This window comes from Pseudomonas botevensis (genome assembly GCF_019145475.1).
Classification (GTDB): Bacteria; Pseudomonadota; Gammaproteobacteria; order Pseudomonadales; family Pseudomonadaceae; genus Aquipseudomonas; species Aquipseudomonas botevensis.
On record NZ_JAHTKI010000005.1, the window covers coordinates 225,743 to 282,587 of the forward strand.

A 56,845-nucleotide genomic window follows, 5' to 3' on the forward strand; every position below is an offset into this window, starting at 1 on the left:
ACCGAGGCAGCGCAGAGATCATCGGTTCCGGCCTGATGCGGATTCCGGGCTAGGTTCGTTTCGTTCCCTGTTGGATAATGCCGGCCTGCATTGAGGGTTCGAGTTTCGTATGTCCACATCAACGTTTTCTGCCGCACAGAATCAGGCCAGCACGCTTCATCTGCCTCCCGGCTCCTGGGTAACCGTACTCGATTGCCTGTGCGCGCATTTCTGTGCAATCAGCCGCGAGCAATGGCTCGACCGGATCGCCCGAGGACGAGTCCTGGACAGCGACGGGCAGCCGATTGCAGTGGATCTGCCGTACAGGGAAGGCCTGCGCATCCACTACTTCCGCGAAGTGCCGGATGAAAAGCCGATTCCGGTCATCGAGTCGATCCTCTACGCGGACGATCATCTGGTGGTGGCGGACAAGCCGCACTTTCTGCCCGTGATCCCGGCGGGCGAGTACGTGGAGCAGACTTTGCTGCGTCGTTTGATCCGCCGCCTGGAGAACCCCAATCTGGTGCCGTTGCACCGTATCGACCGGCATACTGCGGGGCTGGTGATCTTTTCGGCGAATCCGCAAAGCCGTTCCGCGTATCAGTCGCTGTTCCCGAAACGGCAGATTGAAAAACGTTACGAAGCCATTGCCGGCGCCTTGCCGGCGCTGGATTTTCCTCTGCTGCACAAAAGCCGTCTGGTGGACGGCGAACCGTTTTTCCGCATGCAGGAAGTACCGGGTGTGAGCAATACCGAAACCCGTGTGGAGGTTCGGGAAAAAAACGGCGAACTCTGGCGCTATGGCCTGTATCCGGTGACCGGCAAGAGGCATCAGTTGCGGGTACATATGACGGCGTTAGGAGCGAGTATCTGCAATGATCCGTTCTACCCGGAAGTCTTGAAGGGCATCGAGGACGATTACACCAGGCCGCTCAAACTGCTGGCGCAGGGTTTGCGATTCATCGATCCGGTTACGGGGGAGCAGCGCGAATTTGAAAGCCTGATCACGCTGGATTGGTGATTATCGGATTCCCCGCGTTTCTATCGCCCACGAAAAAGCCCGCATGATGCGGGCTTTTTCTGTATCAGGTGCGTCGTAAAAAGCTTACAGCTCTTTAACGGTGCGAATCTGATCCTTGTTGATGCGAGTGCGCTTGCCGTCGAGTTGCTGGAACTCGTAGAAACCGGAGTCTTCATCGTATTTAGGCGTATCGACGGCCTGGATTTCGCGACCGTCATTCAAGGTGATCACTGACGGCGAAGCGCACCCGGCGAGGGTAGCGAGGCCCAGTGCGAGCATGAAAGTGGCGAGGGTCCGTTGAGTCATGAGTGTGTCTCCGAAGGGATAATCTTTTGGTTACTGAGCTTGAGACGTATACAAGGCGTGCAAGTTCCTTGAGTGCTGTCAGTCTGACACAGTGTTGTGCGAGCTTAACAGTTCCGGGGTGTTGAGATTGGCCAGGCGCGGGTCGTTGTCAGGACATTCCAGGGCAGCCGCGCCGAGACTGCGCATGATGCGGCCGGGGCTGCGTTCACCGCTGTTCCAGGCTTCTTCGAACGCGGGCAGGAGTACCAGCGGAATCACGCATAACAGCGGCTCCCAGTGCTGGTCATGACGCAACATTAAAGGTTTTTCAGGTTGACGACTGGCGGCTTCGCGCATGCTTTCCAGCAGGGCGGCGTCGATTCGTGGCACATCGCAGGGCAGGACCAGCAAGTGTGAATGACGTGCGGCTCTCAGGCCGGCGAGGATCCCCGCCAAGGGGCCAGGAAAGTCGCCTTCGTGATCCGACACCAATTGGTCGGCGAAGGGCGCGTAACGATCGAAATTGCGGTTGCAGGAAATGATCAGGTCGTCGGTGAACGGGCGCACCTGGCGTTGCACATGGGCAATCAGTGGCTCGCCCAACCACTCCACGAACCCCTTGTCCTGGCCACCCATGCGTTGGCCGCGTCCTCCGGCCAGGAGCAGAATGGAGCAGGGAGGCAATTGTGTCGTGGTCATTTCAGCTCTCCGTTCGGGCGGCGAAAAAATGGGGCGCTGTGATATAACACCGGGCTGTTTCTCCTACAACTGGACGAGCCTATGAAAGCCAAGGCTGATGTACCTTTCGCGCCGCTCAATATTGCGGTGCTGACTGTAAGCGACACCCGCACCCTGGAAACCGATACCTCGGGCCAGGTCTTCGTCGACCGTCTGACCGCTGCCGGCCATAACCTGGCCGAACGGGTGATGCTCAAAGATGACCTGTACAAAATCCGTGCGCAAGTCGCCACCTGGATTGCCGAAGACGTGGTGCAAGTCGTACTGATCACCGGCGGCACCGGCTTCACAGGCCGCGACAGTACGCCGGAAGCGGTCGCCTGCCTGCTCGATAAACAGGTGGATGGCTTCGGCGAGCTGTTCCGGCAGATCTCGGTGGCCGATATCGGTACCTCCACCGTGCAGTCCCGGGCGCTGGCCGGTCTGGCCAATGGTACGCTGGTCTGCTGCCTGCCGGGGTCAACCAATGCGGTGCGCACCGGTTGGGACGGCATCTTGGCCGAGCAGCTGGATTCGCGGCACCGTCCGTGCAATTTCGTTCCTCATCTGAAACAGGCGGCGCCTTGTGAATCCCGTGGGTAAGCCTGGCAAGACCGGCAGCCTGATGCCGGTCGAAACGGCCCTCGCCAGATTGCTGGAAATGGCTGACGCATCGAGGATCGTCGAGCGTGAGCGGTTGCCGCTGGCGAAGGTTCAGGGCCGGGTACTGGCCGAGGATCTGGTTGCGACGCTGGATCTTCCGCCCTGGCCCAACAGCGCGATGGACGGGTATGCCCTGGCTCTGGCGGACTGGAAGGGCGAACCGTTGCCGGTCAGCCAGAAGGTTTTCGCCGGTCAATTCCCCGAGCCGTTGCAGCCCGGTACCTGTGCGCGGATCTTCACGGGTGCGCCGGTGCCCCAGGGGGCCGATTGTGTCGAGATGCAGGAAAACGCCGAGGTACAGGGCGATGAACGCGTGCGTTTCATCGAACCGATGAAGGCAGGGCAGAACATCAGGCCCCAGGGCCAGGAAACCACGAAGGGGGAGCTGATCCTGACAGCGGGAACCCGGCTCGGCCCGATCGAGCAGGGGCTGGCGGCGTCCCTGGGACGCGCGGAGCTGGACGTGGTACGCAAGGTGCGCGTCGCCGTGTTGTCGACGGGCGACGAGCTGGTGGAACCGGGTCAGGATCTGGGACCCGGACAGATCTACAACAGCAACCGCGTGCTGTTGTGCAGCTGGTTGCAGCGCCTGGGTTGCGAAGTGATCGATGCCGGCATTCTCCCGGATGATCTGCCGACCACTCGCGAGCGCCTCGGCCAGTTGCAGGATGTCGATCTGATCCTGTCCACGGGCGGTGTCTCGGTAGGGGAGGCGGATTTCCTTGGGATTGCCTTGCGCGAAGAGGGTGACCTGGCGCTGTGGAAGCTGGCGATCAAACCCGGAAAACCGCTGACGTTTGGGCATTTTCGCAATGTGCCGGTGATCGGTTTGCCGGGTAACCCGGCGTCGACGCTGGTCACCTTCGCCTTGCTGGCGCGGCCTTATCTGTTGCGGCGTCAGGGGGTTCAGGATGTCGAACCGCTGAAATTCCCGGTGCCGGCAGGCTTTGACTGGCCTGTGGTCGGCAACCGTCGCGAGTATCTGCGCGGGCGCCTGGAGCAGGGGCGGGCCACTGTCTATCGCAATCAAAGCTCTGGCGTCCTGCGCAGTGCCGCGTGGGCCGATGGGCTGGTGGAGGTGCTGGAAGGGCGTACGCTGACCAACGGCGACGAGGTGAATTTCATACCCTTGAGCGACCTCCTGGGCTGAGAGGGTGTGCAAGTGCAGGCTCGGCTGATGCAGTCGACGCCTGCATTTTTGTATTCAAGAGCTCATCAGACCGACGAGCTGATCGAAACGGCTGTTGGCGACCCAGCCCAGCAGGCCCATCACCACGGCAGCCGCACCGGCCGAATAGGCGAGGCGATGCTTGATGGATTTGACGTCCCCGCGGACTTCAGCGAGATCCCTGCAAATGTATTTCAGGTGAGTCTCCAGCTCGGTGATACGAGGTTCCATATCATTTCCTCCAGTGGTTTTAGCGCTGCTTTTGAAGTCGGTTTTATGATTGACGCGGCTTTCGGCAAGTGGCGCGACCGGGCTCACTGGGATTCTGCTTTCATGGCTCGACATGGAAACCGCCACTCACTGTTTTGGCTTCCTGCTGGTATCTGCTGCCATGCGGACTGTTGAAAGTCCTGACGATGTATCCATTCATTTACATGCACATCCTTGCGTGTTTTCAGATAGAAGATTGATACCGCCCGAACAAGGTGAACCAGCGAACAAATCCGGTCAATTGAGCTGATTCGTCAGATTTCGTAAGAAAAAATACCGCTCTGTAGGACGTACAACCCCGAACCCGAATTAATTAAAGGGTTTGAGGCTTTTTTGCGTGCGCCAGTGGTCAACATGTCCCGTTACCAATCAATTGCGGGAGTGACCACAATGAGTGAACGCAGGGCACTGTTGATTCTGCATGGCAAGCAGGCACTCAATGAGGAGGTTCGCGCCGCCGTCGAAGGCAAGCGCAAACAGGGCTGGGAAGTGGCGGTACGACTGACCTGGGAGGCCGGCGACGCCCAGCGCCTGGTCGAGGAGGCGCTGACGGCCGGTTATCGGCAGATCATTGCCGGCGGCGGGGACGGCACGTTGCGCGACATTGCCGAGGCCCTCGCGGCGCATCCGCGCAAGGCCAGTCTGGTGTTGTTGCCGCTGGGAACCGCCAACGATTTTTCCCGTGCGGCGGGGATTCCCCTGGTGCCGGCGCAGGCGCTGGAGCTGTTGGAGGTGGCGCCCCGCGACATCGATCTGGGGGAGGTCGGCGGGCAGATTTTTCTGAACATGGCCACCGGTGGTTTCGGCAGCCAGGTCACGGCCAATACTTCAGAGGATTTGAAAAAAGTCCTCGGTGGCGCGGCCTATCTGTTCACCGGTCTGTCGCGATTCAGTGAACTGCATGCCGCGTACGGAGAGCTGCAAGGCCCGGACTTCCACTGGAGTGGCGAGCTGCTGGCGCTGGGTATCGGCAACGGGCGTCAGGCCGGGGGAGGGCATGTCCTGTGTCCGCAGGCCCTGGCCGATGATGGCTTGCTGGACATCAGTATCCTGCCGGCGCCACAGGAGCTCGTCGGGACTTTGAAAAACCTGCTGAGCGACGGTTTCGGCCTCGACAACATGTTTGTCCGCACCCGCTTGCCCTGGGTTGAAATCAAGGTGGCCGAAGGGCTTTATATCAATCTGGATGGCGAACCGCTGGAGGGCGACAGCCTGCGGTTCGAGGTGCGTCCCGGGGCGTTGCAGGTGCATTTGCCGCAGGATTCGCCACTACTGCTGGCCCGGCAGGCGCTCAATCGTCGAGGCTGATGATCTGTTCCCTGACGGCGAAAAGCACCAGGCCCGCCACATCGTAGATCTGCAGGCGCTTCATGATCTGCGAGCGGTGGGTTTCCACGGTCTTGATGCTCAGGCCCAGGCCGTGGGCGATTTCCCGGGTGGACTTGCCGCGCACGATCAGGCGCAGGATTTCCAGCTGGCGCGCCGTCAGGTTGTGTGATTCGGCGGTTTCCGGCTGGTTTTTCTGGTTGTTGCGGGTCAGGGCCTGATTGATCACCGTATGCGCGATCGCCGGGCTCAGGTAGCGCTCGTTGTTGCGCAGCGCTTCCAGCGCATGCTCGAGTTCGGTGGCGGTAGTGTCCTTGAGCAGGTAGCCATGGGCGCCGGATTCCAGCGCCTGCATGATCAGCGCCGGATCGGTGTGCATCGAAAGAATCAGCACCTTGCTCTGCGGGCGGACGCGTCGCAGTTGTTGCAAGGCCTGCAAGCCGCTGGTTTCTTTCATGGAGATATCCAGCAACACAATATCGGGGACCAGTTGCTCGACCATTTCGAGCAGCTGCGAGCCATCGTTGGCCTCGCCGATTACCGCGTAACCGGGAATATCCAGTACCAGAGCGCGCACGCCGGCCCTGATCAGCGAGTGGTCATCCACCAGAAGTAAGTTACAAGTCAACGCAGAACCTTATTCGTGCTGGCCCGCTCGAGTGCCCGGGGCGCCCAGGGGAAAAGTGCTTCGATTCGAGTGCCTTTGCCCGGTTCGCTGATCACGTTCAAGGTGCCACCCAATTGTTCGATCCGTTCGGCCATCCCGGCCATGCCCCGTTGTCCTTCCCGCCCGGGGTTGGCGGCTGGCGCGAAGCCCTGGCCGTCATCGCTGATCATCAGGGTCAAGCCTTGGGGCAGGCGTTGCACGCGGATCAGCAGATTCTGGGCCTGGGCATGGCGCAGGATATTGGTAACAGCTTCCTGGGCAATACGAAATGCGGCAACCGCCATTTCCTCGGGAATGCCGTTCAGACGCTGCTGGCAGTCCAGGCTCCAGTTCACCGACGTATTGGTCAATGTCTTGAGCAGGTGCGCGCGCAGGCTGGCTTCCAGGCCGAGGCTGGTCAGCTGGCGCGGGTTGAGAATGGCTGACACGTCGCGGACTTTGTTCAGGGTTTCGTCCAGCGTCTCGCAGAGTGCCGAACTCTGTTCCTGCAAGTCTTCGGGGAGGCGGCGTTTCAACCATTCGCTTTGCAGTTTGGCGGCGGTCAGCAGTTGGCCGATATCGTCGTGCAGTTCACGGCTGAGACGATGACGCTCGTTCTCCTGGACTTGCAACAAGCGATCGGCGAGCTCCTGCGGCTGGAACTTGATCGACTTGCGTGACAAGCGATGCTGCACCCAGACGCTGCTGGCGGCAGCCACATTGAGCAGCAGCAGGCCGAGCGAGAGTTGGGCGGACAGACTGTAGGTCAGCACGCAGCCAAGGGCGGAACCCAGACATAGCAGCAGGGTGAACCGGCGTGCGTTTTCTCGTGAGGGTTGCCATTTGGCGATTGACTTGAGGCTGGCGTGCATAACGGATGGAGCCAATGGATGTTCGCTGCGGGCAGAGCGGCCTGGATGGCTGGCGGGTCTCTGAATGAAAAAACTGTCACTTATGTTGTTGGAATCAATACGGTTAAGTGATCGACAGTCAAATGAAAACTTCTCTGCAGACATATCACTGAAATCACTGTGCCATTAATTGAGAGCAACTAGCGGGCGGCATAATACCACTTAAGATACCGTCGGTCGCGTTTACCCAATATGTCCATGGGGTCAGGAAAATCGCCACATTGGACGTCAGTTCCACAATGGAAAAAGTTGGATTGTTCGATAGATATCGAGGTTGCCGGAAGTTGTATTTTTATACACAGGCAAACCCTGATACGGCCGGAAAAATTCGGCGTTCGTTCGGGCTGATTATTTTTTTGAGTTTGTCGCGGGCAGGCATGAATTATTCAATTGCGACATTTACGGTTGAAGCAGAAGTGTCTCAAGTGCACCTGATTACGCTTGGCGCTCCGAGTAGGCCACCAGGGCCAGTGGCTTGACGCTGAGTGGCAGCTGAATCTGGCTCTGTCCGACCTGAAAGGCAAAGGCTTCGATCAACGAGCATTGTTCGCTTTCGTCGAGGCTCAGTTGGCCAGTGTTGTGGTCGACCAGTTCCAGTTGCCAGGCCATCAGCGTGAAACAGTCTTTCAACGCTGCCAGCGCTTGGGTATGAAGGTCGACGTGGTCCACCGCCTGGTTCAGCAACTGGTGAATGTGCAGCGAAAACTCGGAAACCGCCTCCAGCGCCAGAGCTTTTGCCTTGTGCGCAAGTTTCAGGAGGGTGCTGAGCATGCAGTCGATGGCGTCCTTGTCGTTGCTGATCAATTGCAAATGGCTGAGGCATTCTTCGGACTTGGCCAGGAGTGTTTCAGCCTCGGCAAGAAACTCGGGGAACCGCTGTGCCCAGTCTTTGTGCTCGTTCGGCATGCTTATCTCCACCACGTCATGTCTGATGAGGGAATGCCGTGTGTGCCGACGATCATGAACCGTCGTGAGATCGCGCCCCGGTGTGCAATGGCACGGACCTGGGGTTTCAAGAGGAGGTGTTTCCACTGACCTGCGATCGCACACAATAGCCTGACTCCGTTCATGCAATGAGAATGGCGTCACATTAATGGCTATTGGATATTGCGAACATCAGGTTGGGCCTGATTGTTACTAGGGGAATCCCCTAGGCGCAGGAACCTTCGGCGCAAACCGGGGTCGCGTCGGAGAGAATGTAGCAGATGATTTCACCGAGCCAGTAAAGCATGATGTTAATGTGACATCAATGCCCGTTCATGGCATTTTGTTAGTGATTTGTGACGGGATCAAGATCTTCCGGATCCAGCCGATAACCCCCAATAGTGAATTCATCAGTACAAGCCCAGGAGTCATGATGGCCGGCATTCTCGACACGGTAGACCAACGCACGCAACTGGTGGGTGAGAATCGCCTGGAAATTCTCATGTTTCGACTGGCAGGACGCCAATTGTTCGCGATCAACGTGTTCAAGGTTCAGGAAGTCCTGCAACTGCCGAAGCTGACCCTGATGCCCCAGCGTCACCCGTTCGTCTGCGGCGTGGTCAACCTGCGCGGGCAGACCTTGCCGGTGATCGACCTGTCCCAGGCCATCGGCATGCGTCCGCTGGTGCCGGGGCCGAACAGCACGATCATCGTCACTGAATACAACCGTTCGGTGCAGGCATTCCTCGTCGGTGGCGTCGACCGCATCGTCAACATGAATTGGGAAGCCATCCTGCCGCCGCCGACCAGCGCCGGCCGCCAGCATTACCTGACCGCCATCAGCAAGGTCGACGATCAACTGGTGGAAATCATCGACGTGGAAAAAGTCCTCGCCGAAATCGTCCCGTACAACGCCAAGGTTTCCCGCGACAAACTCGACGATCCGGTGCTGGAGCGCGCCCGTGGCCGTGAAGTGCTGCTGGTGGACGACTCCAACGTTGCGCTGTCGCAACTGCGCGACACCCTCGGCCAGTTGGGGGTGAAGATGCACATTGCCAGCGACGGCCTGAAGGCGCTGAACATGCTCAAGGCCTGGGCCGACACCGGGGTGAACATGACCGACAAGCTGTTGATGGTCTTCACCGACGCCGAGATGCCGGAAATGGACGGCTATCGCCTGACCACCGAAATCCGCAACGACCCGCGCCTGCGTGGTTTGTACGTGGTGCTGCACACTTCGCTGTCCGGCAGCTTCAACGATTCGATGGTGAAGAAGGTCGGTTGCGACAACTTCCTGTCCAAATTCCAGCCGGACAAACTGGTCGATGTGGTGCGCCAGCGCCTGATGCTCGACGCCGTACCGGCCTGATAGCCGGTGGGAGCGACGGACTCGCTCCCACCGGTTTCTTTTCAGTCTTTGATTCGCCCATGAAGCTCGTATAGGGTGGCGTTTTTGACCCACCAGGGAGCTGGCCATGCTGCGTCTGAGCGCGCTTTATCGTTACCCGTTGAAATCCGGCAAGGGCGAGGTCCTGCAAGGGATCGGCCTGGACAAACTGGGGCTTGAGGGGGATCGACGCTGGATGCTGGTGGACGAGGCCAGCGGACGTTTCCTGACCCAGCGCGCCGAAGCGAAGATGAGCCAGTTGTCAGCGCTGTGGAATGCCGACGGTGGCCTGACGCTCAGTGCGCCGGGGCATTCGGCGCTGGATATCGCCTTGCCCGAAAGCGATGCCGAGCTGCGTGGCGTGACTATCTGGCGCGACACCCTGCGTGTGCCGGATGCCGGTGACGAAGCGGCCCGATGGGTCAGCGACTTCCTCGGCAAGCCGACCCGTCTAGTGCAAGTGCCGCTGGAGCGCGCCCGCACCACCCAGGCCGGATATGGCAAGGATGACGATCAGGTGGCGTTCGCCGATGGCTTTCCGTTGCTGCTGATTGGCGAGGCGTCGTTGCAACATTTGTCGCAGGAGGTCGGGCGGCCGCTGGAAATGCTGCGTTTCCGGCCGAACCTGGTGATCGAGGGCAGCGAAGCCTACGGCGAGGATGGCTGGAAGCGGATCCGCATTGGCGATGTCGAGTTTCGGGTGGTCAAGTCCTGCTCGCGCTGCATTCTTACCACGATCGATCCGCAGACCGGCGAGCGCAGCGCCGACCGAGAGCCGTTGGCGACCCTGCAGAAAACCCGCGCCGAGGCTGATGGTGCGATGTTCGGGCAGAATCTGGTCAACGACAGCAATGGTCGTCTGGAAGTCGGGATGGCGGTCGAGATCCTTGAATAATCGGTAACGGAAACGAAAATGCCCGTGTCCTTGGACACGGGCATTTTTTTGCCGCGAGAGCCGTGGGCTCAGCCGCGATACTCGCACAGGTAAGCGGTGTCGACCGCAACCTTAAGCTGGAACTTGCTGTTGGCCGGGACGTTGAACTGGCTGCCGGCGGCGAAGGTTTCCCAGTCGTTGCTGTCTGGCAGCTTGACGGTCAGTGCACCGGAAACAACGTGCATGATTTCACGCTGACTGGTGCCGAATTCGTATTCGCCCGGGGCCATGACGCCGATGGTCGCCGGACCGTCAGCGGTGCCAAAGGCGATCGACTTGACGGTGCCGTCGAAGTACTCGTTGACTTTAAACATGGGCGATTCCTCGAAAAGGGCTAAAAAGGGCCGGCCAGTATGCCCAAGGCTTCCGGTGCCGTCACGCCCCTAAAGCGGTAGCACCAGCGGCAGCAGCCGCGCGGTATTGCGGGCGTCTTCCAGTGCCCGATGCTGCTGGCCGTTGAACTGCATGCCGGCCAGTTGCAGCGCGCCGTTGAGCCCCATCGGTCGTTCGAGGCGCCGGGCCTTGGCAAAGCGCTGTTTGAGATTCATGTGCGGGACACGGCTCAACGCGCTGTCGAGTTGCAGGCGCTGCCATTCCTGGAGCAACTGCCTGCGGTCGTAATCGCCCCAACTGGCCCAACCTTCGAGCCGCGTCTGGTGCTGGCCGAGCCAGCGCTCGAACGCCGGCCAGACTTCGCCCAGCGGTTGCGCGGTGTCGATGTTGGCCTGGGTGATGTGCGTCAGCTCCCGACAGAACGGCGTCAGCAGCGGACGGCGCGTCGGTTTGACGAAGCGTTGAAAGTGATCCTGTTCGCGACCGGCCCGATCCACCAGGGTGGCACCGATTTCGATGATTTCCATGTCCGTAACCGGCCAGCCACCTTCGTCGGTGGTGGCTTCCAGATCAATGACCAGCCAATGGGGCATCGCAGGGTTCCTGATATACGCGTTCTGATAGTCAGAGCGTAGTCAAACCTTGCGGATGCGCCCGGCGACTCACTCGACCTGCAACAGAACCTGACGATTTTTCACCTGATCGCCGACCTTGACCTGCACCCGCTTGAGTACGCCGTCGATGCCGGCCTTGAGCGGGTGCTCCATTTTCATCGCTTCCAGCACCACCAGCAGTTGCCCTTTGCTGACCGGGCTGCCTTCGCTGACCAGCACGTCGACAATGGCACCGTCCATCGGCGCCTTCAAGGTGCCGGAGCTGACGCTGCTCTGACTGCCGATCACCGCATGAGTTCGATCCACCAGCCGCAGGCTGCCGGGACGGGTGAACAACCAGAGTTGTCCATCATCAAGACGATAGGCATGGCGTTGGCGCACACCGTCGATTTCCAGGAGGGCCGAGCGCTCGTCGTGGGCGAGCAGTTTGAGCGCCAGCGTGCGGTCGGCCACGCGCACCTCGAACGCGCCCTGCGCTCCGGCGAGCAGTTGCACGTTCCAGTCCTGATCTTCCAGGCCCAGCCGATACCGCAGCGGCACGCTGGCGGTGTTGCGCCAGCCGTTCAGTGGCGCGCGGTGCGCCTGGGCCGTGCCCTGATAAAACAGCAGCGCCGCGATGGCCAGTTCCTCGGCATTGGGCGCATACGCCTGCAGGCAAGGGTGATCGGCGAAGTACTGAGGGATGAAAGCGGTGCTGAATTCGCCACGGATGAATTGTGGATGTTGCAGCAGATGGGTCAGCAGGCGCTGATTGCTGTGCAGACCCAGCAGAACGCTGTCCTGTACCGCGCGCAGCAGTTTGCGCCGGGCCTCTTCGCGAGTCGCGCCGTGGGCGATCAGTTTGCCGAGCATCGGGTCGTAGAACGCGCTGATCGACTGGCCTTCACGCAGGCCATGGTCAATCCGGGTGCCCTCGTGCAAGGCCGGCTCCCAGGCTTCGACCCGGCCGGTCTGCGGTAGAAAACCCTGTGCCGGATCTTCGGCGTAGAGGCGCACCTCCATGGCATGGCCGTTGAGTTGCACCTGATCCTGGGTCAACGGCAGCGGCTGTCCTTCGGCGATGCGTAATTGCCACGCCACCAGATCCTGCCCGGTGATCAACTCGGTCACCGGATGCTCGACTTGCAGGCGCGTGTTCATCTCCAGAAAGTAGAAGCGGCCACGGCCATCGAGCAGAAACTCCACGGTGCCGGCACCGACGTAGTTCACCGCCCGCCCGGCCTTGAGCGCCGCTTCGCCCATCGCCTGGCGCAGCTCGGCGGTCATGACCGGGCAGGGCGCTTCCTCGATGACTTTCTGATGACGGCGCTGGATCGAGCAGTCGCGCTCGCCGAGGTAAAGCAAATGCCCGTGGTGGTCGCCAAACAACTGCACCTCGACATGGCGCGGTTCGATCAGCGCCTGTTCGAGGATCAGTTCATCACTGCCGAAACCGTTCAGCGCCTCGGAGCGCGCCGTACGCAGTTGCGCCGGCAGTTCATCGGCGTTGTGTACCAGACGCATGCCACGTCCGCCGCCGCCGGCGCTGGCCTTGATCATCAGCGGATAACCAATGCGTTCGGCTTCGCGCAGCAAGGTCGCATCATCCTGTTCGGCGCCTTGATAACCGGCAATGCACGGCACGCCGGCTTCAAGCATGGCGATTTTCGACAGGCGTTTGCTGCCCATCAGCTCAATGGCCTCCGCGCTGGGGCCGATGAAGGTCAGCCCCGCTTGTTCGCAGGCGCGGGCAAACTCGGCGTTTTCCGAGAGGAAACCATAGCCGGGGTGGATCGCATCGGCACCGCTGCGCCGGGCGGCATCGAGGATGGCCGGAATATTGAGGTAGGACTGTTGCACCGGTGCCGGGCCGATGTTCACCGCTTGATCGGCCATCTGTACATGCAACGCGTCGGCATCGGCCTCGCTGAACACGGCGACGGTGCGATAGCCCAGGGCCTGGGCCGTGCGCTGGATGCGACAGGCGATTTCACCGCGATTGGCAATCAGGATTTTGTGGATGGCGGGCATGGTGGCTTTCCTGGAAGTGGGCGGTGAATGGATTGGCTTCCCACGGGGGTTACGAGGCCCACCGAGGCTTGCGCTTCTGCACGAACGCCATGGTTCCCTCGATTCCCTCAGCCCCCGTCACCGCCGCGCTGAACCACTGCGCCGCGTCATCCAGTAACTGGCTCGAAGGCTGGGCGGCACTGGCCAGCAGCAGTTTCTTGGTCATGGCATTGGCTTCGGGTGCGCAACACAGAACGTGCTGCAGCACCTCATCCAGGCGTTCGGCCAGGGTTTGCGGATCCTCCTCGACAAAATGCACCAGCCCCATGCGTCGTGCGTGCGTGCCGTCGAAACGCGCAGCGGTCAGCGCCAGGCGCCGGGTTTCGGTGAGGCCGATCCGCTGCACCACGAACGGCGCGATCTGCGCCGGCAGCAGGCCGAGGCTGGTTTCCGGCAGGCCGAATTGCGCCTGATGATCGGCGATGGCGATGTCGCTGACACACGCCAGACCGAACCCGCCGCCAAGCACCGCCCCTTGCAGCACGGTGATCAGCACTTGCGGCGCGTGTTGTGCTTCTTCCAGCAGGGCACCGAAGGCGCGGTTCAACTCGCGATAGGCATCGGCGCCCCGGGTGCGGGCGCTGGCCATGTCCTTGATGTCGCCACCGGCGCAGAAGTGCCCGCCGGCGCCGCTGAGCACCAGTGCGCGCACGCCTCTGTCGTCGCGCGCTGCCGCCAGCACGCTGCGCAGTTCCGCGACCATTTGCAGGCTCATGGCGTTGCGACTGTCGGGGCGATTGAGGGTGATGTGCAGCACGCCGTTATGGGATTCGAGCAGCAGCGTCTGGCAATCGGGCAGGGGGCTCATTTCTTTTTCCCCGGCAGGATGCCCATCAGTTTGCAGATGATCCCCAGCATGATTTCGTCGGCGCCGCCGCCAATCGACACCAGCCGCACGTCGCGGTAGGCGCGGGCCACCGGGTTGTCCCACATGAAGCCCATGCCGCCCCAATATTGCAGGCAACTGTCGCTGACTTCGCGGCCGAGGCGCCCGGCCTTGAGCTTGGCCATCGATGCCAGTCGCGTGACGTCCTGGCCTTTCACGTATTGCTCGGTGGCCTGGTAGACCAGCGCCCGCAGGCATTCGATTTCGGTCTGCAACTCGGCGAGGCGGAAATGGATCACCTGATTGTCGATCAGCGCGTTACCGAAGGTCTTGCGTTCCTTGCAGTACTCGATGGTGCTGTCGACGCAATATTCCAGGCCCTTGATCATGTTTGCCGCGCCGAACAGCCGCTCTTCCTGGAATTGCAGCATCTGCATCATGAAGCCGGCGCCCTCATGGCCGATGCGGTTGCGCTGGGGCACGCGCACGTTGTCGAAAAACACCTGGGCGGTTTCCGAGCTGCGCATGCCGAGCTTGTCCAGGTGCGAGCTGAGGCTGATGCCGGGGCTGTTCATCGGCACCATGATCAGCGATTTGTTGACGTGCGGCTTGTCATCGGATGTGTTCGCCAGCAGGCAAATGAAGTCGGCGCTCGGCGAGTTGGTGATCCACATCTTGCTGCCGTTGATCACGTAGTCGTCGCCGTCCTTGCGCGCGGTGGTTTTCAGTCCGGCGACGTCGGAGCCGGCCCCGACTTCCGAGACGCCGATGCAGCCGACCTGTTCGCCGGTGATCGCCGGACGCAGGAACTCTTCGCGCAATTCATCGGAGCCGAAGCGGGCAAGGGCGGGGGTACACATGTCGGTCTGCACCCCGATCGACATCGGAATCCCGCCGCAATGAATGGTGCCGAATTCTTCGGCGGCGACGATCGAATAGCTGTAGTCGAGGCCCATGCCACCGAACTTTTCCGGTTTGGAGATCCCCAGCAGGCCGAGGTCGCCGGCCTTGCGGAAGATCTCGTGGATCGGAAAACGCCCGGCCTTTTCCCAGGCCTCGACGTGGGGGTTGATCTCGTGCTCGACGAATTGGCGGACGGTGCGGCGCAGTGCTTCGTGTTCCGGGGTGACGATCATTTTTTATTGTTCTCCTGAAATCCGTGGCAGTTAGAACCGGCTCACGCCGAAGCTGTTGGGTTGCAGCGCACGTACGTCGGCTTCGTGGCACAGGTCCAGCAGATAGCCGAGCAGGGTGCGGGTGTCGCGGGGGTCGATCAGGCCGTCGTCCCACAGGTTGGCACTGCCGTAGAGAGCGGTGGACTGGCTGTCGAGCTTCTGCGCGGTGACCTGTTCCAGCATGTCGAGCATTTTCGGGTCGGGCTCCAGGCCATCCTTGAGCTGCCTGGCTTCGGTGACGATGCGCAATACCTTGCCGGCCTGGGCGCCGCCCATGACGGCGGTGCGGCTGTTGGGCCAGGCGAAGATGAATCGCGGATCGAGGCCGCGTCCGCACATCGCATAGTTGCCGGCGCCATAGGAGCCGCCCACGACGATGGTCAGTTTCGGCACCCGGGCGTTGGCCACCGCTTGAATCAGTTTCGAGCCGTGCTTGATCACGCCTTGTTGTTCTGACTCGGTGCCGACCATGAACCCGGTGGTGTTGTGGAAAAACAGCAGCGGCGTCTGGCTCTGGTCGCAGAGCTGAATGAACTGCGCCGCCTTGCTCGCGCCATTGGGGGTGATCGGGCCGTTGTTGCCGATGAAGCCGCAGGCCCGACCGTGGATTTTCAGGTGGCCGCACAGGGTCTGTTGATCGAACTCGCCCTTGAACTCCAGAAAGCGTGATTCGTCGGCGATCCGTGCAATGATTTCGCGTGCGTCGTAGGGCTTTTTCGGATCGTCGGGAATCAGCCCGAGCAATTCGTCGATGGGGTAGAGCGGTTCTTTATATTGTGGCTCGGGCAACCACGGCAGTTGCTCGTTCCAGTTCAACAGGCTGACGATTTCCCGTACCTGACGCACGCCGTCGGCATCGTTCTCGGCCAGGTATTCGGCGGTGCCGGCCACCTGCGCGTGCATTTCGGCGCCGCCCAGTTCTTCATCGGTGGCGACTTCGCCGGTGGCGGCCTTGAGCAGCGGCGGGCCGGCCAGGAACAGCTTGGCCTTGCCGCGCACCACCACCACGTAATCCGACAGCCCCGGCTGATAGGCGCCGCCAGCGGTGGCCGAACCATGTACCACGGTGATTTGCGGCAGGCCCATGGCGGACATCCGCGCCTGATTGGCAAAGCTGCGCGCGCCTTCGACGAAAATCTCCGCCGCGTAGTTGAGGTTGGCGCCGCCGCTTTCGGCGAGGGTAATGACCGGCAGTTTGTTTTCCTGGGCGATCTGTTGCAGGCGCAGGGATTTTTTCAGGCCGGCGGGCGAGATGGTCCCGCCCTTGATCGCGCTGTTGTTCGCCACCACCAGCGCCCGCACGCCGGACACGTAGCCGATACCGGCGATCAAGCCTCCACCGGCAGCGCTGCCGTCCTTGTCGTCATGCAACTTGTAACCGGCGAGGCTGGCGAGTTCCAAGAAGGGCGAGCCGGGGTCTAGCAGCAGGTTCAGACGCTCGCGAGGCAGCAGTTGGCCGCGCTTGTCGAATTTCGGTTTGGCTTCGGCGGCTTTGTTCAGCAGGTTCTGCTCGAGTTGCTGCACATGCTCGATGGCCGCGAGCATCGCCGCGCGATTGCGGGCAAACGTTTCGCTGTGGGGATCGAGTTGGGACTGGATCTGCGGCATGGCTTACTCCTTGTCCTTGAGCACGTCCGGCAAAAACGCGCGGTGGAAACCGTTGAACGATTCGCTGTGGGTCGCCTTGTGCAGCGGCCAGGCGCGACTGCCGAGACTCGCCGCGCCGTCGATGCGCAAGGTGCTGCCGCTGATGAATGCCGCCGCCGGGCTGAGCAGAAACACGATGGCCGCGCTGACCTCCGACTCGGTGCCGATGCGCTTGAGCGGCACCTGTTCGCGCAGGGTCGGGATCACCGCTTTGAATGCGCCTTCGTAAGTGTCCATGCCACTGGAGGCGATCCATCCCGGCGCCACCGCGTTGACCCGCACTCCCGCATGGCCCCACTCGAATGCGGCGGTCTTGGTGAAGTTGTCCATACCCGAGCGTGCGGCGCCGGAATGGCCCATGCCGGGCATGCCGCCCCACATGTCGGCGAGCATGTTGACGATGTTGCCGCCGTGTTTGCTCATGGATTGGTTGAACACTTCCCGGGCCATCAGGAAGCCGCCGACCAGATTGGTGCGCAGCACGGTTTCGAAACCTTTCTGATTGATCGACGCCAACGGCGACGGATACTGGCCGCCGGCATTGTTGACCAGGCCGTGGATGGGCCCGTGCTCGTGGATCAGCTCGGCAACCAGTTGCTTCACGGCTTCTTCATCGCGAATGTCGCAGGCCTTCCAGTACGCGCGACCACCGTCCTCGGCAATTTCGGCGGCGACCCGCTGGAGCTTTTCCGCTTTGCGCCCGACCAGCACCACGGTGGCCCCGAGCGCCGCCAGTTCATGGGCGGTACACCGGCCGATGCCGCTGCCGCCACCGGTGACGATGAGAGTCTGGCCGCTGAACAGATCGGCTCGGAAAATCGATTCATACGCCATGCTGGCCATCCTCTAGTCGAACTGTTCGGCGATGCTCTGCGGCACCGGGATCTGGATTTCCAGCAGTTGCTGGGCGAAAGCCTTGCCTTGCGGATCGATGCGCAGACTGGCCACGCCACCGCCGCCGAGGGCGTTTTCCAGGAGGAAATTCAGGCTGTGGGTGCCGGGCAGATACCAGCGCTCGACCCGCCCGTGGAGCGGGTCGAGGACGTGGCGCATCCAGTCGACGACCACCGCCGGGGTCAGCGCTTCGGCGATCCACGGCAAGTATTCCGGCCGCCGTGGCATCACCCCGATGTTGCTGTGATTACCCTTGTCGCCAGAGCGTGCCACGGCCAGTTTCACCAGGGCCACGCTGGCGTCGGCGCGACCGTGGGGCTTGGGCGGTTCATGGGGCAGGGGCAGCTCCTGGCTGTCGAGCGCGGCAGCGTCGGGGAGGGTGAAGGGATGGTGCTCACCGGCGATGTCGATGTGCAGGGTGCAGGCGCTTTTGTCGACGAGGAACGAGAACAGCCGGATCAGCGGATACACCGTTGGCCGGCCGCCGACGATTCCGGTCAGTCCCGGGGCCATGCCGGTGGCGGCCTGGGCGATTTCCCGGGAGAACAGGATCAGCGCCTGCCTGTGCGGATGACGGACCGCCAGTTTGATCACCACTTCACGGCTGTCGCGACGCTGGCCGTGGGGGCCGTAGGTGGCTTCGCTGCCGAGCAGTTCGATGTGGGTTTCGCTGTAGGGTCCCCAGCCGCGCTGTTCAAGCATTTCCGAGGTTTTGCCGAGGATCGCCTGACTGACACGCCGGGCCTTGTCCACCGCATCGATGCCGGCGATCAGGCAACTGGCGGAGCAGCGAAAACCGTCCGGATACGTGGCGCTGACCTTGTATTTGTCGCTGGGCGGCAGGCCTTTGGCGCCGTGGACCCGTACGGCATTCAGGCCTTGTTGCTGAAGTTTGACCTGGCTGAAATCGCACACCACATCAGGCAACAGATACGCCTGGGGATCGCCGATTTCATACAGCATCTGTTCGCCGACTGTCAGCGGTGTGACCAGCCCGCCCGAGCCTTCGGGCTTGCTGACGATGAAGTGGCCGTCGGCGCTGACCTCGACGATCGGGAAGCCGATGTGCTCATAGTCCGGGACGTCACGCCAGTCGGTGAAGTTGCCGCCGGTGCATTGTGCGCCGCATTCGATGATGTGCCCGGCCAGGGCGGCCTGGGCGAGTTTGTCGAAGTCGTGCCATGACCAGCCGAATTCATGCACCAGCGCGGCGCTGACCACTGCGCTGTCGACCACCCGCCCGGTGATGACGATGTCGGCACCCAGGCGCAGGGCCTCGACGATGCCCGGCGCGCCGAGGTAGGCGTTGGTCGAAACGCACACCGGCGGCAACGGGGCGCCGCTGAACATTTCCGTGATGCCTTGATTGGCGAGTTGTTTGAGTTGCGGTTGCAGGTCGTCGCCCAGCAGCACGGCGATTTTCAGGTCAATCCCGGCCGCGTCGCAGGCCGCTTGCAAGGCGGCGGCGCAGGCCTGTGGATTGACTCCGCCGGCGTTGCTGATGACGCGGATGCGTTGCTCGGCCAGTTGCGGCAGCAGGGGCGTGAGGACGTCGATGAAGTCGCTGGCGAATCCGGTCCGGGGATCTTTCATCCGGGCGCCGGCCATGATCGACAGGGTGATTTCCGCCAGGTAGTCGAACACCAGATAGTCCAGTCGACCGGCGTCCACCAGTTGCGCGGCAGCGGTCGAGGTATCACCCCAGAATGCACTGGCGCATCCGATGCGCACGGTAGTTGGCATTTTTATCTCCGACACAGGCACCTCCGACAGAAGTGCTTCGAGACTACCAAGCAAGCGCTTGGTTTGTAAACGACTGAAATAATCTTCTGCCCGAGCGCTTGCTTGGTTACCGGCGGCGGCTTAAATTGCCCGCGCAACCCTGCGGTTTCAGGGGAGCAGCCGACTGATCGACTGTAGGAGAGAACGGGTGGACGAGCAAAAAGCCCTGGGGGTGATGCGTGAACTGGTCGATGCCGGTCAGTTGACCGATCCGGAGAGCGCTCGCGGCAAGTTGCTCCAGGTGGCGGCGCACCTGTTCCGCAACAAGGGCTATGAACGCACCACCGTGCGCGATCTGGCGGGAGCGGTGGGGATTCAGTCGGGGAGCATTTTTCATCACTTCAAGAGCAAGGATGAAATCCTTCGTGCCGTGATGGAAGAAACCATCCGTTACAACACCGCGCTGATGCGCGCCTCACTGGCCGAAGCAACCAGCGTGCGCGAGCGGGTGCTGGCGCTGATCCGTTGCGAATTGCAGTCGATCATGGGCGGCAGCGGCGAGGCGATGGCGGTGCTGGTGTATGAGTGGCGCTCGTTGTCCGAGGAAGGCCAGGCCCGGGTGCTGGCGCTGCGCGATATCTATGAAGACATCTGGCTGCAGGTGCTGGGCGAGGCCAGGGACGCCGGGTTTATTCGCGGTGATGTGTTCATCACCCGACGCTTCCTCACCGGGGCGTTGTCCTGGACCACCACCTGGTTCCGTGCCGGCGGCAATCTGAGCCTCGATCAATTGGCCGATGAAGCGCTGATTCTGGTGCTTGAAGAACGCTGAATGCTTTCTATTGGTTCGTGAAACTGGCTAACTGGGCGAAACCGCCTAGCTTGAATGCATGGATCGGTAATTTTTCGGGGAGTGGGGTGTTTTGAAGTCTTCACCAATTCGGACGGCCGCAGGGCTGATGTTCGTAGCGCTGGCTGCATTTTGGGTTTTGCCCGCTCAGTCGGCGCAGTTGGTCCGGGTGGGGGCGGCGCATTTCCCGCCTTACACCATTCGCCCGGAAAACGGCGCCGATACCGGTCTGCTGCCGGAACTGGTCGCCGCCCTGAACCGCTTGCAGAGCGACTATCAGTTCGTGCTGGTGCCCACCTCGATTCCCCGGCGATTCGGTGACTTCAAGGATGGTCGCACGGACATGGCGATCTTCGAGAACCCGGACTGGGGCTGGAAGGACATTCCCCACACCACCGTCGACATGGGGCTGGAAGACGCGGAGATCTTTGTCGCGCAAAGTGAGCCCGGTCGTCAGCAAAGCTACTTCGCCGACCTCACCGGCAAGCGCCTGGCCCTGTTCAGTGGTTATCACTATGAATTCGCCAACTTCAACGCCGATCCGAAATTCCTCGCGCAAAACTACAACGCCACGCTGACCTATTCCCACGACAGCAACCTGTTGATGGTGTTGCGCGGGCGGGCCGATATCGCGCTGGTGACCCGCTCTTATCTGAGCGATTACCTGCTGCGTAACCAGAAGGTGAGCAGTGAGTTGCTGGTTTCGCAGCGCATCGACCAGATCTATCACCACTACGCGATTTTGCGCCCGACCGCACCGATCACCGGCGACGCGTTCAGCAAGTTGCTGCAAGGCCTGCGTGACAACGGCGAGCTGCTGAAGATCTTCGATCCGTACAAGATTGCCGTGGTGCCGGTGTCGCAACACTGACCGGCGCATTTTGGCGCACGGGCTAAATTTCCCCGCCCGGCTCACGTTCCATCGTTGAACTGTCGACGATTATCGTGAGCCCGACCCATGTCCAATCTGAATGACCTGACTGCCCTGGCCTTGCCCACGGGCAGCGAACTGATAGCCGATGCCACCGAAAGCCGTTTGAGCCTGAGTCTGGACGGGCAACCGCTGATTCGCCTGCGGCTCGATCGTGAGGCCCAGGGGCCGATCCAGATCGATGAGCGCTTCGCCCTGCCACCCGGCCAGGCGTTGTGGGCGGCCTGTTACTGGTTGTTTGCCCGCGATCCGGCGCGCCAGCAGTTGATCTGGCAGCTGGATCAGCCACCCACCGAAGCCTTGCTCAGCGGATTGCTGGTGAGCACCGAAGTGGCGGGTGAATATCGCTGCGAGCGCGGTCTGTTCTGGCAACTGCCGCAACCGTGGCTGGGCACTTCGCTGACCGGCAGCTATCCGCAGCAAATGGTCATCAGTAATGGCAAACGCCATCCGCTGCGTCCGGTCAAGCCGCGCGGCGAGGTCTACCGGCGTTTCGATGCGCGGCTCGGCGCATGGATTTCCCTGCGCACGGTGGAGCTCGAAGAGGATCTGCCGCGTTTCAACCGTTGGCAGAACAGCCCGCGCGTTGCCAGTTTCTGGCAGGAGGAGGGCAGTCTCGAACAGCATCGCGAATACCTGAGCAAACTCGACGCCGACCCGCACACCCTGACCCTGATCGGTTGTTTCGACGATCAGCCGTTTGCCTATTTCGAAGCGTACTGGGCCAAGGAAGATCGCATCGCGCCGTTCTACGACGCCGACAATTACGATCGCGGTATTCACATGCTGGTGGGCGAAGAAGACCATCGTGGCCCGCATAAAGTGGCGAGCTGGCTGTCGGCGTTGGTGCATTACCTGTTTCTGGATGATCCGCGCACCCAGCGCGTGGTCGCCGAACCGCGCGCCGACAACGCGAAGATGATCGGCCACATGCACAACCAGTGCTTCCACTGTGAAAAGGAATTCGACTTCCCGCACAAGCGCGCGGCGCTGATGATTCTGGGGCGTGAGCGGTTCTTCGATCGGTGCAAGCTGGCCTGATAACGCATCAGGCAAAAAAAAGATCGCAGCCTGCAAAGGCTGCGATCTTTTTGTGTGCGTGGCGCGGGGTTAACGACGCGCCATCGCCGCCACATCTCCACGAGCGCCCGACACCTTGCGGCAATGCACCAGCGCATCGCGGATCATGAAGTTGACCAGGGTCGGCGAGACGCCGAGTTCCTTGGCGATGTCTTTTTGCGGTACGCCGTGCAGGCGATACATCTCGAACGCATAGCGGGTGCGGCTGGGCAGTTCGGTCAGCGCATCGGCGATGTTTTCCAGGGTCGAGAAGTTGATGTGCGAGGTTTCCGGCGAAGCGCCCTGGATGACCACGTTCAACCCTTCCTCTTCGGGGCCGGCGTACTTCTGCTCCAGCGCCTGTTTGCGGTAGTGATCGATCGCCAGGTTGCGCACGATCTGGAACAGGTAACTCAGTTGAGCCTTGATCGACGACGTGATCGGAGGGGCCGATTGCAGTCGGAAAAATGCATCCTGAACCACATCTTCGGCACGCGACCGGCAGCCGGTAATGCGGGCTGCAATCTTGACCAGAATCAGTCGATTGTCGACGAAAGCCTGAAGTAGCGGTGAATCGCACCTGCTTGTGGATACTTGTTCCGTCATGGAAATCACCTTGCTGCCAATAGGTTAGTGGGACGCCTGGGGGACGGGGCCGTCCTACACATCGAGCGACAAATTATGTTGAATGATAATGATTGTCAATTGAGAAAGGGAACTAATGATCCATAAAGGTGCGATTCGAGAACTGCGACACGCCGCCGCACTGCGTTCCAACCCAGCCCCATCGGCGTTCCAGCCTGCCGACTAATTATTTCAAGACGTCATCCGTTCTCATTGGTGAATGGTTCCGGGCAAACGTCCCCGGCCAGACAGCATTCCCATGCCTTGCGCGGTCGGCACAGACCGCGCCCTGCGCGTCCCGAAAGGGCGTGACGCAACAACCCGATTCCACTAGCAAGCCGAATTCAGGCAGGAAACCTCATGACCGACGCGTTCGAACTCCCCAGCACCCTGGTCCAAGCCCTCCAGCGCCGCGCGGCCCTGACGCCGGATCGGCTAGCCCTGCGTTTTCTCGCGGAATCCGAGGAGCAGGCTGTGGTGCTCAGTTATCGCGAACTCGATCAACGCGCGCGTACCATTGCCGCCGCGTTGCAGGCCGAGGCCGGTTTCGGCGAGCGCGCGGTATTGCTGTTTCCCAGCGGCCCGGATTACGTCGCGGCCTTCTTCGGTTGCCTGTATGCGGGCGTGATCGCGGTGCCGGCCTATCCGCCGGAATCGGCCCGTCGCCATCATCAGGAACGCTTGCTGTCGATCATTGCCGACGCCGAACCGCGTCTGCTGCTGACCAGTGCCGACCTGCGCGACGCCTTGCAGCAGATCGAAGGCGCGCCGCCGCTGTTGTGTGTCGACACCCTCGACAGCGCGCTGGCCGAGCGTTGGGTCGAGCCGCCCCTGCCGCAAGATCACATCGCGTTCCTGCAATACACCTCCGGCTCCACCGCGCTGCCCAAGGGCGTGCAGGTCAGCCACGGCAATCTGGTCGCCAACGAGCTGCTGATCCGCCACGGTTTCGGCATCGACGTGAACCCGGACGACGTCATCGTCAGTTGGTTGCCGCTGTACCACGACATGGGTCTGATCGGCGGTCTGCTGCAACCGATCTTCAGCGGTGTGCCGTGCATTCTGATGTCCCCGGCGTACTTCCTCGGCCGGCCACTGCGCTGGCTCGAAGCGATCAGCCAATACGGCGGCACCATCAGCGGCGGCCCGGACTTCGCCTACCGTCTGTGCAGCGAGCGGGTCAGCGAGTCGGCCATGGAGCGCCTCGACCTCAGCCGCTGGCGCGTGGCGTATTCCGGTTCGGAGCCGATCCGCCTCGATACCCTCGAACGCTTCGCCGAGAAGTTCGTCACCTGCGGTTTCAGCGAAGACAGCTTCATGGCGTCCTACGGTCTGGCTGAGGCGACCCTGTTTGTCGCCGGCACGCCGCGCGGGCAAGGGATTCCGGCCCTGCGCGTGGACGATCAGGCGCTGGCGCAGAACCGCGCCGAGCCTGGCACCGGCAGCCCGATCATGAGTTGCGGCATCAGCCAGCCTGAGCATGCGGTGCTGATCGTCGAGCCGAATCGTCTTGAAGAACTGCCTGACAATGCCGTCGGCGAAGTCTGGGCCGCCGGGCCGAGCATCGCCCACGGCTACTGGCGCAATCCGCAAGCCAGCGCCAAGACCTTCGTCCAGCATGCCGGCCGCACCTGGCTGCGTACCGGTGACCTGGGATTCATCCGTGATGGCGAGCTGTTCATCACCGGTCGCCTGAAAGACATGCTGATCGTGCGCGGTCACAACCTTTATCCGCAGGACATCGAGCAAACCGTCGAGCGCGAAGTGGAAGTGGTTCGCAAGGGCCGGGTCGCGGCGTTCGCAGTCAGCCAGCATGGCGAAGAGGGCATCGGCATCGCGGCGGAAATCAGCCGCAGCGTGCAGAAAATCCTCCCGCCGGAGGCGCTGATCAAAGCCATCCGCCAGGCCGTGGCCGAGGCTTATCAGGAAGCACCGAGCGTGGTGGTGCTGCTCAATCCAGGCGCGTTGCCGAAGACGTCCAGCGGCAAACTGCAACGTTCGGCGTGCCGCAATCGTCTGGCCGACGGCAGCCTCGACAGCTACGCAGTGTTCCCGACAACCACCGGCGAATCGCAAGAATCGACCGTCTCCGCCTCCGAGCTGGAAACCTTGATCGGCGCGATCTGGGCCGAGCAACTGAACGTCAAGCAGGTCGCGGCCGACGATCACTTTTTCCTCCTCGGCGGTAACTCGATCGCCGCCACCCAAGTGATTGCCAGGGTGCGCGAAGAGCTGGGCCTGGAGCTGAATCTGCGCCTGCTCTTCGAAGCGCCCACCCTCGCGGCATTCGCCGCCGCCGTGGCGCAGCAGCAACAGGATGGCGGCAGCGCCCAGGGCGAAATCGCCGCGCTGTCGCGCAACGAGCCGCTGCCGCAATCCCTGGCGCAAAACCGTCTGTGGATCACCTGGCAACTCGATCCGCAGAGCAGCGCCTACAACATTCCCGGCGCCTTGCGCCTGCGTGGCGAACTGGATGAGGACGCCCTGCGCGCCAGTTTCCAGCAACTGGTCGAGCGTCACGAATCCCTGCGCACGCGCTTCTTCGAGCGTGACGGCGTGGCCCTGCAACAGGTGGTCGCAGCGGGTGAATTCAACCTGCAACGGATCGACATCAGCGATCTGCCGCCCGCCGAGCGTGAAACCCGTGCGCAACAGATTCGCGAGGACGAGGCACGTACCCAGTTCGATCTGGAAAAAGGCCCGCTGCTGTGGGTGACGCTGATTCGTCTCGATGACGAAGATCACCAACTGCTGGTGACGATGCACCACATCATCGCCGACGGTTGGTCGATGAACGTGCTGATCGACGAGTTCTCGCGCCTGTACGCCGCTGCCTCCCAAGGTGCGACGGCCAATCTCCCGGCCTTGCCGACCCAATACGCTGACTACGGCAGTTGGCAGCGCCAATGGCTGGCGCAAGGTGAGGGCGAGCGGCAACTGGGGTACTGGAAAGCGCAGTTGGGTGACGAGCACCCGACCCTCGAACTGGCCACTGACCATCCGCGCTCGGCGAAGATCAAGCACAGCGCCGCACGGCATGGCGTGCGGCTGAGCGTCAGCCTCAGCGAGGCGATTCGCAACACCGCCCAGGCCCATCAATCCACCCCGTTCATGCTGTTGCTCGCGGCGTTCCAGAGCCTGTTGCACCGCTACAGCGGCCAGCGCGACATTCGCATCGGCGTGCCCAACGCCAACCGTCCGCGCCTGGAAACCCAGGGCCTGATCGGCTTCTTCATCAACACCCAGGTGCTGCGTGCCGAGGTCGATTCGCGCCTGCCATTCGTGGAGCTGCTGGCCCGGACCCGTCAGGCTGCGCTCGGCGCCCAGGCGAATCAGGATCTGCCGTTCGAACAACTGCTCGAAGCCTTCCCGCAGGCGCGCGAACAAGGCTTGTTCCAGGTCATGTTCAACCACCAGCAACGCGACCTGAGTGCGCTGAAACGCCTGCCGGGACTGCTCGCCGAAGAACTGCCGTGGCACAGCCGCGAGGCCAAGTTCGATCTGCAACTGCACAGCGAAGAAGACCGCAACGGGCGCCTGAGCCTGTCCTTCGACTACGCCGATGAGCTGTTCGACGCCGCGACCATCGAGCGTCTGGCCGAGCATTTCTGCAACCTGTTGCGCGAGGTCTGCGAGCGTCCGCAGCAAGCCATCGGCGACCTGCCATTGCTGACCGCCGCCGAACACGATCAGCAGAAGGTCTGGAGCGTTGCCCCTTGCACGCCGGCGCAGCAATGGCTGCCGGAACTGCTCAACGCACAAGCACAGCAGACCCCGGAGCGCACTGCGCTGGTGTGGGACGGCGGCAGTTACGACTTCGCCGAGTTGCACACCCAAGCCAACCGTCTGGCGCATTATCTGCGTGACAAAGGCGTCGGCCCGGACGTGTGCGTGGCTATCGCCTGCGAGCGTTCGCCGCAACTGCTGATCGGTCTGCTGGCGATCATCAAGGCGGGCGGCGCCTATGTGCCGCTGGACCCGGACTACCCGGCCGAACGTCTGGCCTACATGCTCAGCGACAGCGGCGTCGAACTGCTGCTGACCCAGACCGCTTTGCTCGACCGTTTGCCGGCCAGCGAGGGCGTCAGCGTCATCGCCATGGATTCCCTGCACCTGGAGAACTGGCCGAGCCAGGCCCCGGGGCTGCACCTGCACGGTGACCACCTCGCCTACGTGATCTACACCTCCGGTTCCACCGGTCAGCCGAAGGGCGTCGGCAACACCCACGCAGCACTGGCCGAGCGCTTGCAATGGATGCAGAACACCTATCGCCTGAACGACAGCGACGTGCTGCTGCAGAAAGCGCCGATCAGTTTCGACGTGTCGGTGTGGGAATGCTTCTGGCCGCTGATCACCGGTGCGCGCCTGGCGATTGCCGGCCCCGGTGAGCATCGTGATCCGCATCGGATCGCGCAACTGGTTCAGCAATACGGCGTGACCACGCTGCACTTCGTACCGCCGCTGCTTTCGCTGTTTGTCGACGAACCGCTGAGCGCCGAATGCACTAGCCTGCGCCGGGTGTTCTCCGGTGGCGAAGCGCTGCCGGCGGAACTGCGCAACCGGCTGCTGGCGCAACTGCCGGCAGTGCAACTGCACAACCGCTACGGTCCGACCGAAACCGCGATCAACGTTACCCATTGGCATTGCTCGACCGGCGACGGCGAGCGCTCGCCGATCGGCCGGCCGCTGGGCAATGTGATCTGCCGCGTACTCGACAGCGACCTGAACCCGGTGCCGGCCGGTGTGCCGGGCGAGCTGTGCATCAGTGGCATTGGCCTGGCCCGTGGTTACCTCGGGCGTCCGGCGTTGACCGCCGAGCGTTTCGTGGTCGATCCGCTGGGCGAGCAGGGCGCACGTTTGTACCGCACCGGTGACCGTGCACGCTGGACTGCCGAGGGCGTGATCGAATACCTCGGCCGCCTCGATCAGCAGGTCAAGTTGCGCGGCTTCCGCGTCGAGCCGGAAGAAATCGAAGCGCGGCTGCTGGCTCAGGACAGCGTCGCCCAGGCCGTGGTGCTGGTCCGCGAAACCGCCGCCGGTGCGCAACTGATCGGCTACTTCACCACCACCGATTCCAGCGAAGACCCGGACGCGCAAATCACCCGCCTGAAAACCGCGCTGGCCGCCGAGCTGCCGGAGTACATGGTGCCGGCGCAACTGATGCGCCTCGACGAAATGCCCCTCAGCCCGAGCGGCAAACTCGATCGCCGTGCGCTGCCCGAGCCGCAATGGCACGTGCGCGAGCATGTCGAGCCGGTCACTGAGCTGGAGCAACAGATCGCCGCGATCTGGCGCGAAGTGCTGGGCCTGGCGCAAGTCGGCCTGCGCGACGATTTCTTCGCCCTCGGCGGTCACTCGCTGCTCGCCACGCAAATCATTTCCCGGACCCGTCAGGCCTGCGACGTCGAGTTGCCGCTGCGCGCACTGTTCGAACACAGCGAACTGGGGGATTTCGCCGGGCAGATCCGCCTGATCCAGGCCAGTGGCCGCACCAACAAACAGCCGCCGATCGACAAGGTCGACCGCAGCCAACCGGTGCCGCTGTCGTATTCCCAGCAGCGCATGTGGTTCCTCTGGCAGATGGAACCGGACAGCCCGGCGTACAACGTCGGTGGCATGGCGCGCCTGCGTGGCGTGCTGGATGTCGGGCGTTTCGAGGCGGCGTTGCAGGCGTTGATCCTGCGCCACGAAACCCTGCGCACCACGTTCCCGAGCGTCGACGGCGTGGCCCGTCAGCAGGTGCATGCCGAAACCGGCGTGCGCATGGACTGGAAGGATTTCTCCAAACTCGCCGCTGACCTGCGCGAGCAGAAAGTCCAGCAACTGGCCGACGAAGAAGCCCATCAGCCGTTCGATCTGGAAACCGGTCCGCTGCTGCGCGCCTGCCTGGTCAAGACCGCCGAACACGAACACTACTTCGTTCTGACCCTGCACCACATCGTCACTGAAGGCTGGGCGATGGACATCTTCGCCCGCGAACTCAGCGCGTTGTACGAAGCCTTCGTCGACGACCGCGAGTCGCCGCTGGAAGCGTTGCCGGTGCAGTACCTCGATTACAGCGTCTGGCAGCGCAACTGGCTGGAGTCCGGCGAGCGTCAGCGTCAGCTCGATTACTGGACCGCGCAACTGGGCCGCGAACATCCGCTGCTGGAATTGCCGGGCGACCGTCCGCGTCCGCCGGTGCAAAGCCATCAGGGCGAACTGTTCCGTTTCGATCTCAGCGATGACCTCGCCGCCCGCGTCCGTGCGTTCAATGCGCAGAACGGTCTGACCCTGTTCATGACCATGACCGCCGCGCTCGCCACGCTGCTCTACCGCTACAGCGGCCAGACCGATCTGCGCATCGGTGCGCCGGTGGCCAACCGCATTCGCCCGGAAAGTGAAGGGCTGATCGGTGCGTTCCTCAACACTCAGGTGCTGCGTTGCCAGCTCGACGGCCAGATGTCGGTGGGCGAGTTGTTCGAGCAAGTGCGCCACACCGTCATCGAAGGTCAGTCCCATCAGGACCTGCCGTTCGATCATCTGGTGGAGGCGTTGCAGCCGCCGCGCAGTGCTGCCTACAACCCGCTGTTCCAGGTGATGTGCAACGTGCAGCGCTGGGAGTTCCAGCAGAGCCGCACCCTAGCCGGGATGACTGTCGAGTACCTGGCCAACGATGCGCGGGCGACCAAGTTCGACCTCAACCTGGAAGTCACCGACCTCGACCATCGCCTCGGTTGCTGCCTGACTTACAGCACCGACCTGTTCGACGAGCCGACCATCGCCCGTATGGCCAAACATTGGCGCAACCTGCTGGAAGCGCTGATCGCCGACCCGCAACAACGCCTCAGCGAACTGCCGCTGCTCGACACGGCTGAGCGTCAGCAATTGCTCGACAGCCTCGGCGTCGAGCCGGGCGAGCGACGTCTCGACCAGTGCATCCATCACCTGTTCGCCGAGCAGGCGCTGGTGCGCAAGGACGCTCCGGCCCTGACCTTCGCCGGACAGACCCTGAGCTACGCCGAGCTGGATGCGCGGGCCAATCGTCTGGCCTGGGTGCTGCGTGAACGCGGTGTCGGGCCGCAAGTGCGAGTCGGTCTGGCGCTGGAGCGTTCGCTGGAAATGGTCATCGGCCTGCTGGCGATTCTCAAGGCTGGCGGCGCCTACGTGCCGCTGGACCCGGAATACCCGCTCGATCGCCTGCATTACATGATCGAGGACAGCGGCGTCGGCCTGCTGCTCAGCGACCGCGCGATGTTCACGGCCCTCGGTGAACTGCCGCCGAACGTGGCGCGCTGGTGCCTGGAAGATGACCGCGCCGCGCTCGCCGATTACCCGGCCACGGAGTTGCCGTTCATCAGCCTGCCGCAGCATCAGGCGTACCTGATCTACACCTCGGGCTCCACCGGCAAGCCGAAAGGCGTGGTGGTGTCCCACGGTGAAATCGCCATGCATTGCCAAGCGGTGATCGAGCGGTTCGGCATGCGCCCGGATGACTGCGAACTGCACTTCTATTCGATCAACTTCGACGCCGCCACCGAGCGTCTGCTGGTGCCGTTGCTCAGCGGCGCGCAAGTGGTGCTGCGTGCGCAGGGGCAGTGGGACGCGGAAGAAATCTGCGATCTGATTCGCACCCATCGCATCAATGTCCTCGGGTTCACGCCGAGCTACGGCAGCCAGTTGGCGCAATTCCTGGCGACGCAAAACGACACCCTGCCGGTGCGGATGATCATCACCGGTGGCGAGGCGCTGACCGGCGAACACCTGCAACGGATTCGCGCCGCCTTCAAGCCGAGCCTGTTCTTCAACGCCTACGGTCCGACCGAAACCGTGGTCATGCCGCTGGCGAGCCTGGCGCCGCCCGTGCTGGAAGAGGGCGCGGGCAGCGTGCCGATCGGCAGCGTGATCGGCGACCGTGTGGCCTACATTCTCGACGCCGATCTGGCGCTGGTGCCGCAAGGCGCGACCGGGGAACTGTTCGTCGGCGGTGCCGGCCTGGCCCTGGGTTATCACGAGCGCGCCGGCATCAGTGCCGAACGCTTTGTCGCCGACCCGTTCGCCGCCGATGGCGGGCGCATGTACCGCACCGGCGACCTGGTGCGCCAACGCGCCGACGGCTTGGTGGAGTACCTGGGGCGGATCGACCATCAGGTGAAGATCCGTGGTTTCCGCATCGAGCTGGGCGAGATCGAAACCCGCCTGCTGGAGCACGCCTCGATTCGCGAAGCGGTGGTGTTGGCGCTGGATGCGCCGAGCGGCAAGCAACTGGTTGGCTATCTGGTGACCGAAGTGGCCGAGCAGGGCGACGCCGAGCAAGCCGAACTGCGCGAAGCGCTGAAGGCGCACCTCAAGGCGCAACTGCCGGACTACATGGTGCCGACCCACCTGATCCTGCTGGCGAGCATGCCGCTGACCGCCAACGGCAAGCTCGACCGTCGCGCCTTGCCGGCGCCGGACCCGGAGCTGAACCGTCAGGATTACGTGGCGCCGAGCAATGAGCTGGAACAGACCCTGGCGCAGATCTGGTGCGAGGTGCTCAACGTCCAGCAGGTCGGCCTCAACGACAACTTCTTTGAACTGGGCGGCGATTCGATCCTGTCGATCCAGGTGGTCAGCCGTGCGCGACAGCAGGGCATTCATTTCAGCCCGCGCGACCTGTTCCAGCATCAGACCGTGCAGACCCTCGCGGCTGTCGCCAGCCGCAGCGAGCAAATCACCGCCGAACAAGGACTGGTCAGCGGTGAGTCACGCCTGACGCCGATCCAGCATTGGTTCTTCGACAGCGAGATTCCCCAGCGTCAGCACTGGAACCAGGCGTTGTTGCTGGAGCCGACTTCGGTCCTGGAACCGCATCGGCTGGAGCAAGCGCTGTTGGCGGTCATCGAGCAGCATGACGCCTTGCGTCTGCGCTTCACCGAGAGTACGGGCCAGTGGCAGGCGAGCCATCAGCCGGTGTCCGATGCCGCTGTGCTGTGGCAGGTTCGCGTGCCGTCGATGGACCAGTGCCAGGCGCTGTTCGCCGACGCCCAGCGCAGCCTCGATCTGCAGGAAGGGCCGCTGATGCGTGTCGTGCTGGTCGATGGGCCTGAGGGACAGCAACGCCTGTTTATCGCGATCCATCACCTGGTCGTCGACGGCGTGTCGTGGCGCGTCTTGCTCGACGATCTGCAAACCGTGTATCGCCAGCTCGAGGCCGGGCAGTCGGTAAAACTGCCGGCGAAAACCAGCGCCTTCAAGGACTGGGCGGCGCGCTTGCAGGCTTATGCCGGCAGCGAATCCCTGCGCGAAGAACGGGACTGGTGGCAAGCGCAACTGGCCGGGCCGAGTGCCGAATTGCCGTGCGAAAACCCGCAAGGCGGTCAGCAGAATCGCCACGCGCAAACCGTCAGCGTGCGTCTCGACGCCGAGCACACCCAACAGTTGTTGCAGCAGGCACCGAGTGCCTACCGCACCCAGGTCAACGACCTGTTGCTGACCGCGCTGGCTCGCGTGCTGTGCCGTTGGAGTGGCCAGCCATCGGCGCTGATTCAACTGGAAGGCCACGGTCGCGAAACCCTGTTCGACGAAATCGACCTGACCCGCACCGTCGGCTGGTTCACCAGCGCTTATCCGCTGCGCCTGACCCCGCACAACATCGAAGAGGCCGCCGGACAGGGCGCTTCGATCAAGGCGATCAAGGAGCAACTGCGCGCGGTGCCGCACAAAGGCCTGGGTTACGGCGTGCTGCGTTATCTGGCCGATGACGCCAGCCGCGCGAGCATGGCGGCATTGCCGCATGCACCGATCACCTTCAACTACCTTGGCCAGTTCGACCAAAGCTTCGGCAGCGAGGCGTTGTTCCGTCCGCTGGACGAGCCGGTCGGCGCGGCCCACGACCCGCAGGCGCCATTGCCGAACGAGTTGAGCGTCGACAGTCAGGTCTACGGCGGTGAGTTGCTGCTGCGCTGGACCTTCAGCGCCGAGCGTTACGACGCGCAGACCATCAATGAACTGGCCGATGCCTACCTTGGCGAATTGCAGAGCCTGATCGAACACTGCCTGCAAGACTCCGCCGGTGGCCTGACGCCGTCGGACTTCCCGCTGGCGAAACTGACTCAGGCACAGCTCGACGCATTGCCGGTGCCGGCGGCGCACATCGAGGATGTGTATCCGCTGACGCCGATGCAGGAGGGTATGCTGCTGCACACCCTGCTCGAGCCGGGCACCGGCCTGTACTACATGCAGGATCGCTACCGCATCAACAGCGAACTCGACCCCGAGCGTTTCGCCCAGGCCTGGCAAGCGGTGGTCGCCCGTCACGAATCGTTGCGCGCCTCGTTCTGCTGGAACGTCGGCGAAGACATGCTGCAAGTGATTCACACCCCGGGCCGCACGCCGATCGAGTATCTGGACTGGAGCGCCGTTGCCGAAGCCGAGCAGGAACCGCAACTGCAGGCGCTGCTGAAAAGCGAGCGCGAGGCCGGCTTCGATCTGCTCAATCAGGCGCCGTTCCATCTGCGCCTGATCAAGGTCGGCGCGGCGCGCTACTGGTTCATGATGAGCAACCACCACATCCTGATCGATGCCTGGTGCCGTTCGCTGCTGATGAACGACTTCTTCGAGATTTACACCGCGCTGGGCGAAGGTCGCGACGCGCAGCTTTCCGTACCACCGCGCTACCGCGATTACATCGGCTGGCTGCAACGCCAGAGCCTGGCCGAGGCGCGTCAGTGGTGGCAGCAGAACCTGCAAGGGTTCGAGCGCACCACGCCGATCCCGAGCGACCGGCCATTCCTGCGCGAGCATGCCGGCGAAAGCGGCGGCATGATCGTCGGCGACCGCTACACCCGTCTCGATGTGCAGGATGGCGCCCGTCTGCGTGAGCTGGCCCAGGCCCATCAACTGACCGTCAATACATTTGCCCAGGCCGCGTGGGCGCTGGTGCTGCGTCGTCTGAGCGGTGATCGCGACGTACTGTTCGGCGTCACCGTGGCCGGGCGACCGGTGGACATGCCGCAGATGCAACGCACCGTCGGCCTGTTCATCAACAGCATCGCGCTGCGGGTGCAGATTCCGGCGGACGACCAGCGCGCCAGCGTGCGGCAGTGGCTGAGCGGTCTGCTCGACAGCAACATGCAATTGCGCGAGTACGAATATCTGCCGCTGGTGAACATCCAGGAGCAAAGCGAACTGCCGAAAGGCCAGCCGCTGTTCGACAGCCTGTTCGTGTTCGAGAACGCCCCGGTGGAAGTCTCGGTGCTGGATCGCGCGCAGAGCCTCAACGCGACTTCGGACTCGGGCCGGACCCACACCAACTTCCCGCTGACGGCGGTCTGCTATCCGGGCGATGACCTCGGTCTGCACCTGTCCTATGACCAGCGTTACTTCGACGAGTCGACGGTCGAGCGCATGCTGGGCGAGTTCAAGCGTCTGTTGCTGGCGCTGGTCGAGGGGTTCCATGGCGACATGGCTGACCTGCCGTTGCTGGGTGCAGAGGAACAGGACTTCCTGCTCCACGGCTGCAACCAGAGTGCTCACGACTATCCGCTGGAACAGAGCTACGTCGCCCAGTTCGAAGCGCAAGTGGCGGCGCACCCGCAGCGCATTGCCGCCAGTTGCCTCGAGCAACAGCAGAGCTACGAACAGTTGAACCAAAATGCCAACCGACTCGGCCATGCATTGGTCGCGGCGGGCGTGCAGATGGATCAACCGGTGGCGCTGCTGGCCGAGCGTAACCTCGATCTGCTGGGCATGATTATCGGCAGCTTCAAGGCGGGCGCCGGTTACCTGCCGCTGGACCCGGGTCTGCCGAGTCAGCGCCTGAGCCGCATCATCGAACTCAGCCAAACGCCAGTGCTGGTGTGCAGCGCGGCTTGCCGTGAGCAGGCGCAGGTGTTGCTCGACGAGTTCGGTTGTGCCAACCGGCCACGCTTGCTGGTCTGGGAAGAGGTTCAGGCCAGCGCGCAATCGGCGGCCAATCCGGGGATCTACAGCGGCCCGGACAACCTCGCCTACGTGATCTACACCTCCGGTTCCACCGGGTTGCCGAAAGGCGTGATGGTCGAGCAGCGCGGCATGCTCAACAACCAGTTGAGCAAGGTGCCGTACCTGAAGCTGAGTGACGCCGACGTGATCGCCCAGACCGCGTCGCAGAGCTTCGACATTTCGGTCTGGCAATTCCTCGCCGCGCCGTTGTTCGGCGCGCGGGTGGACATCGTGCCGAACATCATCGCCCACGATCCGCAAGGACTGCTGGTGCATGTGCAGGCCCAAGGCATCACCGTGCTGGAGAGCGTGCCGTCGCTGATCCAGGGCATGCTTGCTCAGGAGCGCCTGAGCCTCGACGGCTTGCGCTGGATGCTGCCGACCGGTGAAGCGATGCCGCCGGAACTGGCGCACCAATGGCTGCTGCGTTACCCGGACATCGGTCTGGTCAACGCCTACGGCCCGGCGGAGTGCTCGGACGACGTGGCGTTCTTCCGCGTCGACCTGGCCTCGACGCGCGGCAGTTATCTGCCGATCGGCACACCGACCGACAACAACTTGCTGTATCTGCTCGATGGCGCGCTGGAACTGGTGCCGTTGGGTGCGGTGGGTGAGTTGTGCGTGGCCGGCACCGGCGTCGGTCGCGGTTATGTCAGCGATCCGCTGCGCACTGCGCCGGTGTTCGTGCCGAATCCGTTCGGCGCGCCGGGCGAGCGTCTGTACCGCACCGGTGACCTGGCGCGCCGTCGCAGCGACGGCGTGCTGGAGTACGTCGGCCGGGTCGACCATCAAGTGAAGATTCGCGGTTACCGGATCGAGCTGGGTGAGATCGAAGCGCGTCTGCACGAGCAGCCGGAAGTCCGCGACGGCGCGGTGGGTGTGCAGGAAGGCGCCAATGGCAAGCATTTGGTCGGTTATCTGGTGGCGGCGGAGTCTGCGCTGAATCCGAGCGAGCGCCTGGAGCGAATCAAGCAGCGCCTGCGTGCCGAACTGCCGGAATACATGGTGCCGCTGCACTGGCTGTGGCTGGATCGGCTGCCGCTCAACGCCAACGGCAAACTCGACCGCAAGGCCTTGCCGGCACTGGAGATCGGTCAGTTGCAGAGCCAGGATTACCTGGCGCCGCGCAACGAGCTGGAGCAGACCCTGGCCGATATCTGGGCCGAGGTGCTGAAGGTCGAGAAGGTGGGCGTACTCGACAACTTCTTCGAACTCGGCGGCCACTCGCTGCTCGCCACGCAAATCGCTTCGCGGGTGCAGAAAACCCTGCAACGCGACGTGCCGCTGCGGGCGATGTTCGAATGCAGCACGGTGGCGGAACTGGCCGAGTACATCGAAGGGCTGGCGGCCAGTGACATCACCGAGGACAAGGTGGATCGGCTCAATGACCTGATGGCGGAGCTGGAGGGGCTTTAATCTCCAGCCTTCCCGAAGGCCTCAGACCAGACACCTTCAATCTGTCTTGTACATTCCCGTACATTTCCCCGGTTGACGATCAGACACCGGCAGCTCAGTCTGCCGGTTCTCTTTTTCCACGGAGGTGATCAATGCCCTTTTTCACGGTAGACGGACAAGCCCTGCATTACACCGATCAAGGCGCTGGCCCGGCAGTCTTGCTGGCCGGCAGTTATCTCTGGGATCAGGCGATGTGGGCGCCGCAGATCGCTGCGTTGTCGCCGCACTATCGGGTGATTGCGCTGGACTTGTGGGGCCACGGCGAGTCCGGACGTTTGCCCGAAGGCACCACGTCGCTGGATGACATCGCCCGCCAGGCCCTGGCCTTGCTCGATCATCTGGACATCGACCGGGTCACCCTGGTCGGACTGTCGGTCGGTGGCATGTGGGGCGTGCGCCTGGCGCTGTCGGCGGCGCAGCGGCTCAACGGCCTGGTGCTGATGGACACCTACGTCGGCGTCGAGCCGGAACCGACTCGCCAGTATTACTTCTCGCTGTTCAAGCAGATCGAAGACAGCGGTGAAATCTCCGAGCAACTGCTGGACATCGTGGTGCCGATTTTCTTCCGGCCGGGCATCGACAAGCAGTCGGCGCTGTACCAGGATTTTCGCGCGAAACTGGCGGGATACTCGTCGGAACGTTTGCGCGAAAGCATCGTGCCGATGGGGCGGATCACCTTCGGTCGCGATGACCTGCTGCCGCGTCTGGGCGAATTGAATGCGGCGACCACCCTGGTGGTCTGCGGCGATCAGGACAAGCCACGGCCACCGTCGGAGGCGCAGGAAATGGCCGAGCTGATCGGCTGTCCGTGCGTGCTGGTGCCGGAGGCGGGGCACATCTCCAATCTGGAGAACCCTGAGTTTGTCACCGAGGTGCTGAAGGCCTTCCTGGGGCAGCGCCACAGGTAGCGAGCATGAAAAAAGATCGCAGCCTTGGCTGCGATCTTTTGCTTACTTGGGTCCGAGAATTTTCACCAGTTTGTCCGGTGTCGGCGCGCCTTGCTGTTGTTGCAGCCCACCCTTGTCGTCCAGATAGAAGATCGCCGGGGTCGCTTCCAGCTCCAGGTCCTGCATTAGCTGCATGTTCGCCGCAAGTTGAGTCTGCACGGCCTTCGGAATGTCTTTCAGGGCTTTCAGCGAACTGCCCTTGCCGGCCTTCTCGTGTTCTTCCAGCGCTTTGGCCGGGTCCTTGGCCGCCATCAGCGCGGCGGCCTTGGCCGGGCTGTCTTCGCGGATGATGCCGACCATGATGTGGCGCAGTTGCACCTTGCCGGCCTTGACCCAGGGCCGCGCCTGTTCCCAGAACATGTTGCAGTACGGGCAGTTCGGATCGCTGAACAGGTACACCGTGCGCGGCGCATTTTTGTCACCGTCCTGAATCCAGTTGCTTGCTTCGAACTTGGCCCAGATCTCCTTGGCCATCGGTGCATAGACCAGTTTTTCCAGCGGTGCGCTGCTCAGGTCATTGCCGGCCTCGTCGTACAGATTGCCCAGCAATACATGCTTGCCGTCCGGGGTCAGGTACAACGCCATGCCGCGATTCTGGTACTGCGCCGCGTAACCGCGCAGACCGTCGGGAGCATCGAACTGACCGACGATTTTTGCGCCCTTGGCTTCGATCTTCTTGATCGCTTCAGGCAATTCTTCAGCGGCCTGCAGCGACGGCAAGTGCAGCAGGGCAGCGCCCAGGGTCAGCGTCAGCAGGTGGCGGAGGCGGGGCATGGGAGTTTCCTTGCAGAGGTGGCCGGTGCGGCGTTCGGAGTGAGGGTGTCGAAGTTTTCCAGAGCGCGGGCCAGGCTGGCGTTCGACAACTCGCCCAGATGACTGCCCAGCAGGCGTCCATCGGGGCTGTAAAAGAGGGTGGTTGGCAGAGCCATGGAGCCCACGGCCTGACCCAGGCGTCCGCTGCGATCGAACAGCACGTTGGACAGGCTCAGGCCTTGGGTTTCAAGAAAGGTCGCGACGCTTTGCATGCTTTCGGCCTGATTGACGAACAGGAAGGTCAGGTCCGGGCGCTGCTGCTGGGCGTTTTCCAGCACCGGCATTTCGCGTCGGCACGGCGGGCACCAGGTCGCCCACAGATTGATCACCAACGGGCCGCCCTGATAGTCGGAGAGTTTCACGGTTTCCCCGGCGGCATTGCGCAGGGTGATGTCCGGCAGGCGTGTGCCTTGTTCATAAATGCTCAACGACAGCGTCGCCAACACCCAGAACGCCACGCCGCTGACCACGCCGAAACCCAGCGGTCGGCGCAACCCCGGCCGCCGCCAGCCGCGATACAGCGCCGCGAGCAGCAGCACGATCACCCCCGGCCAGGCGAGGAAACCGCCGTCGCGCAGATCGATGATCTGCCACGGATCGGCACGGTAATGGCCCCAATACACGGCGACAAACGCGATGCGCGCCGCCAGCAGGCCAAGCAGGAACAGGCTGAACAGTGCCGACTCGGGGTTGTCGCCGCCACGCTTGGCGACCCGCCAGCCGACCAATGTCGCCAGTGCCAGGGCACTGATCAGCAGCAGGTGGTTGAGCGCGATGGCAAAGGTGCCGAGGGTGAAGGTCAGCATTAACGGGCGTCTCGGGTGGTGGTCCAGCGTTGCAGGAACGTATCGGCATCGACTTCGCCGGTGATGCGCTGGCTGCGGCGTTCGTCGCCGTCGCCGCCGATCCAGACGAAACTCGGCGGCCCCGGCACTTTATAACGACCGAGCAGCTCGCGGCTGGCGGCATTGTCGGCGGTGACATCGAGTCGGAGCAAGCGCACATCGCTCAGGGCCTGCATCACGCGCGGCTGGCCGAACACCTGTTTTTCCATGACTTTGCACGACACGCACCAGTCGGCGTAGTAATCGAGCAAGACCCACTGGCCCTGGGCTTTCGCCGCGTCGAGTTCGAGTTGCAGGGCCGCAGGATCGTTGATCGTGGTGAAGGCCTCATGAGCATTCGGCGCGGCAGTTGCGCTACGGCCGGCGCTGTAGACCTGCAACGGCTGATACGGATCGTCGCTGCCACCCGCTGCACCCACCACCAGCAGACTGCCCCACAGACCGAGCAGCAGCGAACTGGCGCCGAACAGTTGGGCGACGCGGCCAAAACCTTCCGATTGTTTCCAGGCGCTGTAGGCGGCGATCAACAACAGCGCGCCGCACAGGCCCAGCCACAGCGAAGGATTGAGCACCGGGCGCAACATCAGCAGCGCGGTGGCGAGGAACAGGAAGCCGAATACACCTTTGAGCAGGTTCATCCACGCGCCGGGCTTGGGCAGGAAGCGATTGCCGACGGTTACCAGCAACAGCAGCGGCACGCCAATGCCGATGCCCAGGGCAAACAGGATCAGACCACCGTGCAGCGCATTGCCGCTTTGCGCGATGTAGAGCAGGGCGCCGGCCAGCGGAGCGGTCATGCACGGCCCGACCAGCAACCCCGACAGCGCACCCAGCACTCCGGCGCCGATCAGACTGCCGCCGCTGCGGCTGCGCGAGGCGTGTTCCAGTCGGTCACGCAGTGCCACCGGCAGTTGCAGTTCGAAGAAACCGAACATCGGCAGCGCCAGCACCACGAAGATCGCCGCGAAGGCACCGAGCAGCCATGGGTTCTGCAACCACGCCTGAAGATTGGCCCCCAGCAATGCCGCAATCACCCCCATCGCTGCGTAGACCAGCGCCATGCAGATCACATAGCTGCTGGCCAGGGCGAAACCGCGTCGCGGGGTGGCACCGCTGCCGACAATCATCCCGGCGAGAATCGGCAGCATCGGTAGCGAGCAGGGGGTAAACGCCAGCAACAGGCCGAGGCCGAAGAACACCAGCAGGCTCCAGCCCAGCGCCCGCTGTTGCAGGCTGCTGGCAAGGGCTTGATCCGGTGCTTGCGTGCCCGCCGCGGTCGGCGCCTTGCCGCCCAGGTCGATGACCCGGGTTTGCGGTGGATAACACAGGCCGGCGTCGGCGCAGCCCTGATAAGTGACCTTGATCTGTCCGCTGGCCGCTGCCGGGATCTTCACTTCCAGGCCCTGGCGATAGACCGGTTGTTCACCGAAAAACTCGTCGCTGTGGGATTCGCCTTCGGGCAACGCCGGCGCATTTTCCGCTGCCAGGCCATCGAATTTCAGGCGTTTCTGATACAGGTAATAGCCGTCGGCGATCTGCCAGAACAGCTGGTTTTCGCCGGATTCCAGACGTTCCGAGGTCAGGACGAACGCCTTGTCGACCGGTAGAAAGTCCGGTTTCGTCGCAAACGGGTCATTTCCTGCCTGGGCCAGACCCGAGATCAACAGTGCAAACAATAAAAAGAAGTGACGCATGGAAAAACCTTGTCCCTGTAAGTGAGGAGCACAATGGGCGGCGGCGATTAACCGATGATTAACCGTGACGCCCTTGTCGGTGCGGCGTTCGGGGCATAATGTCGGCTTAATCGGCCGGCGGCCTAATCAGCACTTTTCGACGGGACTCAGCATGCACGTATTGGTTTGCGAAGACGATGAGTTGATCGCCAGCGGCATTGTCGCAGGACTGACGGCCCAGGGGTTGACCGTGGAGCACGTCAACACTGCGTCCAAGGCGCGAGCGATGCTCAAAGTCGCCGAATTCGACGTGATGGTGCTGGATCTCGGTCTGCCGGACGAAGACGGTCTGAAGCTGTTGCAGCAGTTGCGCCATCAGGGCCTGGAAATCCCGGTGCTGATCCTCACCGCGCGGGATGCGGTCACCGACCGTGTCGACGGTCTGCAGGCCGGTGCCGACGACTACCTGCTCAAGCCGTTCGATCTGCGCGAACTGTTCGCCCGTCTGCAAACTCTGTTGCGGCGGGTCGCCGGGCGTAGCGTCAACCTGATCGAGCACGGCGCGCTGACGTACGATCCGAGCAGCCGCGAAACCACCCTGGCCGGGCAACCGGTGGACCTGTCGCGACGTGAGCAATCACTGTTGCAGGCCTTGCTGCACAACCGTGGCCGGGTGTTGTCCACCGAGCAACTGAAGGACAGCGTCTACGGATTCAACGACGAACTGGAGAGCAACGCACTCAACGTGCATATCCACCACCTGCGCAGCAAGCTCGGCAAAGGCATCGTGGAAACCGTCCGTGGCCTGGGCTATCGCCTCGGCCCGGCCGATGGCGGAGAACAAGACAAGTGATGAGTCTGCGCCTGCGCCTGAGTCTGACCCTCGGCGCCGCGTTCGCGCTGATCTGGGCCTTGGCGGCAGCCTGGATGCTCAGCGATCTGCGCAATCAGATGATGTTTTCCCTTGACCAGCGTCTGGTGGCGTCGGCGCGAATGGTCGCCGGCCTGCTCGAGCAACTGCCGACCCTGCCGAGCAAGGGCGAGGGCACTCACTTCAGTGCCGAACAACTGAACATTCCCGGGGGCATGGCCTGTCAGGTCAGTTCCCTGCGCGGCGAGATTCTGGCCCGCAGCCACAATAATCCCGAACAGGCGCTGGAAGCCGAGAAAATGGGCTTCCACGATCAGATGATCGACGGTGCGCCGTGGCGCAGTTTTACCCTGGCCCGGGGCGATGTGCGGATCACCACGGCGGATCGGCAGATCGAGCGCGAAGCCCTGAACATGTCGATTCTGCTGGCGGCGTCGGTGCCGGTCGGCGTGGCGTTGCTGGGTTGTCTGTGCCTGCTGTGGCTGGGCATCGGCCAGGGCCTGGCGCCGCTCAACCGCTTGCGTGAAGCCTTGATGCGACGCAATGCCGACTCGCTGGAACCGTTGCAGATCCAGTCATTTCCGAGCGAACTGAAACCGTTGCTCGACACCCAGAATCAATTGTTCCAGCGCATCGGCAAGACCATCGAGCGCGAGCGGCGCCTGACCGGTGACGCCGCCCACGAACTGCGCAGCCCGCTGACCGCGATCAAGACCCACCTGCAAGTGGCGCGCATGACCGAAGGCAGTGCCCGGGATCAGTCCCTGGCCCGCGCCGAAGAAGGTGCCGATCGCTTGCACCGGACCCTTGAACAATTGCTGTTGCTGGCGCGGGTGGAAGGTAGTCTGTCGTTCGACGACGGTGTGCAGTGCAGCGCCGAGCAAGTGGCGAAACTGGCGATTCAGGACGCGGCGGGCGGCGAGCGGCAGCGGATCAAACTGCATGTGCCGAACGTGTTGTCCGCCGCGCCGCTGCAAATGCCGGCGGTGCTGTCGATTGCGGCGTTGCGCAACCTGCTCGACAACGCCTTGCGCCACACCCCGGGGGACGGTGCAGTGGACCTGAGCCTGGAAACCACCGGCAACCGCGTGCGCTTCGTGGTGCGCGACCACGGGCCGGGCATCGCCGCCGATGATTTGCAGCACCTGACCCAACGCTTCTGGCGCAACGGTCAGAGCACCGGTTGCGGCCTGGGCCTGGCGATCGTCCAGGCCATCGTCCAGCGCTGCGCCTGCACCCTGCATTTCGACAGCCGTCCGGATGGCCTGCGGGTCGAGCTGACGATGCCGTTGCAGCCTGTGTAAGTCCGCTCACTTCCTCATGTGCGAGCCGGGCTTGCCCGCTCCCACGTTTGGGTGAGGCGAAGGTCATCGGCACATCAAATGTAACCTCTCAGCGATAGCCATCCGCCGACCACGAGGCTAAGGTCTGGGCAGCCTTGACTCAATGGATTGAGGAACCTGCGCCATGGAAGCACCCATCTACATTTGCCCGGCCACTGCGGCCGACGCCAGCATCATCCAGCGGATTGTCGAGCGCTCGATCCGCATCGGTTGTGTACTCGATCACCGTAACGACGCACGCCTTGTCATCCCCTGGCTGGCGCAGCAATCCTGCGACCATATCCACGCCTGGCTGGCTGATCCGCGCCGCTATCTGAACATTGCGCTGCTGCACGACAAACCGATTGGTGCCGGCATGGCGGCGGCCAACGGTGACATCACCTTCTGTCACGTCCAGCCGGAGTGGTGCCGGCGCGGTGCCGGGCGGGCGTTGATGGCCGATCTCGAGGGCTGGCTGCGGATTCGCGGCGCGGCCGGCGTCCATCTCAACAGCACCTGCAGCGGCGCGGCATTCTACCGACGCCTGGGCTACCGCGAATCGGCGCAACCCCTGACACAGCGCGGGATGCAGACCTTTCCCATGCACAAACCACTGGCAGCTTCAGCCTGACACGCGATCAAGGGTGTAAATCCTCGCCCGACTCAAGCGTTTCCAGAACAGGAAAACCTGCATGTGCGCCCCGGAACCGGAACGCGCACCTGTGCGGTGTGCAGTTTTGGTCACTATCCATAGCGTATTGAGGGGTCGAGATATGTCAGTCGCCACCAGCCTTATCGAAGAGTCTTCGGCCCGGGTCGCCTCCGAGCCGGCGGAAACCCTGTATCAGTTCAACGAATCGCCGTTGCTCGCTCGCCAGAGTCAGCAGGAGTCCAACGCCCGCAGCTACCCACGACGCATTCCGCTGGCGCTCAAGCGTGCCAAGGGGCTGTACGTCGAGGACGTCGAGGGCCGCCGCTTCATCGACTGCCTGGCCGGTGCCGGCACCCTGGCGCTGGGGCATAACCATCCGGTGGTGATCGAGGCGATTCAGCAGGTGCTCAGCGATGAGCTGCCGCTGCACACCCTCGACCTGACCACGCCAGTGAAGGATCAGTTCGTCCAGGATCTGTTCGGCCTGCTGCCTGCCGAGCTGGCCAGTGAAGCGAAAATCCAGTTCTGCGGCCCGACCGGCACCGATGCCGTTGAAGCCGCGCTGAAACTGGTGCGTACCGCTACCGGCCGCAGCACCGTGCTGTCGTTCTCCGGCGGTTACCACGGCATGAGCCAGGGCGCGTTGAGCCTGATGGGCAGCCTGGGGCCGAAGAAACCGTTGGGCGCCTTGCTCAGCAACGGCGTGCAGTTCATGCCGTATCCATACGATTACCGCTGCCCGTTCGGCCTCGGTGGCGCGGCGGGGGTGAAAGCCAACCTGAGCTATCTGGACAACCTGCTCAACGACCCCGAGGCCGGCGTGCAATTGCCGGCGGCGGTGATCGTCGAAGCGGTGCAGGGCGAGGGCGGTGTGATCCCGGCGGACGTCGAGTGGCTGCGCGGCTTGCGCCGGATCACCGAGAAGGCCGGCGTAGCACTGATCGTCGATGAGATCCAGAGCGGTTTCGCCCGCACCGGCAAGATGTTTGCCTTCGAGCACGCCGGGATCATCCCGGACGTGGTGGTGCTGTCCAAAGCCATCGGCGGCAGCCTGCCACTGGCGGTGGTGGTCTATCGCGAGTGGCTCGACAAGTGGCAGCCGGGCGCCCACGCCGGTACGTTCCGTGGCAACCAGATGGCGATGGCCGCCGGTTCTGCCGTGATGCGTTATCTGGTCGAGCACAAGGTCTGTGAGCATGCCGCCGTCATGGGCGAGCGCCTGAGCGAGCACCTGCACATCCTGCAACGGGACTTCCCGCAACTGGGCGACATCCGTGGTCGCGGCCTGATGCTCGGGGTCGAACTGGTCGACCCGAGCGGCACCCCGGATGCCTTGGGACATCCACCGGCCTTCGCGCGTCTGGCGCCGCTGGTGCAGCGCGAATGCCTCAAGCGTGGCCTGATCCTCGAACTCGGCGGGCGGCATGGCGCGGTGGTGCGTTTCCTGCCGCCGCTGGTGATCACCGCCGCCGAAATCGACCGCGTGGCCGAGATTTTTGGCCGGGCGTTGGTCGCGGCGACCGCCGGCCTGTAAATTTTTCACCGCGCCGAACGTTCTTTCTACATACCCGGCTGCGCCCCGTGCGCAGCCCACCCTTACAGCGATGGAGACACAGCATGACGTCAGTATTCGACCGCGAGGACATCCTCTTTCAGGTCGTGGTCAACCACGAAGAGCAGTACTCGATCTGGCCGGATTACAAAGCCGTGCCGGAAGGCTGGCGCACCGTGGGCAAGAGCGGCCTGAAAAAGGAATGCCTGGCCTACATCGAAGAAGTCTGGACCGACATGCGTCCGCTGAGCCTGCGCCAGAAGATGGAAGGCCAGGCGGCTCACTGAGTCGACCGGCAAAAAGAAACCCGCTGGACCGGTGACGGTCAGCGGGTTTTTTCATGTCCGGGATTTGTGTTGCCTGAGCCGGGCTCGTTGGCGAGCCCGGGATTGCGGTGCAACTAGGCGCCGCTCAAGCCCTTGAGCAGCACATCCACGTTGCCTTCCAGTTCCGCCACCGGGTCTTCGGCATCGGTACTCAACACCAGCAGGCGACTGCCCGATTCGGCAATGGCCGCCTTCACCGCCTCGGAGGGCTGGCGATGATGCAGTACCAGCGCCACGTCGTTGTCCTTGAGGGTCGCCGTCAGTTTTTTCAGATCCTCCGGCGTCCACTCTGCATCCGGGCGCGGGTCCTGGCCGGCCAGCTCCAGATTGAGGCTGCCGATCAGGTAGCCGAAATGATCGCTCAGGCTCATCACGCTCAGATTGTCGGCGCTCGCCAGACGAGCCTCGCTGTCAGCGCTGAGTTTCAGCAGACGCTGTTTCAGCGCCGCCAGGTTGGCCTCGATCTTCGGTTTGTCCTGGGGCGCCAGGCGCACCAGATCCGCCGCCATCACATCGGCCATGCGCCCCATGTTGTTGCTCGCCAGCCACGGTTGGCTGTTCAGGCCATCGACCTTCAACCCCGGCTGCACGGCGATGCCCGGCAGGGCGCCGTCCACCGGGCGGGCAGCGTCGACTTCGACGATGCGGATGTTGCTGCGGCGGGCCATCGGGTACAGCGGATCATCGGCCCACAGCGAGCGCACGCCGATCACCGCATCGGCCTCGTTCGCCAGTTTGCCCAGCGCCGGGGCGCCGCGACCGGTGAAGTAAGCGGATTGCCGACTGCCCGGCAGGCTCGCCGGGGCGGCGCGTTCAAGGTTGACCGTGGTGCCCTTGAGCAGCACTTCACCCAGGCCGTAGGTGATCGGCAACGAGGCCAGCACATGCAGCGGTTTCGCGGTTTCGGCGGCCAGCACCGGGGTGGAGGCCATGCCGCACAGGGCGATGGCCAGGGTCAGTTGGCGCAGTGAAAAAGACATTTATCCTAGATTCCCTTTCAGGCTGGGGACGACGCCCCGGGCAATGGCGGCGAGGGCGAAGGCGATACCGGCGACCAGGATGATCGCGGCGCCGGACGGAATCGGCAGATCGAAGACGATCGGCGCCAGAATCCCGCACAGGGTACTGACCGTGGCGATCAGCACCGCACACCAGAAGAAACCCTTGAGCGACTGGCTGAGCAAACGGGCGGCGGCGGCCGGAATCACCAGCAGGGCGCCGACCAGAATGGCGCCGATGACTTTCACCGCCGCAACGGTGATCAGGGTCACCAGAATCACGAACAGGTAATCCAGCGCCTTCACCGCGACCCCGCGCACGGCCGCCAGTTGCGGGTTGAAACTGGCGAGCATGATGCGGTTGTACAGCGGCAGGGCCAGGGCCATCACCAAGGAGCCGACAATCGCCAGCACCGCCAGATCGTTGCCGTTGACCGTCAGTACCGAGCCGAACAGCACGTTCTCGAGAATGTGTACGTTGATCTTGCCGGCGAGGATCAGCAGCAGACTCGCCCCCAGCGCCAGCGATACCGACAGGAACACCCCGATCAGCGTGTCCGGCGCCAGCCCGGTGCGGTTGCGCAGGTAATTGAGCAGAATGCCGAACAGCAGGCAGTAGCCGAACAGGCTGCCATACGGCCCGGTGTAGGGTTCGCCGAGCAGGATGCCGATGGCGACGCCGGTCAGCGCCGCGTGGCCGACGGCTTCGGAGAAGAATGCAAAGCGCTTGACCACCACCAGCGTGCCAAGACCACCGAGCACCGGGCCGATCAACAGACCGGCGAGCAGCGCGTTGACCACAAAACCGTAGGCCAGGGCTTCCGGCAGATAACCGGAGGAGGCCCAGCCCTGGACCATCAGGCGAAAGGCTTCATAACTCATCAGACAGCGCTCCGTGGATGGGTCGAGAACAGGGTCAGCAGACGTTCCGGGGTCAGCGCTTGTTGTGGCGTGGCATTGAACAGCACGCGGCGGTTGAGGCCGGTGACGCGGTTCGCCAGGCGTCCGACGGCCTCCAGGTCATGCTCGATCCACAGCACGGTGATGCCGGCCGCGCGCCAGTCGCCGAGCAGGCGTTCGAACACCTGGATTCCGGCTTCATCGAGGGCCGACATCGGCTCGTCCAGCACCAGCAGTTGCGGGGCCGGAATCAGGCCCTGGGCGAGCAACACCCGCTGGCGCTCGCCGCCGGACAACGCGCCCATGCGCCGTTTGCGCTTGTCCTGCATGCCGACCCGCTCCAGTGCTTCGCCGATGGCGCCGGCGTAGTGCTTGCTCACGCCGAGGAAGGCCGGACGGCGCTGGCACATGGCGGCCATGAAATCGTCGACGGTCATTGGCAGGCCGCGATCGAATTCCAGTGCTTGCGGCACATAACCGATGGTGCCGGGTTCGCCCGGCCATTTTAGGCTGAGTCGCCCCTGATGCGGCATCTGCCCGAGCAGCGTCTTGATCAGCGAACTCTTGCCGCCGCCGTTGGGGCCGACCAGCGCATGCACGCTGCCGGGCTGTACCTGGAAGGTAACCTTGTCGAGGATTGTGGTGCGGCCAAGGGTCAGGCTGACTTCCGCAAAATCCAGCGTGGGTCCCAGCCCTTGTGGGAGCGGGCTTGCTCGCGAATGCGGTGGTACATCCAGCAAGGCAGGTGACTGGGCAGGCGCCTTCGCGCGCAAGCCCGCTCCCACGGGGGACTCGGCATCCTGAACGACGAGGGTTTCTTTGGAGGTCATGCGCCCGACTCCTGAATGGCCCGCACGACGGTGTTGAGGTTGCCGGTCATTTCCTTTTCGTATTTGTCGGCGGTGTATTCGCCGTAGGAAATGTGCGACAGCGGGTACAGCTTGACCCCGGACTCGCGCTGGATGGTGTCGACGTAGGTCGACGGGAAGTCCATCTCGGAGAAAATCACTTTCACGTCCAGTTCGCGCAACTGGTCGATGGTTTTCTTCAACTGGCTCGGGCTCGGTTCGATGCCGTGGGCCGGTTCGACCACGGCGGTCACTTCCAGGCCGAATTCGCGCAGCAGGTAGTCGTAGGCGGCATGGACCGTGGCGACCCGCAGTTCGGCGTTGGGGGCCTGGGTCAGTTTGGCCAGCGCATCGGCGCGCATCTGCCGCAGGCGTTTGCCGTAGGCGCGGGCGTTCTGGGTGTAGGTCTTGGCGTTGTCCGGGTCGAGCTTGCCCAGTTCCCGGGCAATGTTGTTGACCTGGGCAATCGAGGCGCTGATCGACAGGAACGTGTGCGGGTTGACCACTTTGCCGGCCCCGCGCGCGGCGACCCCGGTGGCGGCCAGCAGTGGCACGTTTTCGTTGGCTTCGATGGTCTTGATGTCTGGCGTTTCGCTGGCGGCGATCATGCGGTCGGCGAAGTCGTCATGGCCGACGCCGTTGAGCACGATCACGTCCAGGCCGCTGATGCGCTTGATGTCTTCGGCGCGAGGCTCGTAGGCATGCGGGTTGAAACCGGCGGGGATCAGCGGCACCACGTCGGCCTTGTCACCGACGATGTTCGCCACATAGCTGTAATACGGATGCAGGGTGATGCCGATGCGCAGGCGTTTGGCCGGATCGGCGCTGACCAGCGGGCTGAGCAGGGATGCGCACAGGCCGATCAGCAGCAGGCGCAGGAAGGAGCGGCGTTGAGATGAGTTGGACATGGGCGAACGGTCTTCTCTCGAATGAGGGCGATGGATCAATGGCGATGTTCGCGGGTCACCCCGGCATCGTATTGCGCGACGATCTGTTTCCAGCCGGCGGCGGACAGCGCGGCATCGGACAGATCCGCAGGCGCTTTCAGGTCGGCGTTGCGGTTGAGCCAGATGTCCGGCCCGGCGTTGGCATCGGCACTCAGGCGCATCACGAACGAACCGGCCACGGCGGGGGCCTGGCTCTGGCCGAAATAAGCGCTTTGAGCGAGCAACTGCCAGGCATGAGCGCCACGGCTCACCGAGCTGGCATCCTGGGCAAACGGTGCGAAGCCTTCATCGGCCAGGTCCTGCGGGGTCGGCAGGTTTTGCTGTTCTTCGCGCAGCAGGCGGATTTCGTCGAGGGTGACCCGCAGGTCGGCATAGATACCTTGCTCGGCGGCGCTGAGGTCGCGGCGGGCGTCGAGTTGATGGCTGGACACCGGCTCCGGCTCATGGGACACCCCGCGCCAGGCCACCACGGAGCCGGCGACCGCGAGAATCAGCAGGCACAGCAGCAGGACATTGAGGGTTTCATGACCGGCACCGGCCGGACGGACGACTTGGGTGGTCGGTGTGCTCATGGCGCTTCGATGTCCGCTTGGTCGATTTCCACCACATGGCCGGGGCCGGCGTCGAACAGCACGTAGAACTCGGCGCCGGGCTTCTTGAAGGTCAGGGTCGAATCGGCGCCGAGCTTGCCCGGTACGAGGATGGTTTCGTCGTAGCCGATCACATCGAGGGTCACCCCCGGTGCGCCGCTGCCGTCGGAGAAACCGCCGGTGCATTTGATCTGTTCGGCGTCGATCGCCTTGCATTCGCACATCGGGTTATGGGCCAGGGCGCTGGCGCTGAAACCGGCGCAGAGCACCAGCAATACGGCGCTCAGGCGCGAAGGGCGCAGGGCAGGGTTCATTGTTTGGCTCCTTGTTTGTTCAGCCAGGCAACCGTCGCGGGGGACGCCTGGCTCAGGGGAATCGAGGCCTGATGCATGCTGCCGTCCCAGCCTTCCATGGTGATCCACAGTTCGGCGTCGGCTTTGGTCTTTTCCGGGACGGGCAACTGTGTGCCCATGCTGTAAGGCGTGCCGAAGAACAGCGAGCCGGCGGCGCGCAGACTGCGTGGCTTGCCGATGCGCAGGTAGGTGGCCTTGACCGGTTCGATACAGGCATCGCAGAGGGCGGCGCTGAAGCCTTTCAGATAGCCGGCGGCACCGTCGGGCTGTGGCGGCAGGTTGCGAAACTCCGCCAGACGCAGGCTCCAGGGGCCGACCTGGACTTCGCCGATCTCGCGCTCGCCCAGACCGCTGTCGCCGCGAAACAGCGCCTGGTCGGAGAAGTATTTGGGCATGAAGCCCAGCGGGATCAGCAACAGCAGGACGTTGATGTGAAAGCGCCATTTGTGCCAGAGCTGACTCAGCCGGGACGGTTGCACCGCCATTGCAGATTTGCTCATGGGTTGACCTCCGACGGCTCGCGGCTGATGACCGGTTGTGCCCTGGCACGGGTTTTCTTGTCTTCGCGCTTGAGGGCGTTGGCGGTGGCCAGCGCGGTGCGTTTGGTCCAGATCAACAGCCCGCTGAGGACCATCATGCTCAGCAGCAGACCGAAGAAGAACCAGATCAGCTTGATCCACAGCCCGCCGAAATCCCCGGTGTGCAGCGGACGCATGGACTCGGTGACGAACTCCAGGGAGGTGCGGTCGGAAAGCAACCGCAGGGCGGCCACTTCACCGCTGTACGGGTTGAGGGTGGCGCTCTGCAGCATCAGTGGATACCAGCCGCGCCCCCGGATGCTCAGGTGGCTGTAGGCGTTGCCCGGCAGGAACAGCGAACTGGCCTCCAGTCCGGGGATGCGTTGTTGCGCCAGTTCGATGGCGCGATCCAGGCCGACCCGTGGCGGTGGCGCGCCATCGGCCGACAGCGGCACGCTTTCGCGGGTCATCGCCGGAATGATCGGCTCACTGGAAATGGAAATGTGGTTATCCGCCAGCAGGGCCTGGATCAGGAACCAGGTACCGGTGATGGAAATCACCGCAATGAACCAGATCGACCAGATGCCGCTCAGGCGATGGAAATCCCCCCAGAAGATCCGCGCGCCGTGGCGCAGGCGCAGGGTCGGGCGCAGGAAGCCTTTCCAGAACCGCTTGTAGACCACCAGCCCGGTGACCAGCGAGGCCAGCATCGGCAAACCGAGGATCGACACCAGATACCAGCCCCAGCTGTAGCCGTTGGTGAAGGGCACCAGCCACCAGCCATGCAGCGCGCGGGTGAAGGCGCTGAAATCGAAGTCCGGCGCGGTGCCCTGGATTTTTCCGGTGTACGGGTTGACGTAGATCGTCGATGAGCGCCCGTCGGGGTGGTTGACGCCCACCTCCAGCGCAAAGTGAGCTTCGTCGGGACGACTGATGCGGTCGACGAGCAGTTGCGGTTCGGCCTGTCTGATCGCGGTGAGGATCTGGTCGTAACCCAGGCGCGGCGCATCGTCCGATGGCGCGCTGGCGCGGGTTTGCGGATTTGCCAGCCAGACGATTTCCTGGCTGACCACCGCCAGGGTGCCGGTGACGCAGACGATCAGGACAAAGAACCAGATCGGCAATGCCAGCCAGCTATGCACCAGGAACCACAGTTTCGAGCGGGATTTCTTCGACATGATTGAACGTCTTGATTCAGAGAAAGGGCTCGCGGCTACGGGCTTCGCAGCGCAGGAGTCCTGAAAGGGCCGGTCGTGGCTTTTGCCTACGCGACCGGCCCGCATCTCTATAAGACGGATGACCGAAGCAAATCCCGATAAAGGATATGAAAGTAAATGTTTCGCGACTGCCTTTGGGGGAGCGGTGCGGGATCAGCGCAAAAAGGGCAGCGCTTCGGCCAGCAACAGCTCAGGCACTTCCTCGGCAATGTAATGCCCCGAAGGCAACGCCTGGCCGCGCACATCCCCGGCCACCTGACGCCACTCCTTGAGCGGATCGAAACAGCGTCCGACCGTGCCTTCGGCGCCCCACAGTACCAGCAGCGGCAGGGTCAGATGACGGTTGGCCGCGATGTCGGCGCGGTCGTGTTCCAGATCGATGCCGGCGCTGGCGCGGTAATCCTCGCAGATCCCCCGGGCGCTGCCCGGCCGTTCGAGGCAGCGCAGGTACTCGCCGAATGCCTCGTCGGTGAACGGCTTGAGCCCGGCGCTGCGGCTGCCCATCACGCTGCGCAGGTAGGCTTCGGGATCGGCCTCGATCAGGGTTTCCGGCAGTGGTGCCGGGCGGATCAGGAAAAACCAGTGCCAGTAGGCACGGGCGAAGGCTTCGTTGGTCTGGGCGTACATCGCCAGGGTCGGCGCGATGTCCAGCAGCACCATGCGCTGTACCTCCGCCGGATGGTCGAGGGCCAGGCGATGGGCGACCCGGGCGCCACGGTCGTGGGCGAGGATCGAAAACTGTTCGAAGCCCAGGGCTTTCATCAATTCCACGCCGTCACGGGCCATTTCACGCTTCGAATAGTTGCCGTGCTGCTCATCCGCCGGCGGCCGGCCGCTGTCGCCATACCCGCGCAGGTCAGCGGCGACCACGGTGAAATGTTCGGCCAGTTGCCCGGCGATCTTGTGCCAGATGACGTGAGTCTGCGGGTGCCCGTGCAACAGCAGCAGGCCCGGGCCGCTGCCGCCGAGGCGATAGGCGATGTCCACGCCGTTGACGTGACGCTGGTCTTTGCGAAATCCGGCAAACATCGGGCTGATCCTTTTTCAGGGGGGTTCTAGTGAGCTGCATCCTGAAAGCGCCCGGCGTTCATGACAAGGCGTGAAGTGTGGTGCGGTTGTTCATGAAGTGTGTAGAACCCATCACGTTCACAGCCTGTTCGGGCGCCTTCGCGGGCAAGCCCACTCCCCCAAAAGCAACGCATTCCACTGTGGGAGCGGGCTCGCCCGCGAATACGCGCGTTCAGACCCTGAAAATCTCAACCCTGCTGAAACATCTCCCGCGCCCGCTGCTCGATCTGCTCCTGCGTCAGATCCTCCTTGCGCGTGGCAAGAAACCACAGGTGCCCATACGGATCCTTCAACGTCCCGCTGCGGTCGCCATAAAACTGATCCTTGACCTCCGACACCGTGGTGGCCCCGGCGTCGAGGGCGCGCTGGAAGGATTTATCGACATCGGTCACGTACAGATGCAAGCCGACCGACACTTTATTGTCCGGGTTGCTCAACGGTCCCTGGTCGCACGGCGAGCCGAGCATGATCGCGCAGTCGCCGATGCGCAGCTCGGCGTGGCCGATGCCGCCGTCGGGCATGGCCAGGCGCATGACTTCGGTGGCACCGAAGGCTTTCTTGTAGAAGTCGATGGCCTCGGCGGCCTTATGGATGCCGAGATACGGGGTAATGCTGTGATACCCCTCGGGAATGGGTTTGACGCTCATGACGTTCTCCCTGCTTTTTATTATGCAAACGATGATGGACGGTCTGGCGTGACCAGATGTCCGGTCGGTCAACTATAGGCCTCTGGTGCCGCCCCGACCGACTCCCCGACGAGCAGTCCTGGCACTGTTCAGCCATCGACAGTGAAGCAACAGAATGCCCGGCTCCAGGCGTCGTGGATCACTCGGAAATCCTCTGAAAGCCAGGAAGTATGCGGGCTCACAGGACGGGCACAGAAGCTGCAATACCTGGGTACAACACCGATACCGAGAGTCTTGCATGTCTGAATCTGCCGTTTATCCGATCAACCCGCCGTCCGCCCACCGGATCGCCGACGACGCCGAAGCCTTGCGCGTGGCGGTTCAGGTCGCCGCCGTTTTGCAGGAGCACACCGGCGAACGTGACCGCAACCGCGAAGTGCCGGCCGAGATCGTCGATCTGTATTCCAACAGCGGCCTGTGGGGCATCAGCGTGCCGAAAGAGTTTGGCGGCGCGCAGGTGTCCTACGCGGTGCTGGCGCAGGTGATCGCGATCATTTCCGCCGCCGATCCGTCCCTCGGGCAAATCCCGCAAAACCACTATTGCCTGCTCGAAGACATCCGCCTGCAAGGCACCCCCGCGCAGCAGGCGCACTTTTTCCAGCTGGCGCTGCAAGGCCATCGCTTCGCCAATGCGCTGTCGGAAACCGGTGGCAAGAACGTGCAGGACATTCAGGCGACCATTCGCCGTTATGGCGACGGCTACGTCATCAACGGGCGCAAGGGTTACTGCACCGGTTCGCTCTACGCGCACTGGCTGGCGGTGCTGGCGCTGGACGAGGAGCAGAAGGGCCAGCTGGCGTTCGTCGAGCGCGGCACCCAGGGCCTGGTGATCGTCGATGACTGGGACAGCATCGGCCAGCGCACCACGTCCAGCGGCACGGTGCTGGCGGAGAATCTGCAAGTGGCGCCGTTCAATCTGTTCCCCACTTACCGCTCCTATGAAAGCCCGACCCTGGCCGGGCCGTTCGCTCAGTTGACCACCGCCGCCATCGACGCCGGCATCGCCCGGGCCGCGCTGCGCGATACGGTCGAATTCGTCCGTCAGTTCGCCCGGCCATGGATCGATGCCGGGGTGGACAAGGCCAGCGAAGATCCGCTGACGATCATTCAGATCGGCGCTCTGGAAATTCGGCTGGAGGCTGCCGAAGCCTTGCTCGAACGGGCCGGCCGGGCGCTGGATGCCGCGCGTCCGGCGCCGGATGAAGACAATGTCGCCCTCGCATCCCTGGCCGTGGCCAAGGCGAAAGTGCTGACCACGGAAATCGCCATCGAGGCCAGCAACAAACTGTTCGAACTCGGCGGCACGCGCTCGACCCTGAAAAAACACAACTTCGACCGTCACTGGCGCAACGCCCGGGTGCATACCCTGCATGACCCGGTGCGCTGGAAGTACCACGTCGTCGGCAACTGGCTGCTCAACGGCATCAAGCCGCCGCGCCACGACTGGTCGTGATCATGGCCGACTGGTTCAAGCACATTTACTGGGCCGACATCGCCCGGGCCTGCCTCGACACCTTGAGCATGCTCGGCGCCGCGCTGCTGTTCACGGTGCTTCTGGGATTGCCTCTGGGGCTGCTGCTGTTTCTCACCGGCAAACGCCAGTTGCATGAGGCGGTCGGCGTGTATCGGGTGTTGTCGGTGATCGTGAACATGCTGCGTTCGCTGCCGTTCATCATTTTGCTGATCGTGCTGATTCCGCTGACCACGTTGCTGGTCGGCACTTCGCTGGGCGTGCCGGGCACCATTCCGCCGCTGGTGGTGGGTTGCACGCCGTTCTTCGCGCGCCTGGTGGAAACCGCGCTGCGCGAAGTCGATCGCGGCGTGGTCGAGGCGACCCAGGCCATGGGCGCCAACAGCTGGCAGATCATCCGCCACACGCTGTTGCCGGAGGCCCGGGGCGGGTTGCTGGCGGCGGTGACCGTGACGGCCATCGTGCTGGTGGATTACACGGCGATGGCCGGCGTGATCGGTGGCGGCGGACTCGGCGATCTGGCGATCCGCTACGGCTATCAACGGTTCCAGACCGACGTGATGGTGGTCACCGTGGTGTTGCTGCTGATTCTGGTGCAGGCCCTGCAAGTGACCGGTGACCGTCTGGTGGTGCGCTACAGCCGCCGTTGAAAAAACATTCAACAACCACAAGGCCCCACGTCCACCCCACGACGGCCATTGATATCTGCCTTGGAGCACAACATGAAAAAGACCCTGGCCGTACTGGCCGCCATCCTCTCGATGGGCGCCCACGCCAACGAAAAACTCACCGTCGGCGCCACGCCGGTGCCACACGCGGAAATCCTCGAGTTCGTCAAACCGACCCTGGCCAAGGAAGGCGTGGATCTGGACATCAAGGTGTTCACCGACTTCATTCAGCCCAACCAGCAACTGGCGCTGAAAAATCTCGACGCCAACTATTACCAGTACCGTCCGTTTCTCGATGACTTCAACAAGACCCGCCATACCGATCTGGTGCCGGTGGTCGGCGTACACATCGAGCCGTTCGGCGCCTACTCGACCAAAATCAAGAACATCTCGGAGCTCAAGGACGGCGCCAGCGTGTCGATTCCCAACGATCCGGTGAACACCGGTCGTGCCCTGGTGCTGTTGCACGAGGCCGGGCTGATCAAGCTCAAGGACCCGAGCAACACCCTCGCCACCCAGCGCGACATCGTGGAAAGCCCCAGACACCTGAAAATCCGTGAGCTGGAAGGTGCGCTGCTGGCGCGTTCGGTGAGCCAGGTGGATCTGGCGTTCGTGTTCGCCAATTACGCGCTGGAAGCCGGGATCAACACCAACAGCGCGTTGATCGTCGAGAAGGGCAAGAGCCTGTACATCGAGTTCCTCGTGGCGCGGCCGGACAACATCAATGATCCGGGCGTGCAGAAACTGGCCAAGGCGTTGAACTCCGATGAGGTGCGGCAGTTCATCCTGACTCGCTACAAGGGGCAGATTGCGCCAGGGTTCTGATTCCTGCGGCAACCGGAGCGGCCCCTTCGCGGGAGAGGCATGGCCCAGACAATTGCTCCCACAGATTTCCTGTGGGAGCAATTGCCTGGGTGATCTCATTCGGTCGCCTTCGTGGGCAAGCCCACTCCCACAACAGCAACTCCTTTCAATGTGGAAGCGGGCTTGTCTGCGAAGGCCCCGCCGCTATTTCGGATCGGCACCCGCCTCAAGAAAATGCGCCCCCGGCCCTTTCTCGCCCAGCACATCGCCCTGATTGCGCAGCGGGCATGCCTCCATCGACAGGCAGCCACAGCCGATGCAGCCATTGAGCCGGTCGCGCAACAACATCAATTGACTGATCCGCTCATCCAGTTCCCGACTCCACTTTTCCGACAGCACCTTCCAGTCCGCCGCTGTCGGCGC

General features: G+C 63.0%; 49 protein-coding genes (2 of these 49 cut by a window edge). 20 read left to right on the forward strand and 29 right to left on the reverse strand.

What is annotated here, in order from left to right; translation table 11 throughout:
* On the forward strand, positions 1-36 hold the 3' end of the coding sequence (locus KVQ74_RS09580; protein WP_217830888.1) for a transcriptional regulator. Its footprint begins 282 nt before the window's first position; 36 of the gene's 318 nt are visible here — the last part of the coding sequence; its start codon lies off the left edge, out of view; the stop codon is at positions 34-36.
* 73 nt (positions 37-109) lie between these two features.
* Positions 110-1,000, forward strand: coding sequence for a pseudouridine synthase (locus tag KVQ74_RS09585; RefSeq protein WP_217830821.1), 891 nt, complete (start codon positions 110-112; stop codon positions 998-1,000).
* Positions 1,001-1,084: 84 nt separating this feature from the next.
* Here the strand turns inward: KVQ74_RS09585 and KVQ74_RS09590 are convergent, their stop codons facing one another.
* Positions 1,085-1,306, reverse strand: coding sequence for a YgdI/YgdR family lipoprotein (locus KVQ74_RS09590; protein ID WP_217830822.1), 222 nt, complete (start codon positions 1,304-1,306; stop codon positions 1,085-1,087).
* Positions 1,307-1,384: 78 nt separating this feature from the next.
* Complete coding sequence (gene mobA / locus KVQ74_RS09595; protein WP_217830823.1) at positions 1,385-1,984, reverse strand: molybdenum cofactor guanylyltransferase MobA; 600 nt, start codon at positions 1,982-1,984, stop codon at positions 1,385-1,387.
* A gap of 81 nt (positions 1,985-2,065) precedes the next feature.
* Between mobA and moaB the strand changes: the two genes are divergently transcribed.
* Positions 2,066-2,605, forward strand: a complete 540-nt coding sequence (moaB, locus tag KVQ74_RS09600) for a molybdenum cofactor biosynthesis protein B (RefSeq protein WP_217830824.1) — start codon at positions 2,066-2,068, stop codon at positions 2,603-2,605.
* Positions 2,589-3,815, forward strand: coding sequence for a molybdopterin molybdotransferase MoeA (locus tag KVQ74_RS09605; RefSeq protein ID WP_217830825.1), 1,227 nt, complete (start codon positions 2,589-2,591; stop codon positions 3,813-3,815). The genes moaB and KVQ74_RS09605 overlap by 17 nt, the downstream gene beginning before the upstream one ends.
* A gap of 54 nt (positions 3,816-3,869) precedes the next feature.
* Here KVQ74_RS09605 and KVQ74_RS09610 read toward each other — a convergent pair whose 3' ends face one another.
* Positions 3,870-4,178 (reverse strand): hypothetical protein, encoded by a 309-nt coding sequence (locus KVQ74_RS09610; RefSeq protein WP_217830826.1) that lies wholly within the window; start codon positions 4,176-4,178, stop codon positions 3,870-3,872.
* A gap of 315 nt (positions 4,179-4,493) precedes the next feature.
* Between KVQ74_RS09610 and yegS the strand changes: the two genes are divergently transcribed.
* Positions 4,494-5,411, forward strand: a complete 918-nt coding sequence (gene yegS / locus KVQ74_RS09615; RefSeq protein WP_217830827.1) for a lipid kinase YegS — start codon at positions 4,494-4,496, stop codon at positions 5,409-5,411.
* Here the strand turns inward: yegS and KVQ74_RS09620 are convergent.
* The 3 genes from KVQ74_RS09620 to KVQ74_RS09630 all read right to left on the reverse strand — a co-directional run bounded on the left by KVQ74_RS09620 (position 5,395) and on the right by KVQ74_RS09630 (position 7,892).
* Positions 5,395-6,057 (reverse strand): response regulator transcription factor, encoded by a 663-nt coding sequence (locus tag KVQ74_RS09620; protein ID WP_217830828.1) that lies wholly within the window; start codon positions 6,055-6,057, stop codon positions 5,395-5,397. The genes yegS and KVQ74_RS09620 overlap by 17 nt on opposite strands.
* Positions 6,054-6,947 (reverse strand): sensor histidine kinase, encoded by an 894-nt coding sequence (locus tag KVQ74_RS09625; protein ID WP_217830889.1) that lies wholly within the window; start codon positions 6,945-6,947, stop codon positions 6,054-6,056. The genes KVQ74_RS09620 and KVQ74_RS09625 overlap by 4 nt, the downstream gene beginning before the upstream one ends.
* A gap of 474 nt (positions 6,948-7,421) precedes the next feature.
* On the reverse strand, positions 7,422-7,892 hold the full coding sequence (locus tag KVQ74_RS09630) for a hypothetical protein (protein WP_217830829.1): 471 nt from the start codon (positions 7,890-7,892) through the stop codon (positions 7,422-7,424).
* A gap of 451 nt (positions 7,893-8,343) precedes the next feature.
* Between KVQ74_RS09630 and KVQ74_RS09635 the strand changes: the two genes are divergently transcribed.
* Together KVQ74_RS09635 and KVQ74_RS09640 are read left to right on the forward strand one after the other, a co-directional pair.
* Positions 8,344-9,279: a chemotaxis protein CheV gene (locus KVQ74_RS09635; RefSeq protein WP_217830830.1), complete on the forward strand. Its 936-nt coding sequence runs from the start codon at positions 8,344-8,346 to the stop codon at positions 9,277-9,279.
* A gap of 106 nt (positions 9,280-9,385) precedes the next feature.
* Complete coding sequence (locus KVQ74_RS09640) at positions 9,386-10,192, forward strand: MOSC domain-containing protein (RefSeq protein WP_217830831.1); 807 nt, start codon at positions 9,386-9,388, stop codon at positions 10,190-10,192.
* A 68-nt stretch (positions 10,193-10,260) separates the two neighbouring features.
* On the opposite strand, the gene ppnP is transcribed toward KVQ74_RS09640, so the two are convergent.
* From ppnP to KVQ74_RS09680, 8 genes are all read right to left on the reverse strand, one after another.
* A complete protein-coding gene (gene ppnP / locus KVQ74_RS09645; protein ID WP_217830832.1) occupies positions 10,261-10,545 on the reverse strand; it encodes a pyrimidine/purine nucleoside phosphorylase in 285 nt (94 codons plus the stop codon).
* Positions 10,546-10,614: 69 nt separating this feature from the next.
* Entirely contained in the window at positions 10,615-11,157 is a 543-nt protein-coding gene (locus tag KVQ74_RS09650) for an exonuclease domain-containing protein (protein ID WP_217830833.1), read from the reverse strand.
* A 69-nt stretch (positions 11,158-11,226) separates the two neighbouring features.
* A complete protein-coding gene (locus KVQ74_RS09655) occupies positions 11,227-13,188 on the reverse strand; it encodes an acetyl/propionyl/methylcrotonyl-CoA carboxylase subunit alpha (RefSeq protein ID WP_217830834.1) in 1,962 nt (653 codons plus the stop codon).
* A gap of 49 nt (positions 13,189-13,237) precedes the next feature.
* Entirely contained in the window at positions 13,238-14,035 is a 798-nt protein-coding gene (locus KVQ74_RS09660; protein ID WP_217830835.1) for an enoyl-CoA hydratase/isomerase family protein, read from the reverse strand.
* Positions 14,032-15,189 carry a citronellyl-CoA dehydrogenase gene (gene atuD, locus KVQ74_RS09665; protein ID WP_217830836.1) on the reverse strand — a complete coding sequence of 386 codons (1,158 nt, stop codon included), beginning with the start codon at positions 15,187-15,189 and terminating at the stop codon, positions 14,032-14,034. Before atuD ends, KVQ74_RS09660 begins: the two co-directional genes overlap by 4 nt.
* A gap of 30 nt (positions 15,190-15,219) precedes the next feature.
* Positions 15,220-16,836, reverse strand: coding sequence for a geranyl-CoA carboxylase subunit beta (gene atuC, locus KVQ74_RS09670; protein WP_217830837.1), 1,617 nt, complete (start codon positions 16,834-16,836; stop codon positions 15,220-15,222).
* 3 nt (positions 16,837-16,839) lie between these two features.
* On the reverse strand, positions 16,840-17,709 hold the full coding sequence (locus KVQ74_RS09675) for an SDR family oxidoreductase (RefSeq protein WP_217830838.1): 870 nt from the start codon (positions 17,707-17,709) through the stop codon (positions 16,840-16,842).
* A gap of 12 nt (positions 17,710-17,721) precedes the next feature.
* A complete protein-coding gene (locus KVQ74_RS09680; protein WP_217830839.1) occupies positions 17,722-19,512 on the reverse strand; it encodes an acyclic terpene utilization AtuA family protein in 1,791 nt (596 codons plus the stop codon).
* Between the two features lie 187 nt (positions 19,513-19,699).
* Between KVQ74_RS09680 and KVQ74_RS09685 the strand changes: the two genes are divergently transcribed.
* The 3 genes from KVQ74_RS09685 to KVQ74_RS09695 all read left to right on the forward strand — a co-directional run bounded on the left by KVQ74_RS09685 (position 19,700) and on the right by KVQ74_RS09695 (position 22,313).
* Complete coding sequence (locus tag KVQ74_RS09685) at positions 19,700-20,323, forward strand: TetR/AcrR family transcriptional regulator (protein ID WP_217830840.1); 624 nt, start codon at positions 19,700-19,702, stop codon at positions 20,321-20,323.
* Positions 20,324-20,414: 91 nt separating this feature from the next.
* Positions 20,415-21,212 carry a substrate-binding periplasmic protein gene (locus KVQ74_RS09690; RefSeq protein WP_217830841.1) on the forward strand — a complete coding sequence of 266 codons (798 nt, stop codon included), beginning with the start codon at positions 20,415-20,417 and terminating at the stop codon, positions 21,210-21,212.
* An 87-nt stretch (positions 21,213-21,299) separates the two neighbouring features.
* Entirely contained in the window at positions 21,300-22,313 is a 1,014-nt protein-coding gene (locus KVQ74_RS09695) for a GNAT family N-acetyltransferase (RefSeq protein ID WP_217830842.1), read from the forward strand.
* A 69-nt stretch (positions 22,314-22,382) separates the two neighbouring features.
* Here the strand turns inward: KVQ74_RS09695 and KVQ74_RS09700 are convergent, their stop codons facing one another.
* The gene (locus KVQ74_RS09700) at positions 22,383-22,937 is read right to left on the reverse strand and encodes an RNA polymerase factor sigma-70 (RefSeq protein WP_217830843.1); all 555 of its coding nucleotides are present in this window, start codon (positions 22,935-22,937) and stop codon (positions 22,383-22,385) included.
* A 378-nt stretch (positions 22,938-23,315) separates the two neighbouring features.
* Between KVQ74_RS09700 and KVQ74_RS09705 the strand changes: the two genes are divergently transcribed.
* On the forward strand, positions 23,316-36,314 hold the full coding sequence (locus KVQ74_RS09705; RefSeq protein ID WP_217830844.1) for a non-ribosomal peptide synthetase: 12,999 nt from the start codon (positions 23,316-23,318) through the stop codon (positions 36,312-36,314).
* Positions 36,315-36,445: 131 nt separating this feature from the next.
* Positions 36,446-37,261 (forward strand): alpha/beta fold hydrolase, encoded by an 816-nt coding sequence (locus KVQ74_RS09710; protein ID WP_217830845.1) that lies wholly within the window; start codon positions 36,446-36,448, stop codon positions 37,259-37,261.
* Between the two features lie 42 nt (positions 37,262-37,303).
* On the opposite strand, the gene dsbG is transcribed toward KVQ74_RS09710, so the two are convergent.
* From dsbG to dsbD, 3 genes are read right to left on the reverse strand one after another with little or no spacing between them, the layout of a single operon-like run.
* Positions 37,304-38,074, reverse strand: coding sequence for a thiol:disulfide interchange protein DsbG (gene dsbG, locus KVQ74_RS09715; RefSeq protein WP_217830846.1), 771 nt, complete (start codon positions 38,072-38,074; stop codon positions 37,304-37,306).
* On the reverse strand, positions 38,050-38,919 hold the full coding sequence (locus tag KVQ74_RS09720) for a TlpA family protein disulfide reductase (RefSeq protein ID WP_217830847.1): 870 nt from the start codon (positions 38,917-38,919) through the stop codon (positions 38,050-38,052). Before KVQ74_RS09720 ends, dsbG begins: the two co-directional genes overlap by 25 nt.
* Entirely contained in the window at positions 38,919-40,652 is a 1,734-nt protein-coding gene (gene dsbD, locus KVQ74_RS09725) for a protein-disulfide reductase DsbD (RefSeq protein ID WP_217830848.1), read from the reverse strand. Before dsbD ends, KVQ74_RS09720 begins: the two co-directional genes overlap by 1 nt.
* Positions 40,653-40,803: 151 nt before the next feature.
* Between dsbD and KVQ74_RS09730 the strand changes: the two genes are divergently transcribed.
* The 5 genes from KVQ74_RS09730 (at position 40,804) to KVQ74_RS09750 (ending at position 45,315) form a co-directional block, all read left to right on the forward strand.
* Entirely contained in the window at positions 40,804-41,484 is a 681-nt protein-coding gene (locus KVQ74_RS09730; protein WP_217830849.1) for a response regulator, read from the forward strand.
* Complete coding sequence (locus KVQ74_RS09735) at positions 41,484-42,806, forward strand: ATP-binding protein (RefSeq protein ID WP_217830850.1); 1,323 nt, start codon at positions 41,484-41,486, stop codon at positions 42,804-42,806. The genes KVQ74_RS09730 and KVQ74_RS09735 overlap by 1 nt, the downstream gene beginning before the upstream one ends.
* Before the next feature lie 163 nt (positions 42,807-42,969).
* Positions 42,970-43,455 (forward strand): GNAT family N-acetyltransferase, encoded by a 486-nt coding sequence (locus KVQ74_RS09740; RefSeq protein WP_217830851.1) that lies wholly within the window; start codon positions 42,970-42,972, stop codon positions 43,453-43,455.
* Positions 43,456-43,597: 142 nt separating this feature from the next.
* Positions 43,598-45,010 (forward strand): aspartate aminotransferase family protein, encoded by a 1,413-nt coding sequence (locus KVQ74_RS09745; RefSeq protein ID WP_217830852.1) that lies wholly within the window; start codon positions 43,598-43,600, stop codon positions 45,008-45,010.
* An 83-nt stretch (positions 45,011-45,093) separates the two neighbouring features.
* The gene (locus KVQ74_RS09750) at positions 45,094-45,315 is read left to right on the forward strand and encodes an MbtH family protein (protein WP_217830853.1); all 222 of its coding nucleotides are present in this window, start codon (positions 45,094-45,096) and stop codon (positions 45,313-45,315) included.
* A gap of 113 nt (positions 45,316-45,428) precedes the next feature.
* Here KVQ74_RS09750 and KVQ74_RS09755 read toward each other — a convergent pair whose 3' ends face one another.
* The 10 genes from KVQ74_RS09755 to KVQ74_RS09800 all read right to left on the reverse strand — a co-directional run bounded on the left by KVQ74_RS09755 (position 45,429) and on the right by KVQ74_RS09800 (position 53,440).
* On the reverse strand, positions 45,429-46,334 hold the full coding sequence (locus KVQ74_RS09755; protein WP_217830854.1) for a metal ABC transporter substrate-binding protein: 906 nt from the start codon (positions 46,332-46,334) through the stop codon (positions 45,429-45,431).
* Positions 46,335-47,234, reverse strand: coding sequence for a metal ABC transporter permease (locus KVQ74_RS09760; RefSeq protein WP_217830855.1), 900 nt, complete (start codon positions 47,232-47,234; stop codon positions 46,335-46,337).
* Entirely contained in the window at positions 47,234-48,082 is an 849-nt protein-coding gene (locus KVQ74_RS09765; protein ID WP_225929924.1) for a metal ABC transporter ATP-binding protein, read from the reverse strand. The genes KVQ74_RS09760 and KVQ74_RS09765 overlap by 1 nt, the downstream gene beginning before the upstream one ends.
* Complete coding sequence (locus tag KVQ74_RS09770; RefSeq protein WP_217830856.1) at positions 48,079-49,008, reverse strand: metal ABC transporter substrate-binding protein; 930 nt, start codon at positions 49,006-49,008, stop codon at positions 48,079-48,081. The genes KVQ74_RS09765 and KVQ74_RS09770 overlap by 4 nt, the downstream gene beginning before the upstream one ends.
* Positions 49,009-49,043: 35 nt before the next feature.
* On the reverse strand, positions 49,044-49,619 hold the full coding sequence (locus tag KVQ74_RS09775; protein ID WP_217830857.1) for a DUF6162 family protein: 576 nt from the start codon (positions 49,617-49,619) through the stop codon (positions 49,044-49,046).
* On the reverse strand, positions 49,616-49,951 hold the full coding sequence (locus KVQ74_RS09780) for a hypothetical protein (RefSeq protein ID WP_217830858.1): 336 nt from the start codon (positions 49,949-49,951) through the stop codon (positions 49,616-49,618). Before KVQ74_RS09780 ends, KVQ74_RS09775 begins: the two co-directional genes overlap by 4 nt.
* Positions 49,948-50,490, reverse strand: coding sequence for a thiamine pyrophosphate-binding protein (locus KVQ74_RS09785; protein ID WP_217830859.1), 543 nt, complete (start codon positions 50,488-50,490; stop codon positions 49,948-49,950). The genes KVQ74_RS09780 and KVQ74_RS09785 overlap by 4 nt, the downstream gene beginning before the upstream one ends.
* Positions 50,487-51,686 (reverse strand): PepSY-associated TM helix domain-containing protein, encoded by a 1,200-nt coding sequence (locus tag KVQ74_RS09790; protein ID WP_217830860.1) that lies wholly within the window; start codon positions 51,684-51,686, stop codon positions 50,487-50,489. The genes KVQ74_RS09785 and KVQ74_RS09790 overlap by 4 nt, the downstream gene beginning before the upstream one ends.
* Positions 51,687-51,878: 192 nt before the next feature.
* On the reverse strand, positions 51,879-52,754 hold the full coding sequence (locus KVQ74_RS09795; RefSeq protein ID WP_217830861.1) for an alpha/beta fold hydrolase: 876 nt from the start codon (positions 52,752-52,754) through the stop codon (positions 51,879-51,881).
* Positions 52,755-52,981: 227 nt separating this feature from the next.
* The gene (locus tag KVQ74_RS09800) at positions 52,982-53,440 is read right to left on the reverse strand and encodes a VOC family protein (RefSeq protein WP_217830862.1); all 459 of its coding nucleotides are present in this window, start codon (positions 53,438-53,440) and stop codon (positions 52,982-52,984) included.
* A gap of 277 nt (positions 53,441-53,717) precedes the next feature.
* Here KVQ74_RS09800 and KVQ74_RS09805 point away from each other — a divergent pair, with 277 nt between their 5' ends.
* From KVQ74_RS09805 to KVQ74_RS09815, 3 genes are all read left to right on the forward strand, one after another.
* Positions 53,718-54,932, forward strand: a complete 1,215-nt coding sequence (locus tag KVQ74_RS09805; RefSeq protein ID WP_217830863.1) for an SfnB family sulfur acquisition oxidoreductase — start codon at positions 53,718-53,720, stop codon at positions 54,930-54,932.
* 2 nt (positions 54,933-54,934) lie between these two features.
* Complete coding sequence (locus tag KVQ74_RS09810) at positions 54,935-55,600, forward strand: methionine ABC transporter permease (protein WP_217830864.1); 666 nt, start codon at positions 54,935-54,937, stop codon at positions 55,598-55,600.
* A 72-nt stretch (positions 55,601-55,672) separates the two neighbouring features.
* Complete coding sequence (locus tag KVQ74_RS09815) at positions 55,673-56,443, forward strand: MetQ/NlpA family ABC transporter substrate-binding protein (RefSeq protein ID WP_217830865.1); 771 nt, start codon at positions 55,673-55,675, stop codon at positions 56,441-56,443.
* 183 nt (positions 56,444-56,626) lie between these two features.
* Here the strand turns inward: KVQ74_RS09815 and soxR are convergent, their stop codons facing one another.
* Positions 56,627-56,845: the 3' portion of a redox-sensitive transcriptional activator SoxR gene (soxR, locus tag KVQ74_RS09820; RefSeq protein ID WP_217830866.1), read on the reverse strand. 249 nt of this gene lie beyond the right edge of the window; the window shows 219 of its 468 coding nt (coding positions 250-468); its start codon lies off the right edge, out of view — the gene reads right to left on this strand; its stop codon occupies positions 56,627-56,629.

Bases quoted from the DNA above. Each gene is read 5' to 3' on its own strand.
- KVQ74_RS09585 (WP_217830821.1), top strand. From the start codon at position 110: ATGTCCACATCAACGTTTTCTGCCGCACAGAATCAGGCCAGCACGCTT.
- KVQ74_RS09590 (WP_217830822.1), bottom strand. From the start codon at position 1,306: ATGACTCAACGGACCCTCGCCACTTTCATGCTCGCACTGGGCCTCGCT.
- mobA (WP_217830823.1), bottom strand. From the start codon at position 1,984: ATGACCACGACACAATTGCCTCCCTGCTCCATTCTGCTCCTGGCCGGA.
- moaB (WP_217830824.1), top strand. From the start codon at position 2,066: ATGAAAGCCAAGGCTGATGTACCTTTCGCGCCGCTCAATATTGCGGTG.
- KVQ74_RS09610 (WP_217830826.1), bottom strand. From the start codon at position 4,178: ATGTCGAGCCATGAAAGCAGAATCCCAGTGAGCCCGGTCGCGCCACTT.
- yegS (WP_217830827.1), top strand. From the start codon at position 4,494: ATGAGTGAACGCAGGGCACTGTTGATTCTGCATGGCAAGCAGGCACTC.
- KVQ74_RS09625 (WP_217830889.1), bottom strand. From the start codon at position 6,947: ATGCACGCCAGCCTCAAGTCAATCGCCAAATGGCAACCCTCACGAGAA.
- KVQ74_RS09630 (WP_217830829.1), bottom strand. From the start codon at position 7,892: ATGCCGAACGAGCACAAAGACTGGGCACAGCGGTTCCCCGAGTTTCTT.
- KVQ74_RS09635 (WP_217830830.1), top strand. From the start codon at position 8,344: ATGGCCGGCATTCTCGACACGGTAGACCAACGCACGCAACTGGTGGGT.
- KVQ74_RS09640 (WP_217830831.1), top strand. From the start codon at position 9,386: ATGCTGCGTCTGAGCGCGCTTTATCGTTACCCGTTGAAATCCGGCAAG.
- ppnP (WP_217830832.1), bottom strand. From the start codon at position 10,545: ATGTTTAAAGTCAACGAGTACTTCGACGGCACCGTCAAGTCGATCGCC.
- KVQ74_RS09650 (WP_217830833.1), bottom strand. From the start codon at position 11,157: ATGCCCCATTGGCTGGTCATTGATCTGGAAGCCACCACCGACGAAGGT.
- KVQ74_RS09655 (WP_217830834.1), bottom strand. From the start codon at position 13,188: ATGCCCGCCATCCACAAAATCCTGATTGCCAATCGCGGTGAAATCGCC.
- KVQ74_RS09660 (WP_217830835.1), bottom strand. From the start codon at position 14,035: ATGAGCCCCCTGCCCGATTGCCAGACGCTGCTGCTCGAATCCCATAAC.
- atuD (WP_217830836.1), bottom strand. From the start codon at position 15,189: ATGATCGTCACCCCGGAACACGAAGCACTGCGCCGCACCGTCCGCCAA.
- atuC (WP_217830837.1), bottom strand. From the start codon at position 16,836: ATGCCGCAGATCCAGTCCCAACTCGATCCCCACAGCGAAACGTTTGCC.
- KVQ74_RS09675 (WP_217830838.1), bottom strand. From the start codon at position 17,709: ATGGCGTATGAATCGATTTTCCGAGCCGATCTGTTCAGCGGCCAGACT.
- KVQ74_RS09680 (WP_217830839.1), bottom strand. From the start codon at position 19,512: ATGCCAACTACCGTGCGCATCGGATGCGCCAGTGCATTCTGGGGTGAT.
- KVQ74_RS09695 (WP_217830842.1), top strand. From the start codon at position 21,300: ATGTCCAATCTGAATGACCTGACTGCCCTGGCCTTGCCCACGGGCAGC.
- KVQ74_RS09700 (WP_217830843.1), bottom strand. From the start codon at position 22,937: ATGACGGAACAAGTATCCACAAGCAGGTGCGATTCACCGCTACTTCAG.
- KVQ74_RS09705 (WP_217830844.1), top strand. From the start codon at position 23,316: ATGACCGACGCGTTCGAACTCCCCAGCACCCTGGTCCAAGCCCTCCAG.
- KVQ74_RS09710 (WP_217830845.1), top strand. From the start codon at position 36,446: ATGCCCTTTTTCACGGTAGACGGACAAGCCCTGCATTACACCGATCAA.
- dsbG (WP_217830846.1), bottom strand. From the start codon at position 38,074: ATGCCCCGCCTCCGCCACCTGCTGACGCTGACCCTGGGCGCTGCCCTG.
- KVQ74_RS09720 (WP_217830847.1), bottom strand. From the start codon at position 38,919: ATGCTGACCTTCACCCTCGGCACCTTTGCCATCGCGCTCAACCACCTG.
- dsbD (WP_217830848.1), bottom strand. From the start codon at position 40,652: ATGCGTCACTTCTTTTTATTGTTTGCACTGTTGATCTCGGGTCTGGCC.
- KVQ74_RS09730 (WP_217830849.1), top strand. From the start codon at position 40,804: ATGCACGTATTGGTTTGCGAAGACGATGAGTTGATCGCCAGCGGCATT.
- KVQ74_RS09735 (WP_217830850.1), top strand. From the start codon at position 41,484: ATGAGTCTGCGCCTGCGCCTGAGTCTGACCCTCGGCGCCGCGTTCGCG.
- KVQ74_RS09740 (WP_217830851.1), top strand. From the start codon at position 42,970: ATGGAAGCACCCATCTACATTTGCCCGGCCACTGCGGCCGACGCCAGC.
- KVQ74_RS09745 (WP_217830852.1), top strand. From the start codon at position 43,598: ATGTCAGTCGCCACCAGCCTTATCGAAGAGTCTTCGGCCCGGGTCGCC.
- KVQ74_RS09750 (WP_217830853.1), top strand. From the start codon at position 45,094: ATGACGTCAGTATTCGACCGCGAGGACATCCTCTTTCAGGTCGTGGTC.
- KVQ74_RS09755 (WP_217830854.1), bottom strand. From the start codon at position 46,334: ATGTCTTTTTCACTGCGCCAACTGACCCTGGCCATCGCCCTGTGCGGC.
- KVQ74_RS09760 (WP_217830855.1), bottom strand. From the start codon at position 47,234: ATGAGTTATGAAGCCTTTCGCCTGATGGTCCAGGGCTGGGCCTCCTCC.
- KVQ74_RS09765 (WP_225929924.1), bottom strand. From the start codon at position 48,082: ATGACCTCCAAAGAAACCCTCGTCGTTCAGGATGCCGAGTCCCCCGTG.
- KVQ74_RS09770 (WP_217830856.1), bottom strand. From the start codon at position 49,008: ATGTCCAACTCATCTCAACGCCGCTCCTTCCTGCGCCTGCTGCTGATC.
- KVQ74_RS09775 (WP_217830857.1), bottom strand. From the start codon at position 49,619: ATGAGCACACCGACCACCCAAGTCGTCCGTCCGGCCGGTGCCGGTCAT.
- KVQ74_RS09780 (WP_217830858.1), bottom strand. From the start codon at position 49,951: ATGAACCCTGCCCTGCGCCCTTCGCGCCTGAGCGCCGTATTGCTGGTG.
- KVQ74_RS09785 (WP_217830859.1), bottom strand. From the start codon at position 50,490: ATGAGCAAATCTGCAATGGCGGTGCAACCGTCCCGGCTGAGTCAGCTC.
- KVQ74_RS09790 (WP_217830860.1), bottom strand. From the start codon at position 51,686: ATGTCGAAGAAATCCCGCTCGAAACTGTGGTTCCTGGTGCATAGCTGG.
- KVQ74_RS09795 (WP_217830861.1), bottom strand. From the start codon at position 52,754: ATGTTTGCCGGATTTCGCAAAGACCAGCGTCACGTCAACGGCGTGGAC.
- KVQ74_RS09800 (WP_217830862.1), bottom strand. From the start codon at position 53,440: ATGAGCGTCAAACCCATTCCCGAGGGGTATCACAGCATTACCCCGTAT.
- KVQ74_RS09805 (WP_217830863.1), top strand. From the start codon at position 53,718: ATGTCTGAATCTGCCGTTTATCCGATCAACCCGCCGTCCGCCCACCGG.
- KVQ74_RS09810 (WP_217830864.1), top strand. From the start codon at position 54,935: ATGGCCGACTGGTTCAAGCACATTTACTGGGCCGACATCGCCCGGGCC.
- KVQ74_RS09815 (WP_217830865.1), top strand. From the start codon at position 55,673: ATGAAAAAGACCCTGGCCGTACTGGCCGCCATCCTCTCGATGGGCGCC.